The organism is Bosea sp. BIWAKO-01 (assembly GCF_001748145.1).
Taxonomy (GTDB): Bacteria; Pseudomonadota; Alphaproteobacteria; order Rhizobiales; family Beijerinckiaceae; genus Allobosea.
In genome coordinates, this window is the sequence record NZ_BCQA01000002.1 from 113,434 (window position 1) to 169,962 (window position 56,529).

General features: G+C 61.9%; 48 protein-coding genes and 5 pseudogenes (2 of these 53 cut by a window edge). 30 read left to right on the forward strand and 23 right to left on the reverse strand.

Annotated features, from left to right (window positions below; translation table 11 throughout):
* A protein-coding gene (locus BIWAKO_RS32270) for a response regulator (protein ID WP_069883087.1) crosses the window boundary here: on the forward strand, nucleotides 1-88 show its 3' end. It extends 269 nt beyond the left edge of the window; only the last 88 of its 357 coding nucleotides appear in the window; its start codon lies beyond the left edge, outside the window; its stop codon occupies nucleotides 86-88.
* On the opposite strand, the gene BIWAKO_RS32275 is transcribed toward BIWAKO_RS32270, so the two are convergent.
* Nucleotides 89-685 (reverse strand): sensor histidine kinase, encoded by a 597-nt coding sequence (locus tag BIWAKO_RS32275; protein ID WP_274533624.1) that lies wholly within the window; start codon nucleotides 683-685, stop codon nucleotides 89-91.
* A 213-nt stretch (nucleotides 686-898) separates the two neighbouring features.
* Nucleotides 899-1,292, reverse strand: a pseudogene (locus BIWAKO_RS32280) (IS110 family transposase); the annotation flags it as partial.
* Nucleotides 1,293-1,663: 371 nt separating this feature from the next.
* On the opposite strand from BIWAKO_RS32280, the pseudogene BIWAKO_RS32285 reads away from it, so the two are divergent.
* A pseudogene (locus tag BIWAKO_RS32285) lies at nucleotides 1,664-2,281 on the forward strand (exodeoxyribonuclease III); the annotation flags it as partial.
* Nucleotides 2,282-2,722: 441 nt separating this feature from the next.
* Here BIWAKO_RS32285 and BIWAKO_RS32290 read toward each other — a convergent pair.
* Entirely contained in the window at nucleotides 2,723-2,980 is a 258-nt protein-coding gene (locus BIWAKO_RS32290) for a hypothetical protein (RefSeq protein ID WP_069883089.1), read from the reverse strand.
* A gap of 282 nt (nucleotides 2,981-3,262) precedes the next feature.
* On the opposite strand from BIWAKO_RS32290, the gene BIWAKO_RS32295 reads away from it, so the two are divergent.
* Nucleotides 3,263-4,261, forward strand: a complete 999-nt coding sequence (locus BIWAKO_RS32295) for a sensor histidine kinase (protein WP_069883090.1) — start codon at nucleotides 3,263-3,265, stop codon at nucleotides 4,259-4,261.
* 110 nt (nucleotides 4,262-4,371) lie between these two features.
* Here BIWAKO_RS32295 and BIWAKO_RS32300 read toward each other — a convergent pair whose 3' ends face one another.
* Nucleotides 4,372-4,728, reverse strand: coding sequence for a response regulator (locus tag BIWAKO_RS32300; RefSeq protein WP_069883091.1), 357 nt, complete (start codon nucleotides 4,726-4,728; stop codon nucleotides 4,372-4,374).
* Between the two features lie 136 nt (nucleotides 4,729-4,864).
* On the reverse strand, nucleotides 4,865-5,368 hold the full coding sequence (locus tag BIWAKO_RS32305) for a YciE/YciF ferroxidase family protein (protein WP_069883370.1): 504 nt from the start codon (nucleotides 5,366-5,368) through the stop codon (nucleotides 4,865-4,867).
* A gap of 155 nt (nucleotides 5,369-5,523) precedes the next feature.
* On the opposite strand from BIWAKO_RS32305, the gene BIWAKO_RS32310 reads away from it, so the two are divergent.
* On the forward strand, nucleotides 5,524-5,817 hold the full coding sequence (locus BIWAKO_RS32310) for a PepSY domain-containing protein (RefSeq protein WP_069883092.1): 294 nt from the start codon (nucleotides 5,524-5,526) through the stop codon (nucleotides 5,815-5,817).
* Nucleotides 5,818-5,856: 39 nt separating this feature from the next.
* The gene (locus BIWAKO_RS32315) at nucleotides 5,857-6,423 is read left to right on the forward strand and encodes a general stress protein (RefSeq protein ID WP_069883371.1); all 567 of its coding nucleotides are present in this window, start codon (nucleotides 5,857-5,859) and stop codon (nucleotides 6,421-6,423) included.
* Between the two features lie 74 nt (nucleotides 6,424-6,497).
* Here the strand turns inward: BIWAKO_RS32315 and BIWAKO_RS32320 are convergent, their stop codons facing one another.
* A complete protein-coding gene (locus BIWAKO_RS32320; RefSeq protein ID WP_069883093.1) occupies nucleotides 6,498-7,211 on the reverse strand; it encodes a Crp/Fnr family transcriptional regulator in 714 nt (237 codons plus the stop codon).
* A 222-nt stretch (nucleotides 7,212-7,433) separates the two neighbouring features.
* Between BIWAKO_RS32320 and BIWAKO_RS32325 the strand changes: the two genes are divergently transcribed.
* Nucleotides 7,434-7,820, forward strand: a complete 387-nt coding sequence (locus BIWAKO_RS32325; RefSeq protein ID WP_069883094.1) for a response regulator — start codon at nucleotides 7,434-7,436, stop codon at nucleotides 7,818-7,820.
* A 387-nt stretch (nucleotides 7,821-8,207) separates the two neighbouring features.
* Here the strand turns inward: BIWAKO_RS32325 and BIWAKO_RS32330 are convergent, their stop codons facing one another.
* Nucleotides 8,208-8,825, reverse strand: coding sequence for a helix-turn-helix transcriptional regulator (locus BIWAKO_RS32330; RefSeq protein ID WP_141740442.1), 618 nt, complete (start codon nucleotides 8,823-8,825; stop codon nucleotides 8,208-8,210).
* Nucleotides 8,826-10,533: 1,708 nt separating this feature from the next.
* On the opposite strand from BIWAKO_RS32330, the gene BIWAKO_RS32335 reads away from it, so the two are divergent.
* The 4 genes from BIWAKO_RS32335 (at nucleotide 10,534) to BIWAKO_RS35725 (ending at nucleotide 13,178) form a co-directional block, all read left to right on the forward strand.
* The gene (locus tag BIWAKO_RS32335) at nucleotides 10,534-11,409 is read left to right on the forward strand and encodes a hypothetical protein (RefSeq protein WP_141740443.1); all 876 of its coding nucleotides are present in this window, start codon (nucleotides 10,534-10,536) and stop codon (nucleotides 11,407-11,409) included.
* Between the two features lie 140 nt (nucleotides 11,410-11,549).
* Entirely contained in the window at nucleotides 11,550-11,981 is a 432-nt protein-coding gene (locus BIWAKO_RS32340) for a low affinity iron permease family protein (protein WP_201788727.1), read from the forward strand.
* A gap of 418 nt (nucleotides 11,982-12,399) precedes the next feature.
* Nucleotides 12,400-12,825, forward strand: coding sequence for a DUF1236 domain-containing protein (locus tag BIWAKO_RS32345; protein WP_069883096.1), 426 nt, complete (start codon nucleotides 12,400-12,402; stop codon nucleotides 12,823-12,825).
* Nucleotides 12,826-12,899: 74 nt separating this feature from the next.
* Nucleotides 12,900-13,178 (forward strand): hypothetical protein, encoded by a 279-nt coding sequence (locus BIWAKO_RS35725; RefSeq protein ID WP_141740444.1) that lies wholly within the window; start codon nucleotides 12,900-12,902, stop codon nucleotides 13,176-13,178.
* A 443-nt stretch (nucleotides 13,179-13,621) separates the two neighbouring features.
* Here the strand turns inward: BIWAKO_RS35725 and BIWAKO_RS35730 are convergent, their stop codons facing one another.
* Nucleotides 13,622-13,903 (reverse strand): hypothetical protein, encoded by a 282-nt coding sequence (locus BIWAKO_RS35730; RefSeq protein WP_069883098.1) that lies wholly within the window; start codon nucleotides 13,901-13,903, stop codon nucleotides 13,622-13,624.
* Between BIWAKO_RS35730 and BIWAKO_RS37490 the strand changes: the two genes are divergently transcribed.
* Nucleotides 13,872-14,498, forward strand: coding sequence for a NapC/NirT family cytochrome c (locus BIWAKO_RS37490; protein WP_084652433.1), 627 nt, complete (start codon nucleotides 13,872-13,874; stop codon nucleotides 14,496-14,498). The genes BIWAKO_RS35730 and BIWAKO_RS37490 overlap by 32 nt on opposite strands.
* Nucleotides 14,499-15,824: 1,326 nt before the next feature.
* Here the strand turns inward: BIWAKO_RS37490 and BIWAKO_RS32360 are convergent.
* The 3 genes from BIWAKO_RS32360 to BIWAKO_RS32370 are packed head-to-tail and all read right to left on the reverse strand — an operon-like array spanning nucleotide 15,825 to nucleotide 19,594.
* Nucleotides 15,825-17,999 (reverse strand): AAA domain-containing protein, encoded by a 2,175-nt coding sequence (locus BIWAKO_RS32360; RefSeq protein WP_069883099.1) that lies wholly within the window; start codon nucleotides 17,997-17,999, stop codon nucleotides 15,825-15,827.
* A 60-nt stretch (nucleotides 18,000-18,059) separates the two neighbouring features.
* Entirely contained in the window at nucleotides 18,060-18,953 is an 894-nt protein-coding gene (locus BIWAKO_RS32365) for a hypothetical protein (protein WP_141740445.1), read from the reverse strand.
* Nucleotides 18,929-19,594: a hypothetical protein gene (locus BIWAKO_RS32370; RefSeq protein ID WP_069883101.1), complete on the reverse strand. Its 666-nt coding sequence runs from the start codon at nucleotides 19,592-19,594 to the stop codon at nucleotides 18,929-18,931. Before BIWAKO_RS32370 ends, BIWAKO_RS32365 begins: the two co-directional genes overlap by 25 nt.
* A gap of 660 nt (nucleotides 19,595-20,254) precedes the next feature.
* Here BIWAKO_RS32370 and BIWAKO_RS32375 point away from each other — a divergent pair.
* The 4 genes and pseudogenes from BIWAKO_RS32375 (at nucleotide 20,255) to BIWAKO_RS34620 (ending at nucleotide 25,787) form a co-directional block, all read left to right on the forward strand.
* Nucleotides 20,255-21,680 (forward strand): annotated as a pseudogene (locus BIWAKO_RS32375) (ISNCY family transposase).
* A 135-nt stretch (nucleotides 21,681-21,815) separates the two neighbouring features.
* Nucleotides 21,816-23,240, forward strand: coding sequence for an ISNCY family transposase (locus BIWAKO_RS32385; protein WP_069880922.1), 1,425 nt, complete (start codon nucleotides 21,816-21,818; stop codon nucleotides 23,238-23,240).
* 1,357 nt (nucleotides 23,241-24,597) lie between these two features.
* The gene (locus BIWAKO_RS37495) at nucleotides 24,598-24,906 is read left to right on the forward strand and encodes a thermonuclease family protein (RefSeq protein WP_371332378.1); all 309 of its coding nucleotides are present in this window, start codon (nucleotides 24,598-24,600) and stop codon (nucleotides 24,904-24,906) included.
* 725 nt (nucleotides 24,907-25,631) lie between these two features.
* Nucleotides 25,632-25,787: a DUF1127 domain-containing protein gene (locus BIWAKO_RS34620; RefSeq protein WP_084652521.1), complete on the forward strand. Its 156-nt coding sequence runs from the start codon at nucleotides 25,632-25,634 to the stop codon at nucleotides 25,785-25,787.
* 511 nt (nucleotides 25,788-26,298) lie between these two features.
* Here BIWAKO_RS34620 and BIWAKO_RS32395 read toward each other — a convergent pair.
* The 3 genes from BIWAKO_RS32395 to BIWAKO_RS32415 form a co-directional block, all read right to left on the reverse strand.
* The gene (locus BIWAKO_RS32395; protein ID WP_069883105.1) at nucleotides 26,299-26,646 is read right to left on the reverse strand and encodes a type II toxin-antitoxin system PemK/MazF family toxin; all 348 of its coding nucleotides are present in this window, start codon (nucleotides 26,644-26,646) and stop codon (nucleotides 26,299-26,301) included.
* Nucleotides 26,633-26,851: an AbrB/MazE/SpoVT family DNA-binding domain-containing protein gene (locus BIWAKO_RS32400; protein WP_069883106.1), complete on the reverse strand. Its 219-nt coding sequence runs from the start codon at nucleotides 26,849-26,851 to the stop codon at nucleotides 26,633-26,635. Before BIWAKO_RS32400 ends, BIWAKO_RS32395 begins: the two co-directional genes overlap by 14 nt.
* Nucleotides 26,852-28,187: 1,336 nt before the next feature.
* Nucleotides 28,188-29,924 (reverse strand): PHA/PHB synthase family protein, encoded by a 1,737-nt coding sequence (locus tag BIWAKO_RS32415; RefSeq protein WP_069883109.1) that lies wholly within the window; start codon nucleotides 29,922-29,924, stop codon nucleotides 28,188-28,190.
* A gap of 404 nt (nucleotides 29,925-30,328) precedes the next feature.
* Between BIWAKO_RS32415 and BIWAKO_RS32420 the strand changes: the two genes are divergently transcribed.
* Together BIWAKO_RS32420 and BIWAKO_RS32425 are read left to right on the forward strand one after the other, a co-directional pair.
* Nucleotides 30,329-30,934, forward strand: a complete 606-nt coding sequence (locus BIWAKO_RS32420; RefSeq protein ID WP_244523737.1) for a LuxR C-terminal-related transcriptional regulator — start codon at nucleotides 30,329-30,331, stop codon at nucleotides 30,932-30,934.
* Nucleotides 30,935-31,362: 428 nt separating this feature from the next.
* Complete coding sequence (locus BIWAKO_RS32425) at nucleotides 31,363-32,910, forward strand: ABC transporter substrate-binding protein (RefSeq protein ID WP_084652522.1); 1,548 nt, start codon at nucleotides 31,363-31,365, stop codon at nucleotides 32,908-32,910.
* Between the two features lie 127 nt (nucleotides 32,911-33,037).
* Here BIWAKO_RS32425 and BIWAKO_RS32430 read toward each other — a convergent pair whose 3' ends face one another.
* Nucleotides 33,038-33,961: a LysR substrate-binding domain-containing protein gene (locus BIWAKO_RS32430; protein WP_069883110.1), complete on the reverse strand. Its 924-nt coding sequence runs from the start codon at nucleotides 33,959-33,961 to the stop codon at nucleotides 33,038-33,040.
* A 92-nt stretch (nucleotides 33,962-34,053) separates the two neighbouring features.
* On the opposite strand from BIWAKO_RS32430, the gene BIWAKO_RS32435 reads away from it, so the two are divergent.
* The 7 genes and pseudogenes from BIWAKO_RS32435 (at nucleotide 34,054) to BIWAKO_RS32460 (ending at nucleotide 39,784) form a co-directional block, all read left to right on the forward strand.
* Complete coding sequence (locus tag BIWAKO_RS32435; protein ID WP_069883111.1) at nucleotides 34,054-35,172, forward strand: NAD(P)/FAD-dependent oxidoreductase; 1,119 nt, start codon at nucleotides 34,054-34,056, stop codon at nucleotides 35,170-35,172.
* Nucleotides 35,153-35,449 carry a (2Fe-2S)-binding protein gene (locus tag BIWAKO_RS32440; RefSeq protein ID WP_069883112.1) on the forward strand — a complete coding sequence of 99 codons (297 nt, stop codon included), beginning with the start codon at nucleotides 35,153-35,155 and terminating at the stop codon, nucleotides 35,447-35,449. Before BIWAKO_RS32435 ends, BIWAKO_RS32440 begins: the two co-directional genes overlap by 20 nt.
* The gene (locus BIWAKO_RS32445) at nucleotides 35,446-36,849 is read left to right on the forward strand and encodes an FAD/NAD(P)-dependent oxidoreductase (RefSeq protein WP_069883113.1); all 1,404 of its coding nucleotides are present in this window, start codon (nucleotides 35,446-35,448) and stop codon (nucleotides 36,847-36,849) included. Before BIWAKO_RS32440 ends, BIWAKO_RS32445 begins: the two co-directional genes overlap by 4 nt.
* Nucleotides 36,846-37,196 (forward strand): NAD(P)/FAD-dependent oxidoreductase, encoded by a 351-nt coding sequence (locus BIWAKO_RS37235; RefSeq protein ID WP_176733493.1) that lies wholly within the window; start codon nucleotides 36,846-36,848, stop codon nucleotides 37,194-37,196. The genes BIWAKO_RS32445 and BIWAKO_RS37235 overlap by 4 nt, the downstream gene beginning before the upstream one ends.
* A complete protein-coding gene (locus tag BIWAKO_RS32450) occupies nucleotides 37,105-37,977 on the forward strand; it encodes an NAD(P)/FAD-dependent oxidoreductase (protein WP_176733494.1) in 873 nt (290 codons plus the stop codon). Before BIWAKO_RS37235 ends, BIWAKO_RS32450 begins: the two co-directional genes overlap by 92 nt.
* Nucleotides 37,974-38,918 (forward strand): annotated as a pseudogene (locus BIWAKO_RS32455) (ABC transporter permease). Before BIWAKO_RS32450 ends, BIWAKO_RS32455 begins: the two are co-directional and overlap by 4 nt.
* Nucleotides 38,915-39,784, forward strand: a complete 870-nt coding sequence (locus tag BIWAKO_RS32460) for an ABC transporter permease (protein ID WP_069883114.1) — start codon at nucleotides 38,915-38,917, stop codon at nucleotides 39,782-39,784. The pseudogene BIWAKO_RS32455 and the gene BIWAKO_RS32460 overlap by 4 nt, the downstream one beginning before the upstream one ends.
* A gap of 764 nt (nucleotides 39,785-40,548) precedes the next feature.
* Here the strand turns inward: BIWAKO_RS32460 and BIWAKO_RS36445 are convergent.
* From BIWAKO_RS36445 to BIWAKO_RS32490, 7 genes and pseudogenes are all read right to left on the reverse strand, one after another.
* Nucleotides 40,549-40,671, reverse strand: a pseudogene (locus BIWAKO_RS36445) (NAD(P)H:quinone oxidoreductase); the annotation flags it as partial.
* 104 nt (nucleotides 40,672-40,775) lie between these two features.
* A complete protein-coding gene (locus tag BIWAKO_RS32465) occupies nucleotides 40,776-41,573 on the reverse strand; it encodes an ABC transporter permease (protein WP_069883115.1) in 798 nt (265 codons plus the stop codon).
* Complete coding sequence (locus BIWAKO_RS32470; RefSeq protein ID WP_069883116.1) at nucleotides 41,570-42,421, reverse strand: ABC transporter permease; 852 nt, start codon at nucleotides 42,419-42,421, stop codon at nucleotides 41,570-41,572. The genes BIWAKO_RS32465 and BIWAKO_RS32470 overlap by 4 nt, the downstream gene beginning before the upstream one ends.
* A gap of 30 nt (nucleotides 42,422-42,451) precedes the next feature.
* Nucleotides 42,452-43,510, reverse strand: a complete 1,059-nt coding sequence (locus tag BIWAKO_RS32475; RefSeq protein WP_201788728.1) for an ABC transporter substrate-binding protein — start codon at nucleotides 43,508-43,510, stop codon at nucleotides 42,452-42,454.
* A gap of 19 nt (nucleotides 43,511-43,529) precedes the next feature.
* A complete protein-coding gene (locus BIWAKO_RS32480; protein ID WP_244523715.1) occupies nucleotides 43,530-44,603 on the reverse strand; it encodes an ABC transporter ATP-binding protein in 1,074 nt (357 codons plus the stop codon).
* 214 nt (nucleotides 44,604-44,817) lie between these two features.
* A complete protein-coding gene (locus BIWAKO_RS32485) occupies nucleotides 44,818-45,924 on the reverse strand; it encodes a phosphotransferase family protein (protein ID WP_069883118.1) in 1,107 nt (368 codons plus the stop codon).
* A complete protein-coding gene (locus BIWAKO_RS32490) occupies nucleotides 45,921-46,118 on the reverse strand; it encodes a hypothetical protein (protein ID WP_069883119.1) in 198 nt (65 codons plus the stop codon). Before BIWAKO_RS32490 ends, BIWAKO_RS32485 begins: the two co-directional genes overlap by 4 nt.
* Nucleotides 46,119-46,714: 596 nt before the next feature.
* Here BIWAKO_RS32490 and BIWAKO_RS32495 point away from each other — a divergent pair.
* From BIWAKO_RS32495 to BIWAKO_RS32510, 4 genes are all read left to right on the forward strand, one after another.
* The gene (locus tag BIWAKO_RS32495) at nucleotides 46,715-48,016 is read left to right on the forward strand and encodes a TetR/AcrR family transcriptional regulator (protein WP_084652437.1); all 1,302 of its coding nucleotides are present in this window, start codon (nucleotides 46,715-46,717) and stop codon (nucleotides 48,014-48,016) included.
* A 440-nt stretch (nucleotides 48,017-48,456) separates the two neighbouring features.
* Nucleotides 48,457-49,254, forward strand: coding sequence for an enoyl-CoA hydratase/isomerase family protein (locus BIWAKO_RS32500; protein WP_069883120.1), 798 nt, complete (start codon nucleotides 48,457-48,459; stop codon nucleotides 49,252-49,254).
* A gap of 8 nt (nucleotides 49,255-49,262) precedes the next feature.
* Entirely contained in the window at nucleotides 49,263-50,876 is a 1,614-nt protein-coding gene (locus tag BIWAKO_RS32505; RefSeq protein ID WP_069883377.1) for a class I adenylate-forming enzyme family protein, read from the forward strand.
* A gap of 116 nt (nucleotides 50,877-50,992) precedes the next feature.
* The gene (locus BIWAKO_RS32510; protein WP_069883121.1) at nucleotides 50,993-51,811 is read left to right on the forward strand and encodes an MBL fold metallo-hydrolase; all 819 of its coding nucleotides are present in this window, start codon (nucleotides 50,993-50,995) and stop codon (nucleotides 51,809-51,811) included.
* A 362-nt stretch (nucleotides 51,812-52,173) separates the two neighbouring features.
* Here the strand turns inward: BIWAKO_RS32510 and BIWAKO_RS34630 are convergent, their stop codons facing one another.
* On the reverse strand, nucleotides 52,174-53,064 hold the full coding sequence (locus tag BIWAKO_RS34630; RefSeq protein ID WP_141740446.1) for a LysR family transcriptional regulator: 891 nt from the start codon (nucleotides 53,062-53,064) through the stop codon (nucleotides 52,174-52,176).
* Nucleotides 53,065-53,220: 156 nt separating this feature from the next.
* Here BIWAKO_RS34630 and BIWAKO_RS32520 point away from each other — a divergent pair, with 156 nt between their 5' ends.
* Together BIWAKO_RS32520 and BIWAKO_RS32525 are read left to right on the forward strand one after the other, a co-directional pair.
* Nucleotides 53,221-54,747, forward strand: a complete 1,527-nt coding sequence (locus tag BIWAKO_RS32520) for an ABC transporter substrate-binding protein (protein WP_176733495.1) — start codon at nucleotides 53,221-53,223, stop codon at nucleotides 54,745-54,747.
* 114 nt (nucleotides 54,748-54,861) lie between these two features.
* Nucleotides 54,862-56,529 carry the 5' portion of an acetate--CoA ligase family protein gene (locus BIWAKO_RS32525; RefSeq protein ID WP_069883124.1) on the forward strand. The gene runs 444 nt beyond the window's last position, so 1,668 of the gene's 2,112 nt are visible here — the first part of the coding sequence; its start codon is at nucleotides 54,862-54,864; the stop codon falls past the right edge of the window.

Below are 56,529 nucleotides of genomic sequence, written 5' to 3' on the forward strand. Positions count from 1 at the left end.
GGCCGAAGATTTGCCGGACAACACCCGATATCTGAAGAAGCCGTATCGACCAGCCGAGGTGATAGAGGCCTTCCGACACGCGGCTTGATCAGTCCGCGGTCAGCGCCTCTATAGGTCCGCGAAGCGCGAAGAAGACCCCGGATGGCTCATAGTTTATCCCCGCCGTACCGCTGAAGTATCCCGCCAAGGCGCGCTCGATCATGCGCGATCCAAAGCCACGCCGGGTGGGCGGGCCGCTGCTCTCCCGCCACTCGAAATTGAACTCCCCTCCCACGACCGACCAACTCACGTCGATACGTCCGTTGTCCTGGCTGAGGGCGCCATACTTCGTGGCGTTGGTCGCCAGCTCATGCAGCGCGAGCGCCATCGCCAGGGCGGTTTTCGACGAGAGCTCGACCGGGGGGCCCTCGATCCGAAAGCGGGTGAGATCACTTTGCCCCTTTAGCGATTCCTCGACGAGGTAGGCCAGGCCCGCCTTGGCCCATACGGTCTGCGTTAGGATGTCCTGCGCGGAGGCCATCGTAGTGAGGCGGGCGACAAACGCCTCCTTTATGGCGTCTACCTCGGGGCCGCCGCGGATCGTCTGATTGGCGATCGCCTGGATCATGGCGACCGTGTTCTTCATTCGGTGTTTCAGTTCAAGAGCGAGCAGGCGTTGCCGCTGCTCATGGCGAAGGCAGATCAAAACAAACCGACAGGCCAGCCCGGGAGGACAAGCGATAGCCGCCCGCGGCCGGGGACAGGCATACCAAAAGACGATCGCGCCAAACCGGCGGCGGATGCGAATGTCGCATCACCAGCAAAAGGGGATTTAAAGCCCTCTAGAGCACCGAGCGCGCTCAATCCGGGGCGGCCGGTAAAGAAGAAATGACTGGACAGTCGATTCTTCGGAACCCGCACGCTGAAGCAGTTTGCGCGAGGTCAGGAGCAGCCTGCGTTGCTGGCTCGCGGGCGTTTTGACATGGACCGGCTTGAATAGGCCGACACGCATCATCTGAGCGATGCCCATCGCGTCGTTGCGGTCGGTCTTATTGATGCGCGCCGACAGGGCGGCCTCAACGCAGATCGCCGGCAGCCCCGCTTCGACCAGGCCGGCGTAGAGCCATGGCGAGAGCGGCCCCGCCTCCAAGCCGACACGAGCGTAGCTGTAGCCGAGGCCGATGAGGTTTGCCGATCACCTCGGGATGGCTCTCGACGGTGGCACGGTGCACGATCTTGCCGTGGGGATGGACGATGCAGATCGCAGTCTTCTTGACGGAGACATCGAGGCCGACGTGCAGTTGCTGGCTCATGGTAAGGCTCCGAGGTTGGATCGAAGCACCATCATGCTGCGGCTTCCGCCGCGCGACGCGCCCCGAATACCCCCCGCGCGTCGCCGTGCCTGCATCGAGCATGTTCGGCTCGTCCTGAAGGTGTCGGAGCGTTCGTGGAAGGCTCCTGGTTACCAAGGATGGTGACGCCGAGCACCCGGCATACCAGTCCGCCGTGACCTCGGCGGCGCGAGGATGACCGCGTTCCACTCGATCGATACCGAGAGGGAACTTTTGCTTTCAGAGCAGCATTGAGAACGCACGTTGAGGGAACGCGGGACAGATCGGCTTTCACTGGCGGAGAATGGTGTTGTACGAGCAAATCCTCGACTTTTGGTGCTAGCGGAGTGGCCCTGCCCAAGGCCGCTTACCGCCACGCGAAGATCGCCACCTTCAACGTCAACGGCGTGAATGGGCGGCTTCCGGTGCTCTTGCGCTGGCTCGGGGAAGCCGAACCGGATGTGGTGTGCCTCCAGGAACTCAAATGTCAGGACGAGCGCTTCCCGGCGCGCGAAATCGAGAACGCGGGCTACGGCGCGATCTGGCACGGACAAAAGAGCTGGAACGGTGTCGCCATCCTGGCGCGGGGTCAGGATCCCATCTTGACCCGTCGGGGACTTCCGGGGGATCCCGACGATACGCACAGCCGCTACATCGAGGCCGCCGTTGACGGGGTGTTGATCGGGTGCCTCTACCTTCCGAACGGCAATCCCGTCCCTGGTCCGAAATTCGACTACAAGCTGCGCTGGTTTCGTCGCTTCGAAGCTTATGCGAGCGATCTGCTCGCGCTCAGGATTCCTGCCGTGCTCGCGGGGGACTTCAACGTGATCCCAACCGATCTCGATGTCTACAAGCCGGAGCGGTGGCGCGGCGACGCCCTGTTCCGTCCGGAAGTGAAGCAGGCCTTCCGTGCCCTGACGGGACGGGGTTGGACCGACGCATTGCGCAGGCTGCATCCGGACGAGCGCATGTCTATCTCTTATGTTCGTCCATAAAGTTCCGATCACTCCTTAGCGAACTGCTCATGCTTCGGTACTTGAGGTGCATGCCGAGGGTTGTAACTGCACCCCCAAAAATCATTCCACTAACAGCGGGTATCCATGCCTTGTGATGTCCGAGACTAGGCATCAAAGCAGCGACTTTTGCATTCGGCACGGCTTGCCGAGGTCGGCCGATGAAGTAAGCAACGAGGATCGCCACCACGGCGATCGTCGCCAGAAGCGCGGCTATCATCAGGCTGGCCTGGATTACTCCGAAATTCGATGCTAGCCGACCGTGAAGTGCGTCCAAAGCGTATCCGGTAGCAAATATGAGCAAAATTCCGGCTGCCCCATAAAGCAAATAGACAGCCGCTATCCTTTTCAACCGACCGGTGATCTCCGACGCAATGACTGAGCTCAGAGACGGTAACATTAGCGAGCGACAATAAAGCCGGCGATTAGGCCGATAGCGGCAGCAAAACCAAGGGCACGAACCGGCCTTTCTAGAACTTCATCGATTATCATCTGTTGGAAATCGGTGGCCTGCTCTTGGGCGACATTCCCCATTCTCTCGTCCCACGCCCTGTTCACTGCGGCTCCTAACGAGTCAGCCATATCGCCGACGCGGTGGCCAACAACTTGGGCGACTTCGGAGATATTCTCGGTCGCGTTGACAGGTTCGGGGATCATGTTTTTCTCCAGGGAAGAAGATGACTCGCATCTTCGAAACGCTCGCCGAAGACGCGAGTTCCGTACTGTTTGCGGAAGCGCAGCGGTCGTGCCCGCGAGTAATCCTCAAGACAGTCGGGCAGGAGCGGTGTCTGCTGCCGCCTCGCCTTCGAATGTACCTTGCAAGCCATCGGAGGGGAGCAGAGCTTCACCTAAGCCATGGTCGCCGTCCGATCTTGAAACTTAGAGAACCCTGGCATCTGCTGCTAGCGTGCCCACCCCGCGGCCGCTCCGAGTACAATCATGCCCACCAGCAACCCTCTGTCGTGGAACGCTGACATCCTCCGGCGCGCTATCGGCGCAGCCGGGGTCGCCCTGTGGTCGTGGAACGTTGAGACCGACCGGTTCGCCATGGACGAACGGGGATACGCCTTATGGGCCGTGCCGGACGACGGCAACCCAGTGAAGTTCGAGGACCTCTCAGCCCGTATCCACCCGGCCGACCGGGATCGGGTGCGGGGCGCCTTCACGGCGACGCGGGCGATCGTGGGCGCTTACGAAATAGACTTCCGCATCATCATCGGCGAGGAGATCCGATGGATCTCCGCTCGGGGCATTGGCGACGACTCGCATCTACATAACGGCATTGCCTACGGCATCTTTCTTGATGTGACGGGGCGCAAGCAGGCCGAGGAGGGCCATGAGCTTCTCGCCGGAGAGATGAGTCATCGCGTCAAGAATCTGCTGGCAATTGCTGCGGGGCTGACCCAGCTCTCGTCGCGGTCCACCACGACAGCTAAAGAGATGGCCACCGAACTGACGGGGCGCCTGGCGGCTCTTGGACGAGCCCACGATTTGGTGAGACCGCTTCCCGGCCATCAGGGGCACGCGGCTCTGCTCGGCGACCTGTTGTCGATTCTTCTGTCTCCTTACGAGGACGTGGGCGCCTTCAGTGGGCGCATCCGCGTTGCGGTGCCGCGGATGGGCGTTGGTGAAGGTGCGGCGACCACGCTGGCCCTGATCATCCATGAACTTGCGACCAACTCGTTGAAATATGGCGCGCTGTCGGCCGACACCGGCACCCTGGATGTTTCAGGTTGTTCGGACGAGGAAGAGATCAAGCTCGTGTGGACAGAGCGGGGAGGTCCAGCCGTCGAGCCCCCGAACGGTGCCGGTGGGTATGGTAGCCGCCTCGTGGTCCGCAGCATCTCGGGGCAACTGGGGGGCTCGATCGACTACAACTGGTCCGCTGAGGGTGTTATTGTCACGCTACGGATCAAGGCGGAAAAGCTAGCTGACTAGACAGCGCGGTCCAGGGCTTCGACGCATGACGCCCTTGAGTGCGGCTTCCGCAGAATGTTACCCGCGTCCCGCCGGTTGAGATCGAAGGAGGCGGATCGATTTCCCGGAGCCTATGCTGCCAACTCGATCGCCTCCAATACGGCGGCATGGCTGTATGGCTTGCGTAGAAATGTTACGTCGGCGGGCATTTCTTTGGGCTCTGGTTGGATGCGCCCGCTCGCGATGATGATTGTAATCGAGGGCCAGCGGCCCCGCACCAAGAAGGCTAGCTTTAGCCCATTCATCGAGCCCGGCATCTCGATGTCGGTGAACACGATGCGAATGTCGGAGCGGGCTTCCAGCAACGTGAGAGCGTCGTCGGCATTACTCGCCTCGAGGGCCTCGAAGCCGGCGTCCTCAAGCATCGAAGCGGCATCCATTCTGATAAACACGTCATCTTCGACGATTAGGACAACCAGGTGGGCCATTGGCTAAACTCACAGGGGCGACTCAAGCGCCGTCCGAAACACTGAACTATAAAGAAAAAGCCCGCAATTTCATTTCGACTAACGTTAAGTCGGGATGGCCCGCCGAGTGCCGCTCGGCGGGCCATCCCGATGGCGCTTACGCCGCCTTGGCGACCGTGACAGCGGCCGTGTTGGCCGGGCCGCCAAGCTGGGTCAGCAGCTTGTCCGTCTTGGTCTCCTCGGCAAGCGTCGCGTCGAGTAGGCTCACCGCATCCTTATGCCCGAGCTGCTGAGCCCAGGCCTTCAAAGTTCCATAGCGCGCCATCTCATAGTGCTCGACGGCCTGCGCCGAGGCGACCAGGCCGGCGTCCAGGGCTGGGCTGTCCGCGTAGTCCTCCATCACCGCTTTGCCTTCCTCGATGATGCCGAGGATGGCATCGCAGGTCTTGCCCCGAGGCGCCTTGCCAATCGATTCGAAGACGTCACCCAGGCGCTCGACATGACCTTCCGTCTCGGCCCTGTGGGTCTCGAAAGCCTTCTTGAGTTCAGGCGATTTCGCCGCCTTCGCCATCTTGGGCAGGGTCTTCAGGATTTGCTTTTCTGCGTAATAGACGTCCTTGAGCATGTCGTGAAACATCTCGTCGAGCGGCTTGGGTGTCATGGCCATGGGTCATCTCCGATCCGAAAAGGGATTGCCTGAGCAACGGATGCCAGCGCGGAGTGTTCCTCACGGGTCCGTGAATAAATCCGGAACATTCGTGAGCAGCTATCCGTTGGATCAGCATCAGCGGACTTCACCGCTCCAGGACCTCGAAAATGAAATCTCTGCTCACTGTCGCGCTCGTCGCGGCATTGCCGGCGTTCGCCGTGATCGCCCAGACGTCGACCACTGCTCCGACGCCGACCTCTCCCGTCGATGCCAACGCCCCCTTGCCGGGCGCGAACAGTTTTACTGAGGGCCAGGCAAAGAGCCGTCTCGAAGCCAGCGGCTACTCAGATGTGACCGGCTTGAAGAAGGACGACAAGGGAGTTTGGAAGGGGTCGGCGATGAATGCCGGCGCCAAGGTCAACGTCTCCGTCGATTACCGCGGCAATATCGTTCGCAACTGATCGATGCAACGCATTCCCACATATCATCTGGAGAAACACATGACCCATACCATAACCCGCTCCTACGAAGACTACGAGACCGCCGCCGCCGTGATCGAAAACCTCGGAGAGGCCGGGATTTCGGATTCGGATATCAGCGTCGTTGGCCGGGACGAGCGCACCAATGACAACAATGCTGCCGAAGGGGCAGGCATCGGTGCCGGGGTTGGCGGTGCGGCAGGGCTGCTGGCCGGCCTCGGCATGCTCGCCATTCCCGGGGTCGGTCCCGTCGTGGCGGCGGGATGGCTCGCAGCCACAGCCGCTGGCGCGGTCGCCGGGGCGGCAGCCGGCGGACTGGTCGGCTTGCTCACCAGCGCCGGTCTCAGCAAGGAGGATGCGAACTACCACGCGGAGACGGTCCGTCGCGGCGGCACCGTGGTCTCCGTAAAAGCACCCGACGAGCATGCTGCGACGGTCGAGAGGATCATGGACGGTTTCTCCCCGATCGATCGCGACACCCGCCTCGCCAGCTATCGCACTGAGGGCTGGACAGGGTTCGACGAGAATGCCGCTCCCTATGCCGGGAGCACGACCTCGCCTGGGCGACCGCAGTTTCCGGTCGACTAGACCGCTCACATCTTGAGTAACGCCGACCGTTGATCGAGGCCTCCGAGGAACGCCCCGGGGGCCTTTTTCGTAGTTTAGGCGACTGCGTTGATGAGCCGATCGTAAACGCCTTCCGGCGTGCCGTATGCGTCCGCGGCGAATTCAGCCAAGCCGGGTCTATCGACAATGGTGATCAAGCCGCGTTCGGCCAGAATGAACTTGCGCCCTTCCAGGCCGTGGAGTGCGGTCGTGACACTCGGCCTCCGCACTGCGAGCAGTACGGCGAGGAAATCATGCGTCAGCGACACTCCCTGGCCATCGGACCGGTCGTGGCACATGAGAATCCAGCGCGCGAGGCGCTCATCGACGGAATGCACCGCGTTTGACAGGGCCGTGTAGGCCGTCTGGACGGCCAGTGTATGAGCATAGCGGGTCAGCAGATTGAGAAACGCGGGGCGTTCCGCCAGTATTCGCGCGAGCATCTTGCTCTTGATCCGATACCCATTCCCGGTGATCTGCATGATGACCTGGAATGGGCTCAAACCGGCATCAATCATCAGTCCCGAAGGCGTCATTCCGTCCCTGCCGAACAGTCCAACCTCCGCGCGGAGCCCTCCGGGAGATACGGCGATGATGGAGGCGACGCCGGACTCGAGGAAGTAACTGTGCCCATCCTTCTCATTTGCCTCGGACAAGGCAATGCGGCGAGGCAATTCAACAAGATCGAGTAGATCAAAAATCTCAGCGAAGTCCTCATCGCTCAAAACGGCGAGAAGTCTATTTCTAACGCGTAGCCGATCATCGGGCATCAAGGCTCTTCTCTCAAAGGACAAGAGCGTCAATTCTCTTGAGAGGGCGTACCTTACCGGTACTGAATTCTTTTTGTTTACATCACAATGGTGTTCGAATTGTCGTTTTGTCCTTTATCAGACGGAAAATAAGATATATTAGTACGATAGATTACGAAGGTGCCGACAGTAACCGGGGGCGAGAACGGCCACGGCGATACCTTGAGTAAGGCAGGCCTTCCGATGAGCACCCGCCGGCCAAAGAAATCCGTCCTCGTCCTCGAGGACGAGCCGATAGTCGCCCTCGACATAGAGGGCATCCTGTCGGAGGCAGGCTACGATGTGCCGGCGACATTCGCGACCAACGCAAAAGCGATAGACTGGTTGACGACCAACACTCCCGACATGGTGGTGCTCGACATCGGTCTGTCGGACGGGTCGAGCGTCGAAGTCGCGCATCGGCTTCTCGCGGGAGCCATCCCGTTCATCGTGTTCTCCGGAACCCGTGCGAGCGAGACCTCGGTCGATCCCGTCTTCCATGCCGGTAAATGGCTGGAGAAGCCAGCACCACCCAACCGCATCGTCGAATTTGTCCAGTCCATGCTCCCTACGGACGTCGGGGCGGAGTAGGACGTCCGTCGATTGCTGGGAAAAAGGCCGTTTAGCCGGAAGTTGTCACAGAGTGGGGACATCATCAAAGACTCAACGCTGCTTATCAGGAGCCGAAGACCGTGCGCGAACGCCGCTTCCTTTCTGGGCGCTAGAATAAGATGCGGGGCGTTGGTTAACGGCGACGCGACCGAGAGTCGGCGCAGGCTCTCGCACTATTGCCCGAACGAACGTCAGCTTCCGGACCGGGGTCAAAGGAGCAAAATCGACCCTTTGCCGACCCTCGCAACGTCCTGTTTAAGGCAGGTTAGCAGGCGAGATTAGCTTGGGCTGCAGGCGCCCAGAACGCTAGTGCGCTCGCTACCCATATACCTCAGCACCCATCGCCGGATGTACCGATCTGAGCCCTCACGGCAAGACGGCGACCCGAGCGAGCAACGTGACCAACTCGGCCTGTCGATTGGTGTTGGTCTTGGCGAAAAGCGCGGCCAGTTGCGAACGAATGGTAGTAGGGCTGAGTTGGCAGTTCCGGGCCACATCTCTCGGCACATCGCCATGTGCCATTCGAAGAGCCAGACGCGTTTCGGCCATTGTCAGGCCGAACATGCTTTGAAGCCTAACGGGATTGGGTTCAGGGTGATCGGCAAGATCGAGCAGCATGACTACGCTCATTCCTACGGGGATGTCGTCAGCGAACTGATTGAGGATAAAGGGCGCGTCCTGTTTGCCCCAGATGGCGATCCAGCTCAGTGCACCTAGTCGTTGGCGGTTTGGGGAGCGAGCGATCAGTTGCTTGAAGGCGCTCGTGAGTTTGTCGAGATCGTGCAGTGACTCTTCACGGCCAAGGATCGCGCGTGCCGTGGTGTTGGCCTCGATGATCTTTCGGTTGCCCTCAATGACAAGATAGCCACAACCTATGCGGTCGAGCATGCTGAGGAAAACAGCGCTGCGATAGATGCTGGAACCCTCGCTTTCGTCTTGGTCTCCTAGCACGCCGTTGGATGATCGAGCCGGATTTGAGATCATGGGTTTAACCTCATGGTGCAAGCCGTTCGGTTCTCGGGAGAGCCCCCTTTTCTGCCGGTCATGGGTTGGCGACATCCTGTCGCTATCAAGCGGCGCTCATCATTCCCCGCATTTCACTTGTTCGCGCCAGCGTGCTCACGTTCTCAGACGCGAAGGCGTCATTGAGCGCTACGGACGCGCGGTAAATGCTCCCGTCAGTTGCCCATCTTTCTACAAGGGGTAAGTGCTCGTCGTTGCGCCAGATCAAACAATGGCACCCGTCGCAAGGCCGGCCGCTGCATCCCGGACGGCCCAGTTCGACGCTGCGAGAAGCGCGCAGGTAAACCGCGCGCCAAGGTCCGTGGATGGCAATTCGTAACGAGCAGGCCTACGCTCCGCCGCGATCGCGACTAATCGAAATGGCGTTTCTGGGCGGGAACGACAACGATTCAGATGCTTAGGCGAGTCCTGGGTGGTCTTTGCTACGTAATGCCGAGGAAAAGTGGATGACAACCGCCAAAAAACCAGACAGCGAATTCGACCGCGCCCGTACAAAGATTGAAGGCCAGGACAGAATCGGGATGCCTGCCTGATAAAACTATGTCCGCGGCAGGGCCTCATGTGAAAGAGGGCTCGACAAACCATGACGCGACGCCAGGCGCCGGAGCGCTTCCCTCAACCAAGCCGAGAAAAGTCGTTGACGGGCTGAGCGAGCCCTAGGCTTTCCGAAGGTTTTGCCGCCAAAGAAAGGCGCCACCCAGCATGAGCGCACCCGGCGATGACAGGAGACAGCTCCGGCACTGCTGAGAGGGGCGCGGCGCTCATGACTTGGCGCACGCGAATTTGACGGCGTCTTGGCTTCCAGCCAGGCTAATGTGGAACATTGTGCCATATCAAAGGTTTGGTGCTCAAATTCGGAGCATCATAATGAATTCTCGATCGATCGTTCTGTGTGCCGTCATCGTGCTGTTTTCACCAGTCTTCGCTTTGGCCGAGAGTCCGGCCGCACCGCGCAGTCAAGTCGGCCCTATGGTACTGGGGGAGCGGCTGTCCATGTCACAGGGGTCCGAAATTAAGCGGGCTGTCGATGTGCAGCAACCGTCGGCCACCCCCGCCGATGAGATCCATCCAAGCGTCAAAAGCACACGTAAAGTCAGGGTCGTTTATCCATTGCCCGTCAATCCCTGAATTGGCCCGCTGGCCTCGACGCGTCGCATCATCGATTCTTCAGAATAAATCTACCTGACTCAATTGAGGCGGCGCGGCGCTGACGGCTGAATTGAGGATACGCCCGCGCCGCCACAAACGGCCTGCTGCTGCTGAGGAAGGACATTCGCAATTCCGTCCTCCGTGTTCGGCAGGAGCCCGGTTATCGCTGTCCTTAGGTATCCGTCTCCGATCTCATCAGCGTCTTTCGGCCGAACGCTATCGAAAGAATGCGAGCAGGATGATGATCGGCAATGGAATACCCAACATCCAGAGAAGTATGCCGCGGCCCATGGTTTGTCCTCCAGTTTGTAAAGTTTGATCCCGCGACAAGCCTTGGTGTTCCCGGCTCATCCGTTCCGGGTGGAACTATTTCGTTCCGCCGTCTGTTGATCCGACGCCACATACGTGGCGGTGCAACCGGAGGGTTCTATGAACGGCGTCATCTACATCGTTGGCCTCATCGTGGTCGTATTGGCCATCCTTTCATTCCTCGGTCTTCGGTAAGGGCTGCATCATGTCCGTGAGCACACCCGACGTCGTCGTCGTTGCCCCTCCCGCCTCAAGAGCTTCCGGCGGGTCCTATCTCGAATGGGGCGCGATCTTTGGCGGAGCCACGCTTTCTGCCGCTATCACCACGGTCATGGCGGCTTTCGGCTCTGCCGTTGGCCTATCGATGGTGTCCGCCGATCCCGCGCGGTCGTCCGGCGTGGCAGCCTTGACCATCGCCGCAGGCCTCTGGGCAATCTGGATCACAGTTTCGGCGTGCAGCGCGGGCGGCTATCTCGCCGGTCGGATGCGTCGACCCGTGACCGAGGCCAGCGATCATGAGCGCCACATCCGCGACGGTGCGCATGGTCTGGTCGTTTGGGCTGCCGGAGCGCTGATCGTAACAATGATCGCCAGTTCGTCGTTGATTGGCGCGGCCAAAACAGTCGCCACCGGCGCGGCTGCCGCAACTGGCGGGGCGGCCGCTCTGATCAGTCAGCAGGCCGATCCGTTGGGCTCGGCCTTGGATTCCGTAATGAGGTCGAATGGCACCACGCCACCGACTGCCGGTGAGCGTGAAGAAGCGTCCCGGATCTTTATGACTGGCATGACATCGGGAAAGCTGGATCAAGCTGATCGCGACTACATCGCCACCCGTGTGGCTGCCCGGATGAACATCCCTCAGCCCGAGGCTCAAAAGAAGGTGGATGACGCTTTTGCCAAACTGGAGCAGGCGAAGGCCACCGCAAAGCAAGCCGCGGAGCACGCTCGCAAGGCTGCGGTGATCGCCGCATTCATGACGGCCGCAGTGCTGTTGTTAGGCGCCGCGGCAGCCTGGCTGGCGGCCCAACTTGGCGGTAAGCATCGCGACGAGGAAGTGAATCTCGGGTCGCTGTTCGGCCAGCGATAAGAAAGGTGGGCGAGGCTCGCAGGAGCCCCGCCCACGTCCTGGCGGCAACGGCATCTGCTTCCCAACGGCAGCCCAACAAGAGTCCTTTCGGGTGCGAAATCGAGCCACCATGTCCCTCCTCAATTGAGCCAAGGTGCGCAATGGCAAACTACCAGGATTCAATGGCCGACCTCGGAAGCGATGCTTCCCTGTTTACCCGGCTATCCCAGACCACGGCCCGGTGGGCGGGAAAGCCTCAGACCTTTTTTGTGGCGCTGGCGATCATCGTTGTTTGGGCATTGTCTGGGCCGTTCTTTGGCTTCAACGACACCTGGCAATTGGTGATCAACACATCCACCACGATTGTTACCTTCCTGATGGTCTTCATCATCCAGAACAGCCAAAACCGAGATACCTGCGCCATGCAGATCAAGCTGGATGAACTGATTGTTCGTCTTGAGGGGGCCCGTGAGGAGTTACTTGATCTTGAGGAGCTCGACGAAGAGAAACTCGAGGGGCTTCGGACCGAATTCGAGCGACGCGCGAAGCGTGCCCGAGAACGCAACGCCCCCGTACCGGAAGCCAGTTCCTAGCCGTTTCCCGCGCTCAATATTAGGTCAGCAGCCCCGCCCCGCTGCTGGTCCAGGATGTAGGGCCGTGCCTCGCCGTCGATCTGAACGGTCGCTCGGCCCGTCGGCTGTGGTTGATCTCACAATTATACCACCGGCGACGTTGCAGATGTAGGATACGTGGATAGCCAGCGCTACAGAATTGCGAAATCATCGCGGCCTTTCAAATCCATGCCTAGTTCAATCGATACGTCGCGGCCGAATTGCCGCTGACCAGTATCCGCTCGCATAAAACGAGAAACAACGCGGCGGCGGCGCAACCATAAGCAAGTCTACATGCGCAGCTACACGCTAATTCCCTAATTATGAACGGTTATTCATGGAACACGCGATCCAGCCAGCCGTTTAGATTTGCGGCGGGGGCCATCAAGGGAGAAGAACCATGATCAAGAATCTTGTTCTGGTCGCCGCGCTCGCCGTTGTTCCTGCGACTGCTTTTGCACAGTCGAACTCGGGCGCAGCGGGTGGAGCCGCGAGTGGCGCGGCCACAGGCGCTGTCGGCGGCGCGATCGTTGGCGGACCTGTGGGAGCAGCCGTGGGTGCCGTCGGCGGCGCTGCGGCGGGCGCGATTGTGGGCGGCATTGCGGCCGACCAGCGCACCGAGTTCCGCACCTATGTGACGGAGCAGAAGGTGCCGTCGGTGGCATACCGCGAAAAGGTTGTCGTCGGCGCCACGTTACCCGACACGGTGACCTATCGAGAGGTTCCGGCTCGCTACGGCAAGACCGAATATCGCTACACCGTGATTAACGGCCAGACCGTCCTGGTCGAGCCGAAGACCCGCAAGATCGTGCAGATCATCGAGTGATCAACTGGAGCCCACCCTGACAGGGTGGGCTCCTTTCGATCGGGTTCGCCCTGATCAACCAAGGAGACAACGCCATGTTACGGCCAATCCTGATCGCCGCTGCTATGGCGGCTACCGCCGCCTTCAGCGCTCCGGCGCAAGCGCAGGTTCAGTTAGAATTCGGTATCGAACGGCCGGGCTATGACGGTCCGCGCTATCACGAGCCCCGTGGCTACCGCTCTGTTGGGGAACGGCGTGGCTTCCGAGGTCCCGCTGTTCTCGACGACGACGATGACGATTGCCGCTCTGTCATAAAGCGTCGGGTCAATCGCTACGGCGAGCTTGTCGAGCGCCGGATGCGCATCTGCGACTGACGTCTGGCGCATACAGCGGGTGTGTTGGTGCTTTCCAAAGCCCGCTGCTTGGTCATGAGGAGGAACCGATGCGAAAATCAGTCTTCGTTGCAGCGGCCATGCTGAGCTTCTGCTCCCTGACGCCATCGATTTCACAAGCCGCCCCCGTGGCAGGTCTCGAATATCACCATTCCCATGACGAATACTGACACGGAACGCTAATCGCCTCAAATGTACTTTGCATAGCGATCGACGATTTGCGCTTGCGATGCGGCGTCGTAGTTAAGACAGGTTTTTCGGGTTCACAGAAAGTTGCCGCCGCAGGGGCTTCCAGGGCCGCCTTCACATCAATGATTCAAGCCGAGCACTCCAAAGCAGAGTACGAGCGCCTGTCGGCAATCCACAGCATTGACGCTTTGGTGGTCAATCAACCTCTCGCCGTCGAGACAAGGGGGCGTTTCCGATCATGCCACGGGGCGCTTTTGAGCTTGGGCCCTGTAGGCGTTCGCCCGATCCAACAACATGTTCCTGGCATGAGGAATGTGCTCGGCGCCCGGACCTGCCCACGCGTTAGCATCATGTTTTTCGGTGCCGCTCTTCAGCTGCAATCCGTCAATCGGGACGTGGCTCCACTCGTGCTCGACGTAAAATTCGTTGGTGTCGGAGTTGTAGCAGAGATGCCACCAATCTTCGTTCTCGGCCGGAGGCCCTTTGATGCGGGAAGCGAGCTGTTCGAACAGAATCATATCGTCTCCATGCTCTTCGCTAGACACATTGGACGTGAAGGCTGATTGCGACAACCGCGTAGGGGGGCAGCGATGCAGGCTTCGAAGTCTGGGCGAGATCTTCGGCACGATCTCGACACGCCGGAAATTCGTCGATCACCGGCTGGAACTCGCCAAGCATGAATGGGCGCGGCTGAAGGCGAACGGCTCGCTGGAATGCCGCAACCGCCAATCCAACGTGGTGCAGGGCTTTACCAAGCAGACGCGACGGGCAGCCGAGATCCACAGCCGGTTCCTGATCCGAAGGATGGAAGGAAGCCCCCGAACTCCAGGGCAAGGGCAGCGCCTCCTGGCATGGGCCCGAACGGGAACTGCGCGCCTATCTCGCCAGCATCGAAGGCAAGCGTGCCTGCCAAGCGAGCGCGCCAATCAACGGCGTCCCACGCCTCCGACGGCCAGGGCGGATGGGCATGCCCCCCTGCAGTATCTCTGCAACACGGCGCGGAATTCTTGTCGGAGCAAGTCGATGCCGTTTGACAAAAATTATCGACTCTCGAACTCTTCTCTTGGTGCGCGACTCGGAGTTGCCACTTTGCGATTCGAAGTCGCCACATAGGTGAGAGCGGGCCTATTAGGCGCGCGACTTGAGATGTGGAGGCTGCATGACTTGCGATGCCGCAATTCGACCTCCCTGCATCTTGCGAAGCGTCGGCGCTGGACGTCGAAAGCTTTTGCTTATGGCGGCGTCCGCACTTACGCCCTTGACCTTAAGCGTGGCGGAGCCGGCGCTGGCGCAGTGCGCGGGTCTCCTCGACAACACGACCTGTACGCCGGGTGGCAACCCCTATCCTAGCGGCATCAATGCCGACGGCGTTGGTACTAACGCCCCCATCAACCTCACGCTTCTGCCGGGTGTCAATGTCGTCATCCCGCCCGGCCCGGGCGGCGTCAACGCCGTCAACGCCGCTAACACCACCGGCGTGACCCTGGGCAGTGCTAACATCACCATCACTGCGAATGATTTAACCATCGCCAATGTCGCCAATCCGCTTAGCAACAACAACACCGGTTTACGAATACAATCAAGCGGCGACGCCATAATTACGGCAACGAACACCACGATTGATGTGAACGGCACCGCAAGCGACTGGGCGATATTGGCGTTCGCAATGCCAAACCTAACGGGGTTTCCTCATGTGGCGAGCGTAAACTGGAGCGGTCAGCGCCTCACCTCAAGCGGACTTGAATCGGGCGGCATACAGGCGGACAACCGCGGCATTGGCAACGCCATCGTCGTGGCTTCGGGAGATGTCAACGTCGTCGCGGGCACTGGTGTCGGGCCCAGCCAGTACGGCTTGCTCGCTCATTCGGGTGACACGTTACTGGTAGCCAGTGCGGCCGGCGATGCGTCCGTGACATACAATAGCGGCACGATCAACGTTGACGCAGCTCGGCCCCGAGGCATCCTCGCGTGGGTTGGTGGCAACAGCGGTTCGGCTACGGTCACCACCGCGGCCGGCACCGTCATCAACGTGAGCGGCACGCAATTTGGGGGCCCCGGGGTCTATGTCTTTTCAAGTTCGAGCGCAGCCACCGACAAGTTAACTGCGAACGTGGCATCGGCAATCACGAGTTCCGGACCGGTGACCACCAATTCCGCTAATCTACCGGCCGGTATTCGCGCCCTAAACGGTGCAGCTGCGCAAATCGATGTGACCTATACCGGCCCGGGCATTACAACCTTTGGCGGGAACGGCACCGGCATCACAGCCCTTTCTGGCAGCGGCAGCATAACGGTGAATTCCTCCGGGCCGATCAACACGACGAACGGCTCCAACGCAGTCGGCATCCTCGCCGACAGCAGCGGCACGATACTCCGTAGAAGCCCTGGATTACTCACTGACCGATATCAACTATTATCGTTGAGAAATAATTCAATAATTTATAAACCGAGCCTTAGTTCTCTAAGCATATTCTTGATTAAAGGTTCAGAGAAAATATTATTGCTGTTTATGAGTTCATGGGCGATCGATATGGGCTCCCAGCCGTTATTCTCCAATTGCACCCTTTGCGACGTATCATCGCGTACTGCCTGCATTCCTGTCAGCTGAACTGCGAATTGCTTGAGCGTATATCGACTATTTTTCTTGAATATTAGGACATTTTGGAACTGTGTTGTAGTGTAAGCTCCATCAATAAGGAAAGTTGAGTTCGAGTGGGTGGCCGTCGGCGTCATGGTTTGAATATTGGACCGTTCCCGATAGCTGATGAGAAAGTCCGCAAGAGCGCCGGCAGGGCTACGCGCGTCGGGATCAAGGTTGGTCGTGTCGATGCTCGAAAACACCTCAGTCCGATATCGCGCCCGCGTCAGGCACACGTTGAGGATTTTGTCGCCTTCCATGGCGCTCAAGATCCCGAAGTTTCGTCTTTGCTGCCCCGTTTCGTCCGGTCCATGCGTCAGCGAGACATACACGATCTCCCGTTCGACACCCTGAGAGGCGCTGGCGTGCATGATCGTCACCAACCTCTCAAATTCAGGCGCCTTTTCTTTCAGCATTTTTGCTATGATCGCGCACTGCTTATGCGTCATGGCGATAATGCCGACTGACCGCTGGGAGCTCTCGATCTGGCCCAACACGCCCTCGACGAGTGCCGACGCTTCGATGATATTGGCTCCGTCCTTGAACAGTCCGCCGTCGACTTTGCGCAATACACAGCCATAGGCACCGTGGTTGTGCGGCGACGGAACGGCTTTCAACGTGCAGGCATAAAATCGCTCGTTGGAGAACTCAATCAGGCTGGGATGACGCGACCTATAGTGTCGCGTGAGCTTTACCGACGGCAGCTTCGCCGATCGCGCAGCGTCGAGAAGGCTGATGTCGCCAGTGTCGACGACTGTTCCGTCTACGGCCAGTTTGATCGTTCGGATCGGACCACATTGCTGATGGTCGCCGACGATCACAACCTGCGGCGCCAACGCGAGAGCGGGCAGGGCGTAGGCGAACCGGGTTCTGGACGCCTCGTCGAAAATGACCGCATCAAAGGACCAGAGCGGCGGGATGCCCATCAGACAGCCAGCCGGAGTTGCGATAACAAGCGCAGGCTGTTCTGAGCGCGGCAGCTGCGCCAGGCCGTCGCAGAAACCGTCCACCGCGCCGTGTCCGGCGGCGGGGCTGTTGTTGGCGGCGCGAAGATCAAGGAGGTTCGGCGAGGCCAGGCTGTCCAGCCGTGATAGCACCGGATCGAGCGCATTGACCGAGTCCGAGAGCAAGAGCACCCTCTTCTTCTCCGCGAGAAGGTGCGCGATGATATTGGTGATGGTCTGGGTCTTACCGGTTCCCGGCGGTCCGTAAATCAGCAAGCTGTTTCCCGTGGCAACCGCTTGGGCCGCTTCGAACTGATCGGTATCGGCGGGTAGAGGGCATCTGGGCTCGGCCGGAGCTTGATGCGGCCCGTCGGGCCTTGCTGGTTCAACGCCCAGCAGTCTCGCAATCGACGGATGCCGTTCGATCGTACGATCGAGGAGAAACTCGAGCCTCTCCAGCAACGCCTGGCTGACGCGGTTGAAAAGGCCGAGCACGGCCTTGTCGGAAAACCCTCTCACCTTCGCATGCGACTTCTTCGGCCTGTAGCGAAGCGGGTCGTCAGGAAGAGCTGATCGCGTGAGTCCGAGGCGTCGGATCAGGACATCGTTGAGAATAGGGGCGCCGGCCTGTTGAATTGTGAGTGTTCCGGTACCCAGTCCGACGACCCGCACGGGAATGAGAACGAGTGGCGCGTAGCAGCTCTCCTGCTCAGGCTGATCGGCCCATTCGACGAGGCCTAGGCCAGCGTAGAGCGACGAGAAGCCACACTGTTGGATTGAGGCGACATCCATCGAGGCCATCAGATACAGGTTCTCAATCGAGCTGCCTGCTCCCGCCAACATGGCGTCGCTGCCGAGCGGCAGCGTGTTGCCGGGCGCCAACGCGCCGCGAACGGCAATGCCTGTTCCTGCGAGATAGACGGCCTGAGCGCTCTCGGGCGGCGGAAGCTCAAGCAACGCGCCTTTGGCGATCTCGTCGACCAGCGCTTTCTGGAATTTTCTAATCGAGTAAACGCAAAAATTAATATTCACAATATTATCGTGCCCATCGAGGTATCGAATATTTAAGTGAAATAAGTTGTCGATTCTATTTTATGGCAATTGGATCATTACGTCGCAGTACCCAATTCCGGTCAGGATCATCTGACTCGCGATCTGCAATTCGCTATCATTCGCCGCAAAATCGATGAGCTCTTGCTGGGTCGGCGGGTGGTAGTCGAGCTTGGGGCTCGTGTCGACGAGATGGCCATCGACAAAGGCGGCCGCCAAAGCGCTCGGAAAGGCCCAGGCGGGAAAGCCCTCGTGGACGCGGCACCTCGCGCCCGGGCCATCCGTTCCGGCCCATTTCCTTAGCTCCGTCGGAGAGAAGCCAGAAAACCAGTGCATCGCCTTGGTAAGGGAGCGATAGACCGCTTGCGCCGCGAGCTCGAGTCTTCCGACAAGGCGAAAATCGTCATAGGCGCAGAGTGCTTGCGCCGTGTCGCGATCAATCTCGCCCCGGGACAGCAGCATCGCATACCATTCGACCGAGCGCAGACGGCGCTCGATGTAGGGCCAGACCTCGATCCGCAGGCGCTCCGCGTTGATGATTGGCTCAAAGTGTGAACGAAAAAAGCGGTAAAACCTCCGGGCGTCTTTGAATTCCTTCATATACTTTTCAAAATCGGCTGCAGCGAAATCGATATCATTGAAGATTCCAGCCTTCATCCAGGCTTCGAGATCTTCGAGCGGCATGCCTAGATCAGGGTTTTTCTCATCGTCAGTCGGACTGTGCCGCGACAGCCCCAGCCCTTTGCAGACTGCCCGAATCTCGGCGTTGACCTTCGACAGATCGAACGGATCGCTGAAGTCGTAATCATGCAGCTTCGCGCCATGCTGGCCGCGTACCCAGGGGCGGATGAGATGATGCTGCTGCACATGAGCCTGTAAATAGGTGCTGCGCAGTGCCACGTCGTGCGCGCTCAAAGACTGCGTTGAATCAGCCATGAACTGGAGGGCTCTGAGCGCCAGAGCATGATGCTTGGCCGCCACGTCGGCCGGGTCGAGCGGGACTGGCTCAGCTGTCTGTGGCGGGGCGTCAGCGGCGGGGCAGGGAGCGCCGAACCATCGAGATTGAGCAGGTCCTGGCGTTCGCCTGGTAATGCTGAATCGCCGCCACCAGCCATGAACTCGTCGTGGTTGGTATGGGCTGGCAGCTGCGCCTGAATAACCACCGCGGCGGCTGCGGAGGATCGCAAAGTCTTGGCGCGCAGCCGGCCGGCGAGGGTCTTTGCCCGGGACGGCCGTCTCGGTCTTGGATCATCGGGGCCGTACTTTGGAGGCCGCCCTCGTCCGCGTTTTTTTCCCTGGCCGTCAAGCAAGCCAAATTTTGCCGCGACGTCTAGCGCGGTCTTGCGATCGTAGCGCCCGCCCGGCGTCGACAAGTGGACAAATTTCAATTGCAGCTTTTCGGCGGCGACGTCGGCATCGATCCGGGCCAGGCGGCGTTCATAGCTGCGGCGCGCATCCTCGAATTCTTGCTCGGCCTCGGCCCGAGCAGCGGCGGCCGCGACTGTGATGTTGAGCGTGTGACGGCGAATTTTATCGCGGGGGCGCTCGACGCCCCAGACGTATCGAAAGACCGGCATTCAAATTCCAGAGCAATATTAAATGGCAATATACGTAAAATTATACGCAAATATATCTTACCTCACCTTCAACCGCCCGAGCAAGGGCCTGAAGCAAGTGCATCATTACGACGCTCGAGATCATGCAGTGTCACGAACGTCGCGGTCTGCCTTCGGCGCTGCGCCGTGGTCGGGCCAATTGCGCTATTATAGCCGCCTGGGTCCATGCATTTTTCGAGCTCGGCCCTTTTGCCCAACCTCGCCATAGTGCAAGGATTGCGCTGCCGCGGAGGCCGCACACTGCAAGAGCAGAAGAGTGCGGAAATTGTCGGGCCGCGCTTCGCGCAGTGCTGCGGGATGAGCGTGCCCTGCGCCGGGTGAGGCAGAGTGCCAATCCATCGTGCCTCAAAACGGACAGTCTCAGTGACGTGTGCGAAGATTATGCGTGCGGGATAGGGCATTAAAAGCGGAGTTTGTTAAGTTCAGTCGCGCTCGTTCGCGGCCAATATTTCTGGCAGGATGGCGGGCAGCTAAATCGTGCCGACAGGTGCCGCGGGAGCGTAAACGTTCCATAATCTTCCTTATGCGAATCGGCTGGTGTAGGCGCAAAGCTAAAATGTCCCACCGTGGCAAACTAGGAATGTCACACTCCCCGGGCTGATGGGTTTGGGGGGGGGTGGCATGGGCTGGGTGGAGATGAGCGAACGAGAGCTTCGGCGTGCTGAAGTGCTGGGGTCGGTTTTGTCTGGCCGGCTGACGATGACGGCGGCGGCCGGTTTGATGGGCGTGTCTCGGCGCCAGGCGCATCGTCTTGCGCTTCTGTTTGCAGATGGCGGCGCGGCGGGCCTGCGCCATCGCGCGCGCGGACGTCCGTCGAACCGTTTGCTGGGGCCGCATGTGCGCAATCTGGCCCTGGCATATGTGGCGGAGCACTACCGGGATTTCGGGCCGACCTTTGCGAGCCAGATGCTGCTGGAGCGGCATGGACTGAGCGTCTCCCGGGAGACGCTACGCAAATGGATGAGCGAGGACGGGCTCTGGCTGTCGCGCACGCAGCGACGCCGGTTTCACCAGCCGCGCATCCGCCGCGATCATTTTGGCGAACTGGTTCAGATTGATGGCAGCGAACACGCCTGGTTCGAGGATCGCGGCGGGCGCTGCACGCTGATCGTGTTTATCGACGACGCGACGAGCCGCCTGGTGGCGCTTCGTTTTGTGGCGTCGGAGAGCGCCTTTGCGTATTTTGAGACGCTGAAGGGCTATCTGACGAGCCATGGTCGGCCCCTTGCCTTCTATTCCGACAAGCACTCGATCTTCCGGGTGTCGAAGCCCCAGGCTCTCGGAGGCCAAGGCATGACGCAGTTCGGGCGGGCGCTGTCCGAGCTGAGCATTGAGATCCTGTGCGCTCATTCGAGCCAGGCCAAGGGCCGGGTTGAGCGGGTGAACCGCACCTTGCAGGACCGGCTGGTGAAGGAGCTGCGGCTGGCCGGGATCTCGTCGATCGAGGCGGCGAACACGTACCTTCCGGGCTTTGTCGAGCGTTTCAATGCGCGCTTCGCGACGCCCGCCTTCCCGTCCGGAGGACCTGCATCGTCCTCTCGAGAGCACGTCGGATCGGCTCGACACGATCCTGGCGTGGCGCGAACAGCGCTATGTCACGCAGCAGTTGGCCCTCTCTTATGACGGCAAGCGCGTCATTCTGGACGAGACGCCTGTGACCGCTGGCCTGGTGGGCAAATATGTTGAGACCTACGAGTTTCCCGATGGCCGGCTCGAGATCCGCTGGAAGGGCGTTTGCCTGGCCTACCGGACCTTCGACAAGAAGCAGCGTGTGACCCATGCCGCGATCGTCGAGAACAAGCGCTTGTCGGAAGTTCTGGCCTGGGTGAAGGCCCGCCAGGATGAGATCAGGCCGGCACCGGTGAAGACCACTAGCGAAGCCGGTGGCTATGTGGCTCGTCCCAAGGGACGAAGGCGAGGTCGCCCTTCTTTCGTCGATCTGCACATCGCCGCCAAAGGCGCCCTTCCCCACGCCTCTGTTGGGGCTGCTGCGATATGTGAGGTCTCCGCAGCCCCAACAGAGGCTCCGTCGAGAGCGCGGCTGTGACATTTCTAAATTGCCAAAACCTGAGACATTTCAAAGGTGTTGCAACAGGCTGGTGTAGGCGCAAAGCTAAAATGTCCCACCGTGGCAAACTAGGAATGTCACACTCCCCGGGCTGATGGGTTTGGGGGGGGTGGCATGGGCTGGGTGGAGATGAGCGAACGAGAGCTTCGGCGTGCTGAAGTGCTGGGGTCGGTTTTGTCTGGCCGGCTGACGATGACGGCGGCGGCCGGTTTGATGGGCGTGTCTCGGCGCCAGGCGCATCGTCTTGCGCTTCTGTTTGCAGATGGCGGCGCGGCGGGCCTGCGCCATCGCGCGCGCGGACGTCCGTCGAACCGTTTGCTGGGGCCGCATGTGCGCAATCTGGCCCTGGCATATGTGGCGGAGCACTACCGGGATTTCGGGCCGACCTTTGCGAGCCAGATGCTGCTGGAGCGGCATGGACTGAGCGTCTCCCGGGAGACGCTACGCAAATGGATGAGCGAGGACGGGCTCTGGCTGTCGCGCACGCAGCGACGCCGGTTTCACCAGCCGCGCATCCGCCGCGATCATTTTGGCGAACTGGTTCAGATTGATGGCAGCGAACACGCCTGGTTCGAGGATCGCGGCGGGCGCTGCACGCTGATCGTGTTTATCGACGACGCGACGAGCCGCCTGGTGGCGCTTCGTTTTGTGGCGTCGGAGAGCGCCTTTGCGTATTTTGAGACGCTGAAGGGCTATCTGACGAGCCATGGTCGGCCCCTTGCCTTCTATTCCGACAAGCACTCGATCTTCCGGGTGTCGAAGCCCCAGGCTCTCGGAGGCCAAGGCATGACGCAGTTCGGGCGGGCGCTGTCCGAGCTGAGCATTGAGATCCTGTGCGCTCATTCGAGCCAGGCCAAGGGCCGGGTTGAGCGGGTGAACCGCACCTTGCAGGACCGGCTGGTGAAGGAGCTGCGGCTGGCCGGGATCTCGTCGATCGAGGCGGCGAACACGTACCTTCCGGGCTTTGTCGAGCGTTTCAATGCGCGCTTCGCGACGCCGCCTTCCCGTCCGGAGGACCTGCATCGTCCTCTCGAGAGCACGTCGGATCGGCTCGACACGATCCTGGCGTGGCGCGAACAGCGCTATGTCACGCAGCAGTTGGCCCTCTCTTATGACGGCAAGCGCGTCATTCTGGACGAGACGCCTGTGACCGCTGGCCTGGTGGGCAAATATGTTGAGACCTACGAGTTTCCCGATGGCCGGCTCGAGATCCGCTGGAAGGGCGTTTGCCTGGCCTACCGGACCTTCGACAAGAAGCAGCGTGTGACCCATGCCGCGATCGTCGAGAACAAGCGCTTGTCGGAAGTTCTGGCCTGGGTGAAGGCCCGCCAGGATGAGATCAGGCCGGCACCGGTGAAGACCACTAGCGAAGCCGGTGGCTATGTGGCTCGTCCCAAGGGACGAAGGCGAGGTCGCCCTTCTTTCGTCGATCTGCACATCGCCGCCAAAGGCGCCCTTCCCCACGCCTCTGTTGGGGCTGCTGCGATATGTGAGGTCTCCGCAGCCCCAACAGAGGCTCCGTCGAGAGCGCGGCTGTGACATTTCTAAATTGCCAAAACCTGAGACATTTCAAAGGTGTTGCAACAGGCTGGCGTATCCGCGGCGTCCGTCGGCGGTACGCGTCACGTTTGCGGTATTGAGCCTCATTACCAAATCCATCGTGCTCTGCAGAAAAACTGAGGTATTGAGCCTATTTTTGCCCCATCCAAAAGGGGCCCGAAATGGGCGCCTACGCTTCAGATTTTGTGGACTCGTACAAACCCCGCGGTGGCTGGCGACACTCCGCTTCGAAGCGACGATCCCGCCGGCGGCATCTGCTGGCTGAAGCACTGGCAGCTGCTGCCGGCGTTCCCCACCACGACGAGGCCCGTAGACGGGCTTAAAGACCCCATGGAGCCTCCCTCCCCTCCAAGGACCAGGCTCTGCCCTTCGCTGACGGCGTTGCCCGCTCAGGGCGCCTGAGAAGCCCCCAGCCAAGGACGGCGCCCCCCGCAAATGCGCAGCCTCACAGTGGCTGCCTCCCACCAAGGACAGGCTCGGAATGGGCCTCATTCCCCAAAAAATGAAAAATAGGCTCAATACCTCAAAATTTGTGGGTGCCTTCGCACGCCACAATTTTTGAGTGACGCCTTCGCGTCATTTCGGTCTCCGACAGCCCCCAGGACCACACCACTTCCATCCTCTTCCAATCTCGAGGCGTGCCTGCGCACGCCAGCCTAGGCCTTCGCCCCGGCCCGATCGCTTTTGGATGTCGTTTGGCCGCCCTTCGGCGACCCTTTTTACGGTGGTCCAGCGCCTGCACGCTCTTGGGGCTTGGAGACGGGATGGCCGTGAATTAAGGCACGAAAATTCGCGTGTCCGACGCCTCATGACGAGGCTACGGGATAGGCGCCTTGGCCTACGCCAAAGAGCCTTCCGTGACCCTTCCGCGTGCCTGCGCACGAGCGAATTTTGATGCCTTATCGGTCGCCCTCTTCGGGGCTCCTAACCCTGGCCAGTGAGGCTGCTTCGCTGCCTCGGTTTTGCTGCCACCATACGGCGTCAGAAGCTTCTTTTGGCCCACGAGCCGGGCTCTTTTCACTAAGGGTTTCGTTCTACGAACCGTCAGACCGTGCTGCCTCCCTTGGCTTTCCCTTAGTTCGCCTCTGGCACTCTGCCGGTAGGAGGAGCAGCAATGTCGTTCCGACGGGCTTTGGCCGGCATGAGTTCGCCACAATGCGAGATCGTCTGCGGATGCGTCTTCATCATCTCGATGGGGGCTGGTCTCGGCCTACTCACCCCATCGCCACATCGACAAGCCGAAATCAAAGCATCGCTTCGCGCCCCCCTCACCTCGGGGTTGCCCGATCGTTCGGATATTGAGGTTGTCCGCCCGGGCAAGTCGGCTTCGTCGACGATGCAGCGGATTACAGCTGCGCCCTTCCCAATCTGCCGCCGCGGCGCGGAAAACTGCGTCATCGACGCTCAGGAGACAGGCGGTGCCCGATGTCCCAGCGAACGCGCTCTAGGCGATCGCGCGAAGTACCGACTGGTAGAGTTGCTCTCCGCCGGCGAGTTCAGCCTGGCGGCGTACGGCAGCCGGGACAGAGACCAGTATGGACGCGCCCTCAGTGTCGTCTATCAGGGTGGTCAGTCCGTTGGAGCCGTCCTGATCTCGGAGGGCCTAGCACGGGCTTGGGAAGGCCGTAGGCGGCCATGGTGCTAAGCAGCCGCCCCAAGCGCCTCCCGCAGGCAGAGAGGGGTGCGTGACGCGTCCCTGCCGATCCGTCCATCTGGATGCCTCGTCAGTCCACTCCGGATTTTGCGCAAGGCGATTAAAGGGTTTCGAAACCATCAGGGGCGACACTACAAGCGCCCCAGGTATTGCGTCGGCAATAGCGCTGGCTCGGCCCGCGAGACACAGACCGGGCCAGCGCTAATCCTGTTTAACTGGACCGGACTTGACCGATATTCCTGCCTGGACTCTCGCAGGGTGTCACTTCGGCTCGACCCCAATCACCGCCGGCACGCGCGATACAGATGCGCCCCACGCTCTCGCACCGCGCTCCCGACCCAACTCCGACATTTGCGGTGAGCCGCAGGACGGTCAAAAGTCGCCCATTCCCGACCTCTGGGACGTCCGCATGCGGGCGGTTCAACTTCGCAATCAGCAACGCGCCGAAATCGCGTAGCCAACGCGGTGAAAAGCTGCTTTCGGCCACAGCCCGTTTCCTAGGCAGAGTATCGGTTGCATTTGAAACGAATGATGCGCTCACCGCATGATTAGGCGCACAAATCACTGATTCACAAGCTATTCATGCGACAAGCGCATATCAGAACTGAATTGATGCCCCTGTTTGCGGCGGGCAGCTCGGCTTATGTGCAGTGCACAACGAGATTGTCGCTGTGGGCACCGCCCCTGTCCGGAATATCCGCCAGAGGAGTATCACCATGCTCGTCACCATGATTGCCGCCAAAATCCGCACCTTCCTGCGCTATCGCGAGACAGTTCGCGAGCTGTCGCGTCTGACCAACCGTGAGCTCGACGATCTTGGCCTGTCACGCTCGGAGATCCCCTTCATCGCCCGCTCGCACGCTGCGGCCTGAAGTCACTGAATAGAACCGCCGCGTCACCGGGCGCAGCGCGTTCCAGGTCGTTTCTCCCGGGGCTCATGTTTCCCTCCCCTTGAGCTTCGGTCGAAGAGCGAATGCCCGCCTCACGGCGGGCATTTTGCATTTCAGGGCTGCTTTCACTTGACCCGGAATCCGGCTGCGTACTCGTCCGAGCCGTAAGAGCCCGAGCTCAACTCCTCCTTGTCATCGGAGGCGGCCTCGCCGCCACGAAAACCTGGTTGGGGCAAACTTTCCAATGGGGCGAACGAAGCCGGAGGATGCCAGGCTCGAAGCGAGCCCCGAACATCCAACAGTCAAGTGGCTCATCAGGATTGGGCGCAATGGGCAGTGGCAGGTTGCACCGATAGACGCGAACGGGTCGCTTGGGCTGAGCGATGACGAGATCTGCTCGGATCTCCGTCGTACGGCGGGGCAGAACGGGTTCGATGTCTGGCGGGGAAAGGATGAACTGAGAGCGCTCCCCAGGCGGCAACACCCGCCCGAATTAGACGCCCATATACTTCCGGAGTTGATCCCCAACCTGGGCCATTGTCGTCGGCTTGATCCGACCCAGCTTCTCCGCGTGGCCTGCCTCGATCGTCGCGATTTTGCATGGACGAATGACCGATGGCGCCGGCAACCCGGCCTCGCCATAAGTCAGGCCCAGCGACACGTCTCCCGGCCATGACCGGTTCTCGGCACTGGTGATCATGACCACCCACAACAGGCCTTCGCCTTCTCCTACGCCGCCATGGCTGACGACAAGCGCCGGCCGATGCTGGCGGGCATTGCGGTCGGTGTAGGGGAATGGCACGCGCACAACGTCGCCCTGGCTAAAGTCAGAGGTTGGCATAGGCCCTCCGGTCGGCTTCGCCATCCCACTCGCTGAATGTGCCAAACGGATCTTCGATCGGGGCTGCTGCCGGTGCCTTGCGGATCACTACCGCGTCGCCCTCAATGCTATAGGCAATCTCGTCGCCCTCGCGCAGATGCAATGCAGCCCGGATGGGCTGCGGAATCGTTGTCTGCGCCTTGGATGTCAATTTGCTTGTGATCATCGCGGGGCCACCCCAGTAAGGAATCTCCTTACTGTAAGGAGATTCCTTGCAGATAGCAAGCTAAATGAGCTTTACGCGGCGGGTAGAGCTGCGGCCTCAGCGGTTAGCGGCGAGAAAGTTCCTGGGAGTGTGTCCCAGGCCGGTATCCTATTGAAACCCCTCGCCGCGTGGCAGGAGCGGCGCCGAAGGGTTCATTGGGAGCGGAGGCCCACCCACTGGCTCATCTGACGTGATGTCGACAATCTCCCGGGTGCCTGCCTTCACCAGTACGACAATTCGCCCTTCGACGATCACCATGCCGAACGGCAAGGCACGAGCCTCGCCGTCGACACCAATGACTCTGATTGACCGAGGGACCGCGTCTCCAAGCCGAGGGATCCACTTGCCCCCCTTTTCGGGCGACCCGAGTTCAGCCGCTGCGAGGGTCATTGGGAAGGATGCGAACAGAACGAATCCTCGCAGCACGAGATTTCGCATTCTGCTTGGCACGGAAATGAGAGATATGATCGAGGCTCCAAGGTCTCGGGTGTCGTCTCGATGCGCGAACGCGGTGCTGGGGGCCATCGGTTTGTTCCTCCCGATCATCTGATACTGAGAGTTATCGCCCTTCCCGATCTGGCTTGAATGCGCTTGATCACATTGGAGCGCCGACACGCGACGAGACGAACCTGAGTTCGTTCGCGGCGCCCTGCACAGTGATAAGCTTGGAGCGGGAAGGCCCGTCCGTCCCTCCCATCACGGACGACATCCTCGGGCCCTTCGACGATTTCCGCTCCGCTGAAGCATGCCGGCTGTTCACCGCAATGGCGGATAGCGGCCAAGTCATCGTCGCGACCCATCACCGACATCTCATAGATATCGCTCGTCGGACTTGTGCGGATATCACTGTGCTCGAGCTACCGGCATAAGCGCAGGTCACTCGGAGACCTGCGCCAATCGACTTGGCGCCAATCAGGCCCTACCACCTACTCGGCGGACGCTCTTTCGATCATCGGCGGGGTCGGCCACTACCCGCATTTCACGCATGTCGATGCTACTATGGGGGCTTATGACCAAGCGAGCATCTCGCGCCGTGCTGCTGCTGCTCAGTCAGTGCCATGAAAGTAATCAAGTATGAGTAAAGTTCTCGAATCTCACCACAAGAGAGACTGAAAGATCCAGAATCTCAGAATCGGTGAGACTGGAACTAAAGTCTAGGAATAATTGCCAAAACGGTGCGAACTTGGCTGTGGAATCGCATTGGGCGCGCAGGTAGCGGACTGCATGCTTCCGCAGTTGGCGCAGGTTATGCGTCAGATTAAATGTTCGATGCTTGAGGCGGCAATCGCTGAGCCGGTCAGCCTGCCCGAACGTAGCTTCCAGGTGCCGGTTCGATCGGTTTCAGGCCGCCAGTACCGGGCCGATAGGCGGGAACCTCCTCGACGCCGCAATGCGCCTCCATCCAGGCCGACCAGTGAGGCCACCACGACCCCTCGTGTTTTTTGGCGCCAGCCAGCCATTCCTGCGGGCTTTCGGGATAGTCGCTCCGTGTCCAGTAGCCATATTTTGACCGATTGCCCGGTGGATTGATTACCCCCGCGATATGGCCTGAGCCCCCCAGCACGAAGGTCGTCTCGCCGCCCAGAAGCTGCGTGGTTGGATAGATCGAGGTCCAGACCGCGATGTGGTCTTCCTTGGTGGCAAGCACGTAGAAGGGGACGTCGCTCTTACCGAGGTCGATGGGCGTACCGTCCATGGTCAAATGGCCGGGCTTTCGCAAGCCGTTCTCGATATACATCTTTTCCAGGTACCAAAGCAGCATCGCGGCGGGCAGCCGAGTACTGTCGCTGTTCCAGAACAGGAGATCGAACGCGGGCGGCTTGCGGCCCATTAGGTAGTTCATGACATGGAAAGACCAGATCAGGTCGTTCTCGCGAACCATCGAGAACATGTCCTGCAAGTAATGGTTTTCCAGATAACCCTTCTCGGCCATGTGCTCGCGCAGAACCTGAAGGCGGGCGCGGTCGATGAAGACGCCAATCTCGCCCACATCAGTGAAATCGACCATCGTGGCCAGAATCGTCGCTGTCGCGATACGCTTGTCGCTGCGCGCCGCCATCCAGGCCATTGTGGCCGCCACCAGGATCCCGCCGATGCAGAAGCCGAGGATGTCGAACTTTGTTTCGCCGGTCGCCTTACCCATCACGTCCAGCGCCGCGAGCGGGCCGAGGCGCATGTAATCCTCGAAGCTCAGATGGGCGTGCGCACTCGTGGGATTCACCCACGAGATCAGGAAGACACTGTGGCCCTGCGCCAGCATGTAACGGACCATGCTGCTGTCCGGCTTCATGTCGAATATGTAGTATTTGTTGATCCAGGGCGGCACGAAGAGCAGCGGACGCTTGTGCTGCATCTCCGTCAGCGGCTCGTAATGGATGAGCTGCATCAGTTCGTTTTGCCAGATCACCTGGCCGGGCGTCGACGCCAGATCGCAGCCGACGTGGAAGGCCTTGGGGTCGTGGGTGGCGATGTCGAGCCTCCCCTCTCCGCGTTCCAGATCGTCCAGCAGGTTGCGGAAGCCATCTAGCAAGCTGCGTCCTTCAGTTTCCAAGAAACGGTCACGCGCCGCCGGGTTCAACGCCAGGTAGTTGCTGGGCGAGAGGGCGCTGAGCAATTGCCGGGTATAGAAGCGGACGCGCAGGCTGTTCTTGCCGTTATCGGGCAGCGACCCGAGAAACTTCTCTGCCGCCCGCTCGATTGCCAGGTGGACGTCGCGCAACCCTCGGCTGAACGGTTCCGAACTCCAGCGACCGTCGCGGAAGCGTCGGTCACTGCTGTCCTCGCCCGGGCCGGACCAAGCTTCGAGCCAGGCACTTGAGGCGTCCCTCCACAAGTTTATCTGGAATTCGGCCAGCGCCCAGGGATCCTTTAGGAGTTGCAGCGCCACCTGGGTGTAGGCGTTGGCTACCGTCTTGGCATCGACCACTGAGAAATCCTGCCCGGCAGCTTGTGCGACCGCCTTGGCGTGGCTCCACAGCGAAAGATCCAGCGCGCGCTGCATCAGCCCGACGAATTCGGCGGTTTGGTCGGCCATTCTCGACTGGTCCATCCCGTTCCCCTTGTCCACAGCCATGCTGCGCTGGGAAGCTTCTGCCTCAGTGCGAACAGGAGCGGCAGAAAGTGTCCGATCGAGCGCGGCCCCGAATCCAGATCATCAAGAATTTCCTAGCCGGCCTCCTCGAGTTACTTGGGCGGAAGGGTGGCGCAATATCGGGGCGAAAATACAGGGCCGTTTCATCAGAGGCCCCCGGGCTCCGATGGAGCTGGCCCAACGGTCAGGTCGACAATCAGCGGAACCAGCCACACATTTCGCCATATGGCGCGAACGTTCTTCCTGAATCGCTATCGTGGACGATGATCCGTCCGTCCTGAAGTCCTTGTGCCACGCGTGACCATGCCGGACCTTTCGGTTGCAATCGTCGATGATCATCCTTGCTGATGGAGGGGGTTTCCGCGCTGCTGAAACGATGGGGCGATTTCACACTCACCGCGACCGGGAATGTCGCGGATCATATTGTGTCGATCGCCAGGACGCATCACCCCGATGAGATGATCGTCGATCTCAATATGGCGGGGGATGTCTTTCAGGCGATTGCGGACGCGTTGAAGATCGCTCCCGAGATGAAAATCATCGTGTTCACAGCCTCGACCAGCCCCGATGATGCGATCAGGGCTCTGGATGCCGGAGCAAAGGGCCATGTATTGAAAGGCAGCCCCGGAGAGGATCTGTTCCAGGCCCTTCAAGCCGCGCGGCGCGGCGACGTCTATGTCACGCCCGCCCTCGCAATCAAGATGATCGGTGCCTTGCAGGACAAGGCTCTCGAACGACAGAAGGCGATGAGCAACAAGCTCAGCATTCGAGAGAAGCAGATCGTCAAATTGCTACTGCTCGGAAAGATGAACAGCGAGATTGCCCGCGAGCTGTCGCTCAGCGCCAAGACTGTCAAGGGTTACATGACCAACCTGATGGCCAAGCTGAACGTCCTAAACCGTGTGGAGTTGGCCCTTGAGGTTCAAAAGCTGGAAGCTGCGGCTACCCGCTGATGAGCGCCCTGCCTCAATCAGAACCCCATGCGTGTCGTAAATGTTCGCCGCCGAAGGCCCTAAGGCAAACGAAGGCTCCGAGATAATCGCTGATGGGTTCTCGTCAGTGGCATGGTCGAATTCGCCGCCAACTTCAGTCGCCGGCCCCCGATCTTCAATTGTCTCAAATAGGTCGAGAGCGGAATTCTGGCCAGCACACTCGAAGCGTCTGCTTCTGGGCAATGCGCCGATGTCCGCAAATGGCGCTTCTCGCCCGAAGCTCTCCGCAAGAACGCGGGTCAATTTCTCTCGACCTTCCGTTGGCGTGGCGGCGAGGTCCCCTGAGCTGCTGCTATAACCCTACGGAATAATCCATCCCCGATTTCGACTTGGACAGCTTGGGACAATGGCTCCCAGTATTCTCCAAACGGAAAATGGGGGATCACATGATGAAGCAATCTGTCTTGGGGCTTGCGAGCCTGATGGTGGCGGCCTGTCTGCCGGTCGCGGGCTCGGCCCAGGAGACCTTGCTGCGCGTTGCCGGCGATGGCGACATCTCGACGCTCGACGCTCATCGCGCCAGCGCCACCAGCGACAAGACGCTGATCGGCTGGGTCTATAACGGCCTCGTCCGTTTCAAGCCGGGCAGCTCCGACCCGAAGGATCTCGAACCCGATCTCGCCGAACGTTGGGAGACCTCTGCCGACGGAAAGATCTGGACCTTCCATCTCCGCCCCGGCGTGAAGTTCCAGGGCGACTGGGGTACGCTCAGTGCCGACGATGTCGTCTATTCCCTGCAACGCTCGGCCGACCCCAAGCGCTCGACCTTTTCCTCGGACTTCTCGGCCATCGCGAGCGTGGAGAAGGTGGACGATCTCACTGTCCGCATCATGCTGAAATATGCCGATGTCAATTTCCTCGGCCGCGTCTCCAACTATCACGGCGGCAATATCGTCAGCCGCAAGGCGGCGGAGGAGCTTGGCGACAAGTTCGGTGCGAAGCCTGTCGGGACCGGCCCCTTCGTCTTCGTCGAGCAGGTGACGCAGCAATATGTGAAGCTCGCCGCCCATCCCGGCTATTTCCGCGGCAAGCCGAAGATCGATACGATCATGGTGCGTGTGATCCCCTCCGACAGCGCCCGCGAACTCGCGTTCACCTCCGGCGAAATCGACCTGATGTATGGCAAGCGCGAGCAGCGCTGGGTCGATTCTGCCCGCCGCCGGCCCGGCCTCAATGTCGAGATCTTCCGGCCCGGCGAGTATCGGCTCCTGCACCTCAACCAGAACATTCCGCCGCTCGACGATATCCGCGTGCGCCGGGCCATCGCGGCCGCGATCAATGTCGACGACCTCGTGCGCTATGTCGGCAAGGATGTCGGCCCCAAAGGCTGCTCCGTCGTGCCGCCGGGTTATCTCGGCGAGGACTGCACGGTGCGCTACAGCTTCGATCTCGCCAAGGCGAAGGCGCTGCTGGCGGAGGCCGGGCACAAGGACGGCATCACGATCAAGGCCATCGTCTCCAACATCTCGGCGCAGCAGCCCTTCATGGAGATCATGCAGGCGCAGCTCGCCAAGGCCGGGATCAAGCTCGAGATGCAGGTCGTCGACCACGCGACCTATCAGAGCCAGACCCGCAAGGACCTGAGCGCTCTCGTCTTCTACGGCGCGGCGCGCTTCCCGATCGCCGATACCTATCTCAGCGAATTCTTCCACTCGCGCGCCATTGTGGGCACGCCGACCGCCGCGACGAATTTCTCGCATTGCGCCGTCGCGGACAAGGAGATCGAGCAGGCCCGCACTGCGCCCGATCCCGAGGCCCAGAAGGCGCTCTGGAAGGAGGCGCAGCAGAAGATCATGGATAATGTCTGCGCCATCCCCCTGTTCGAGCTGCGCCAGGTCTGGGCTCGCAGCGATCGGCTGGATTTCGCCTACGAATTGAAGGGGGCGCTGAACCTCGCCCCGCCGATCACCGAGGCCACCACGCTGAAGCCACGCTGAGCGGGACCGCTTCGAAAGGGGCAAGACCCGCCCTGGCGTAGACAAGGCGCCTGCCGTGGGGGCGATCCCGCTCCACGGCAGGCGCTCCTGCGACGATCAGTCTTGACCAGGTTCAGTCATGGTTGGCTCAATCCTGGCCCGGGGCGAGGATCGTTCGCGAAATCTCGGCCGCGGCTTCCCGTGCGCCGTCGAGGAAGGCTTCGACGAGCCGGGCGTTGCGGCTGTCACGGATGCGGCAGAGCTGGAAGTCGAGTTGAACGGACGGCTCGAAGGCGCGTATGGCGACCTTGCCGCGCAAGCCCCCGACAGCCGACGGATGAACCAGCGAGACGCCGACGCCGGCGGCCACGAACTCGCAGAGCGTCGGCGAAATGCTGACGACCATGACGACCTCCGGCGCGACGCCGTGAGCGTCAAAGACCTGCCCGATGCGCCGGCTCGTAAAGCTCTCCGGATCGAATGAGACGAAAGCGGTCCGGTCGAGATCCTGGGGCGTGATCACGCTCTTCTCCGCCAGCTTGTGGTCGAGCGGCAGGATGCAGACGAGCGGATGAGCCATCAGTGGCTCGGAGACGACGTAAGGGTTGTCGATCGGTGCGACGGTGAACCCGACATCGAGCTTTCGGGTGACGAGCCCGTCGGCGATCCATTGCGAGCTGCGCGACTGCACCGAGCAGAAGACACCCGGTTGGCGGGCGAGGAAGCGCGTCGTCGCCTGCTGGATGAAGGCGCCCGAGAGCGCCGGCATGACGCCGATCAGCAGACGGCTCTGCTCGTCGCGGCGGATCGCCTCGACCGCATTCTCGACCTGGCGCACGCCGGCGAAGATCCGGTCGATCTCTTCGTAGAGCCGCATCCCGCGTCGGGTCAGCACGAGCCGCCCCTTGACGCGGTCGAACAGCTGCAGCGCCGTGTCCTCTTCGAGATGCGCGATCAGCTTGCTCATGGCCGGCTGCGAGATGTTCATCATCTCCGCTGCGCGGCTCACCGTGCCGTATTCGATCACCGCCTTGAAGGCTTCGACCTGACGCAGGTTGAGCCGTCGCACCATTGTATAACCCTGGAGAATAGCATCGAGAGAAAAACGACTTTGACGAATTACAACATGGCTCCCTAACGTCGAAGCCGGCAAGGGATTTTCACATGCGGCCGGACATCATCGTCATCGGAGGGGGCACGGTCGGCGCGGCGATCGCGTATGGCCTCGCCAGGACGCGGCATCGGGTTCTGCTGCTCGACGGCGACGACGGCGATTTCCGGGCGGCCCGTGCGAATTTCGGCCTGGTCTGGCTGCAGGGCAAGGGGCTCGGCATGCCGGCCTATCAGGCGCTGACGCGCGGCAGCATCGCGCTGTGGCGCGGCTTCTGCGATGAACTCGAGGCCCAGGCCGGGATCGATCTCGCTTATGAGAGCAATGGCGGGCTCGCCTTCTGCCTTGGCGAAGCGGGCTTCGAGAAGCGCCGCCTCGAGCTGCAGCGGCTGCATAACCAGGGCGGCGAGGGCGAGCCGGACTGGGAGATGCTTGATCGCCCCGCGTTGGAGCGCCTGCTGCCCAAGGTCACGCTTGGCGCGAACGTGACGGGGGCGAGCTTCGGTCGGCAGGACGGCCACGCCAATCCGCTGCGGCTGCTGGCGGCGCTGCATGGCGCGCTCGCGCGCCATGGCGGCTGCATTCGCCATCGGGCCCGCGTCGAGCGGATCGAGCCGGCGGGCCCGGATTTCCGCCTCGTGCTCGACCGCGAGACGCTGGTTGCGCCGCGGATCGTCATCGCAGCGGGGCTCGGTTCGCCCGCCCTGGCCCGGCAGGTCGGGCTCGAAGTGCCGGTACAGCCCGAGCGCGGGCAGGTGCTCGTCACCGAGCGGCTCGAACCATTCCTGCCGCTGCCGGCGAGTGGGCTGCGCCAGACCGGCGAAGGCACGGTGATGATCGGCGCCACCAAGGAACATACCGGCTTCGACGCGTCGACGACGGCTGAGGCTGCCGCCCGACTGAGCCGCAAGACGGTCGAGATCGTCCCCGCGCTGGCCAGCGCCCGGCTCGTGCGGCAATGGGCCGGCCTCCGGATCATGACGCCCGACGGCCATCCGATCTATGCGCAGTCGCAGAGCCATCCTGGCGCCTTCGTCGCGCTCTGCCATTCCGGCGTGACGCTCGCGGCCTTTCATGCCGAGACGCTGGCGGCGGCGATTGCCGCCGGCATCCTGCCCGAAAGCCTTTCTCCCTTTCACCAGAGACGCTTCGATGTTCCGCAAGCTGCATGATCCCGGGGCGCAAGCCGTAACGGTCCATATCGACGGGCAGCCCGTCATTGCCGAGGTCGGCGAAAGCGTCGCCGCGGTGCTGCTGCGCCAGCCGCAAGCCTGGAGCCGCACCACGCCGGTTTCGCAGAGCCCGCGCGCGCCGTACTGCATGATGGGCGTCTGCTTCGAATGTCTCGTCGAGGTCGACGGCCTGGGTTCCGTGCAAGCCTGTCTGACGCCGATCCGCAACGGCATGCGCATCGCCCGCCAGCAGGGCCCCAGGAGACTGTCGGCATGACCGGAAACGAGACCGATCTCCTGATCGTCGGCGCCGGCCCCGCCGGCATGGCCGCGGCCGTGACCGCGCGCAGCCACGGCCTCTCCGTGCGCGTCGTCGACGATCAGCCTGCGCCCGGCGGCCAGATCTGGCGTGGCATCGAGACCGTCGCGGCGACGCCGCGGCTGGCACGTCTCGGCGAGGCCTATCGGGCCGGAGCGGACAAGGCTGCCGCCTTCCGTTCCTGCGGCGCGCTCTATGAGCCGGAGAGCCAGCTCTGGCAGATCGAGCCCGGCTTTCGCGCCTTCCTGACGCGCGAGGGCCAGGCGCGCCGCGTGGCGGCACGGGCGGTCATCCTCGCCACCGGTGCACAGGAGCGCCCGGTGCCGTTTCCGGGCTGGACGCTGCCAGGCGTGCTGACGGTCGGCGCGGCGCAGATCCTGCTGAAGACGGCCGATTCCGTGCCGTCGGGCCCCGTCTGGATCGCCGGCTGCGGGCCGCTGCCGCTGCTCTACGTGACACAGCTGCTCGCGGCGGGCGGCACGATCGCAGGCTTCCTCGACACCACGCCGCGCGGGCGCATCCCTGCGGCGCTGCGCCATCTGCGGCAGGGGTTCAGTCGCCTCGGCGATCTCGCCAAGGGCCTGTCCTGGTCGCTCGCGCTGAAGCGGGCCGGGTTCCCGGTTATCCGCCATGTCGCGGAGCTTCGCGCCGCGGGGGAAGGGCGGCTTGAAAGCCTGCATTACCGCACGCAGGACGGAGGCAAAGGCGAGGTCGCCGCCGAGGTGCTGCTGGTCCATGAGGGCGTGGTGCCGAATATCCATGTTCCGCTCGCACTCGGCTGCGCGGTGAGCTGGCATGCCGGCCAGCACTGCTATGTCCCGGAGCTCGACGGCTGGGGCGAGACCTCGCAGGCGAATGTCTTCGTCGCGGGCGACGGTGCCGGCATCGGCGGCGCCGAGGCGGCCGAACCGCGCGGACGGATCGCCGCGCTGCGCGTCGCCGCCAGGCTGGGCAGGCTCGGCGAAGGTGCCGCAGACGCCGCCGCCCGGACGGAGCGGGAAAGGCTCGCCCGCGCGCTCTCCCTGCGCCCCTTCCTCGATGCGCTCTATGCGCCGCGTCCGCAGGTCTTCGCGCCCGTCGATGAGACGCTGGTCTGCCGCTGCGAGGAGGTCACGGCCGGCGAGCTGCGCGCCCGCGCCGTGCAGGGCCGGCCCGGCCCGAACCAGATCAAGGCCTTCACCCGTGCCGGCATGGGCCCCTGCCAGGGTCGGCAATGCGGCTACACCATGGCCCATATCATCGCGGCGGCTCAGGCGCGTCCGGTCGGGGAGGTCGGCTTGCAACGCATCCGCCCGCCGCTGAAGCCGGTGACGCTCGGCGAGCTGGCGAGCCTGGACGACCGGGAGCCGGCGGCATGACCGTCGAAGCGTTCGACGTTGCGGTCGTGGGCGGCGGTCTGCACGGCCTGTCGGCAGCCCTGCATCTCGCCCGCGCCGGCCGGCGCGTGGCGGTGATCGAGCGGCGCTGGACCGGCCGGCACGCCTCCGGCGCCACTGCGGCCGGCGTGCGCACATTGGGCCGCGACATCGCCGAGATCCCGATCTCGCTCGAAGCGATGGAGATGTGGCACGCGATCGAGACGATCGTCGGCGACCCTTGCGGCTTCCATGCCAATGGCCAGCTCCGCATCGCGGAGACCGTGGAGCAGATGCCGGCCTTGCTGCCAGCGCGAGGCGACCATCCGCGGGCTCGGCCACCGGCATGAAGAGATCATCGATGCTGCAGAGCTGTGCCGCCTCGTGCCGGCCTTGAGCCCGCACTGCGTCGGGGCACTGGTGGCACGGCGCGACGGCGCCGCCGATCCCCACCGCACCATCCTCGCTTTCCGCCGCGCCTGCGAGGCGGCCGGTGTCGTCATCGCCGAGGATTGCGGCGTCGAGGCGGTCGACCGGCAGGGCCATGCCTGGCTGCTCGCCTGCGGCGAGCGCCGCTTCCGCGCGCCCGTCGTCGTCAACGCCGCCGGGGCCTGGGCCGCCCGGCTCGCGGCCCTGTTCGGCGACGAGATCGCACTCGGCGTCCGCGCTTCGATGATGATCGTGACGGAGCGCCTCGCGCCGCTGCTCGATCCGGTCGTCAGCGTCGTCGGCCGGGCGCTCTCCTTCAAGCAGTCCGACCAGGGCACACTGGTGATCGGCGGCGGCTTGCAGGGCGCAGCCGATCTCGACCGGGAGCGCAGCAGCGTCGACTTCACCGAGCTCGCCAAGGGCGCGCGGGCCGCAAGCGACCTTTTCCCCGCTGTGCGCAGCGTGCGCATCGCGCGCTGCTGGACGGGGATCGAAGCGCAGACGCGCGACCATCTGCCGGTCATCGGGGCCTCGCCGAACGCGCCTGGCCTGTTCCATGCCTTCGGTTTCTCCGGTCACGGCTTTCAGCTCGTCCCGATCGTCGGCGCGATCCTGAGCGATCTCGTCACCGAAGGAACGACGCGCCGCGAGATCGCCGCATTCGCGCCGCGGCGCCTGATGCAGGAAAGGGTCGCAGCATGATGAGTTACGTTCTCAGGCGCGTCCTTCTCGCCGTGCCGACGCTGTTCCTGATGCTGACGGCGATCTTCGTGCTGGTGCGGCTCGTGCCGGGCGATGCCGCCTCCGTCATCCTCGGCGACCAGGCGAGCGCGGCCTCGCTCGCCGCACTCAGGGAAAAGCTCGGGGCTCGACCAGCCGGTCCCGGCCCAGTACATCGCCTTCCTCGGCAAGGTTCTGACCGGCGATCTCGGCCAGTCGCTGAGCAGCGGCCGCAGCGTCGTCCAGGAGGTGCTGCTCGTCCTGCCTCGACGATCGAGCTCACCGTCGCAGCGGTCGCCATCGGCCTCGTCCTTGGCCTGCCGCTCGGGGTTGCCGCCGCGCTCAGCCGCAGCGGCTGGATCGACTACGTCTCGCGCGTCGTCTCGCTGGTCGGGCTGTCCTTCCCCGCCTTCGTCTCCGGCATCCTGATGCTGATCGTCTTCTCGATTCAGCTCGGCTGGTTCCCGGTGCTGGGCAACACCAGTGGCGCCGGCAACCTTGCGGAGCGGCTGCGGGCGCTGGCACTGCCGGCGCTCAATCTCGGCATCATCATGACGGCCTATGTGATGCGCGTGACGCGCGCCGCGATGCTGGGGGTCCTGACCGAGGATTATATCCGCACCGCCCGCGCCAAGGGGGTGGGCCCGGGTCAGCTCGTGGTGACACATGCGCTGCGCAACAGCCTGATCCCGATCATCACCGTGGTCGGGCTCTATTTCGGCACGCTGATCGGCAATTCCGTGCTGACCGAGATTATCTTCAACCGCCCGGGGCTGGGCAAGCTGATCATCGGCGCGCTCAACGCCCGCGACTACACGCTGCTGCAGGGGCTGATGATCATCTTCGCCATCTGCGTCATCGTCGTGAACACGTTGACCGACTTGGCCTACGGCCTCGTCGACCCAAGGGTGAAATACACATGAGCACCGTCGCCACCACGACCGTCGAAATGCGGCCGGGCGGCCTCTGGCTCGCCTTCTCGCAGAACAAGCTGGCCTGGGTCGGGCTCATCCTGCTCACGCTCATCATCTTGGTGGCGATCTTCGCGCCCTGGCTCGCCCCCCATGACCCGTTCGAGCAGAACATCGTCATGCGCCTCGAGCCGCCCTCGGCCGAGTTCTGGCTCGGCACCGACAGCTATGGCCGCGATGTGCTCTCGCGGCTGATCTACGGCGCGCGTATTTCGCTCTTCGTCGGTTTCGTCGCCATCCTGATCGCCATGCTGGTCGGCACGACGATCGGTGTGCTGGCCGGCTATATCGGCGGATTGTTCGACCAGATCGTCATGGGCGTCCTCGACGTGCTGCTCGCCTTCCCGACGCTGCTGCTCGGCCTGATGATCGCCGCCATGCTCGGCGCGAGCCTGGAGAACCTGATCATCGCGATCGCGGTCACCGAGGTCGCGCCGTTTGCCCGTGTGGCGCGCGCTCCGACCATGACGCTGCGCCAGCGCGATTTTGTCGAGGCGAGCCGCTCCTATGGCTGCGGGCCGTTTCGGATCATGACGCGCCACATCCTACCGAACATGATCTCGGATGTGGTAGTGATGAGCTCGCTCTGGCTCGCCTCCGCGATCCGCACGGAAGCGTCGCTCAGCTTCATCGGCCTCGGCGTGCCGCCACCGGCCGCGACCTGGGGCAGCATGATCCGCGAGGGCTTCGAGAACATCCTCGATGCCTGGTGGCTCGCCGTTTTCCCGAGCCTCGCGATCCTGGCGACGGTGCTGGCGCTGAACCTTCTCGGTGATGCGCTGCGTGACGCATCCGATCCCCGGACCCGCTCGCGATGAGAACAATGACCGTTCTGGCCTCGGCGCTTTCGCCAAACTTGGCCGGCGTGGCAGACCTGAGCGCTCTGAGTGAGCCAGATGCGCTGTGATCACCCGTGCGCCCCGGAGCTTGGACAAGGTATCGGCGGCACGGTCGTCCGATTTGTGTTGGGGTCAAGTTTCGGGCATACGAGGCACCTCACTCTGCCGGCCTGCCGCAGAGCGCACGGCGTCACGTCTAGGGCTTCGGCCTGAAGGTGCCGAGGCGTGAAATAGCGCCGAACGTGGTGTCCCGTAAGCCCGAGCCCGCTCGCTGCAGGCGATGCCAAGACTATTCCATACTTGACGGGAGATATTCGACTGGACCCGTCTCCAGGGCCCCATCGAGGCCATTTCGCCAATGACCGGCATGGGTCGAGGCACCCGGATGGGCCGGCGCTTCGGCAGGCTTGCCGAAGCGAGCCCTTCCACGGGCGGCGAGCGCCTCGCGTCCTTGTCATGGCGACTGACGGTGTGCCGACGCCATTGGCATCCGAAATCGGCGACCCTCGAGTGGTGGCTAGCGGTGCGCTCACCCGCATCGCGCGCCGTCTCATGCAACCCTTACATTCCGTAGCCAATGCTGGATCATAGCTGAGATCATGGACCGGCCGTCTGCTTTCGGGCGGTATCCCAATGTCGGCTCGTGGCGCATGTTCCCCGGACAAGAGACGGGCGTTTGTGGCCCTTCTCAGGCTCCGGCAACGTCCGCTCCCGGGCATTCTGGTTCGGCTGGCAATGGGGTGCGCGCCTCGCATCCGCAGGCCGCCGGCCTGGTCGAGAAAGGCCGCCATCTGCGAGGTCATCCGCCCGTAACGGGTCCCGGTCCCGACGATGATGGTGTCGTAATTCTCAACCTCGGCGACTGGTCGATGTCAGCGATCTTGCATTCGCTCCCACGCAGCTCTGACGCGACCTGGTCTCCGCGGGCCGCGCTTCGGTCCGCCGCTTGGCCGGCAAAGCGCCAGTCTTTCTATTTAGCCTTCGTCCGTTGCCGGTAGATCTCGATGGGAATGGCGAGCACGGCGACGATCACGGTCAGCAAGGTGGCTGCTGCGGGCACGACCGGCGTCAGCTCCTGCTTGACGTCCGCCCATATCCTGACCGGCATTGTGGCATGGCTGCCGCTGATGAACAGTGTGACCACCAGTTCATCGAACGAGATGAAAAAGGCGAAGACCGCGCCGACGGCAATCGACGGCGCGACGGCGGGAAAGGTCACATAGGCGAAGGCCTTCGCAGGCGTCGCCCCCAGCACGCGCGCGGCCAGGTTGAGCCCCTCGCCGAGCTGGCGCAGCGCGGCCGTCATCGTGATGATGACCAGGGGAAGAGCCATCATGACGTGCATGATCAGGAGACCGGCAAAGGTGCCGTAGAGGCCTGACGCGTTGAGGAGAAGGAAGGCGCCAAGCGCCGTTATGACGGCGGGAACGATCTGGGGCACCAGGAACATCGTGCTGACCACGAAAGCCGCCCCCCGCTGCAGCCGAACGATCGCCATCGCGGCGAGCGTGCCCAGCGCGGTCGCGAAGATGGCGGTCAGAACGCCCAGCAGCAGGCTCTTCTGGAAGGCACGAAGCCAGGCGGGGTTGGAGAATATCTCGGCATACCAGCGCCAGCTGAAGCCCCGCGGCGGGAAGACCAGATAGGTCGTGTCGCTGAAGGAGAGCGGCACGACGATGAGCAGCGGCACGACGAGATAGGCCAGGATCAGAAGGAAATAGAGCGGCAGCAGGGTGCGGCCGCAGGTGTCCCAGAGCGTGCCCTTCACGATCTCACTCCCCCGTCATTGGCCTTGGCGGCGAACTGTCCGAGGATGAGATAGGTTAGTCCCGCGACGCCCAACCCCGCGCCCAGCAGCACGATGCCCAGCGCCGCTCCGAGGCCCCAGTCGAGCGTCTGGTTGATCTGCGCGGCGATCACGTTCGAGATCATAATGTCCCGCGGCCCCCCCACAAGCGCGGGCGTCACGTAGAACCCCAGCGACAGGATGAAGATCAGAATGGCAGAGCTGATCACGCCGTTCATGCTCAGCGGCAGGAACACCACCCGGAACGCCGAGGATGGCGGCGCGCCGAGCACGCGCGCGGCCTGCATCAGGGTGCGGTTGATCTGGCTCATCGCCCCGTAGATGATCAGGATCGCGAGCGGCAGCAGCACCTGGATTGACGCCACCAGGACGGCCCCGCGGGTGAAAATCAGCTTCAACGGCTCGTCGATGACCCCCGATCCGAGTAGCAGCAGATTGACCAGGCCTTCCCGGCCGAGAACGACGATCCAGGCGTAGGTCCGCACAAGGACGCTGACCCAGAGCGGAAAGGTGATCAGCAGCACGCAAAGCCGCTGCAGCGGACCGCTCAGCACCGACAGATAATACGCCACAGGATATCCGATGACGACGCAAAGCGCCGCAACCTGGGCGGAGAGGACGAGGGTCTGCCACAACACCAGTACGAAAAGTTCGTCGGTCAGCGCCGTCTCGAGATGCTCCGTGGTGAAGCCCTGGCCATCGAAGAGGCTCCACCGCACCACTTCGATCATCGGTATGATGAAGGCGAAGATCGTCAGCAGCAAAGGCGCCGCAAGCAGCATTGCCGTTGTCATGATGCGGTGGTTCATGGTGTCAAAGCCCCTGTCTTCGCCAGCGTTTCAGCGAAGACGCCAGGTATCCCAGCGCCGCTGAAGCTTGGCGCGGTTCTTGGCCCAGAACTCGAAGTCGAAGGTGAACTGCTGCTTCAGGTTCTTCTCGGCGGTGGGCAGGTCCGCGCGGACCTGCTCGCTCAGCAGGGCCGGCAGCTTCGGCGACAGTCCGGGATAGCCTGTGATCTCAGCGCCGATCTTCTGGATGTTGAGATCCATGAAGCAGACGTTGAAGAACTTCATCATGTTGCTGACGTTCTTGGCGCCCTTCGGAATCGAATAGAAGGGCACGTTGAGCGAGCCGCCGCTCCAGGAGATTTCGACCGGGACCTTCTCGCTCTTCATCTGCACAACGCGGCCGTTCCAGGTGTTGGTATAGAAGACCTCACCGCTCGCCAGGAGCTGCGCCGGCTGCTGCCCGCTGGTCCAGAATACGGAGATGTTCGGCTTGATCTCGTCCAGCTTGGCGAAGGCGCGATCGACGCCCTTTGGCGTGTCGAGAACGGCATAAATCTGGTCGAGCGGCACGCCGTCGGCGAGCAGCGCGAATTCGAGGTTCTCCAGCGGAGTGTCGCGCATGGCGCGCGGGCCGGGAAAGCCCTTGACGTCCCAGAATGTCTTCCAGCCATCCACGGTCTTTCCGGCCGGGACTTTGTCGGTGCGATAGGCCAGGATCATGGAATAGACGCGGCCGGCGACTCCATATTTGTGCCGACCATTGGCGGGCATCTCGTTGTTCGGGTCGACGACCGACCAGTCGATCGGCTCGAGCCAGCCATTGTTGCTGGCGGTCACCAGGACCTCGCCCTCCGCGGGGAACATGTCCCAGAGGATGTTACCGGTCGCCTGCTGGACCTTGATCTGACCGAGCGGGTCGCTGATCGCTACCTGTTCAAGCGCGATATTGTGGCGCTCCTTCAGGAGCGGAGCGCAGTATCGGTTGTAGAAATCGGCAACCATGCCGCCATAATTGGCGATCACGACCTTTTCCTGGGAAAAGGCGGATGATGCGAGGCAGGATATCAAGAGCGCACCCGCGATCCGCAGACGCTTGTTCATTAGGCGCATGGCGATTTCCTCCTTCGGTTCACGACACGACGTCGACGACAAGCACGGCATCCAGGGGGTCGAAGCAAAGCCAGACCGGGTCCCCGGCCGCGAGGGACTGTGCGGGGCCACGAGGCTGGCGGAAGTAGAGCACCGTGCCCGAAGCCGTCACCGCGCTGACCGAAATCGTGTCACCGAGGAAGACCGTCTCCTGGACAGTTGCAGGAAATTCGACCTCGCGGCCTTCAGCCCGTTTCGCCGACAGCTTTTCCGGACGCAGGTTGAGGTAGAGCGGCTCGGAGCCGGCCGGGCAGGATGCCGGTGTGATCGTCAGGCCAAGCTGCGCGAGAATGACGTCGCCGCCGGAGCGCTCGGCCGGGATCACATTGGTCTGGCCAATGAAATCGGCGACGAATTTCGTCAGCGGCCGGTCGTAGAGGTCGGCGCTGGTGCCGAGCTGTTCGATCCTGCCGTTGCGGAGCACGACGATACGATCCGACATCGCCATCGCCTCGCGCTGGTCATGCGTGACATAGACGACGGTGCAACCGAGGCGGCGCTGGATCTGCTTGATCTCGAACTGCAGCGCTTCCCTCAGCTTGAGATCGAGTGCGCCGAGGGGCTCGTCCATCAGGAGCAGCGGCGGGTTGAACGAAATCGCCCTGGCGACGGCCACGCGCTGTTGCTGCCCGCCCGAGAGCTCGCGCGGCAGCCGGTGTCCCAGGCCACCGAGCCTGACAATCTCGAGAGCTTCCTCGCCTCGCCTGCGGGCCTCGCCCTTGTCCGTGCCGCGCATACGCAGCGGAAACGCGACATTGTCGAGGACGCTCATATGCGGAAAGAGGGAGTAGTTCTGAAACACCATGCCGACGCCTCTGCGCTCCGGCGGCAACGTGTGGACAGCGCGTCCGTCGATGGCGATCTCGCCGGTGTCTATGGAGATGAACCCGGCCAATGAATTGAGGATCGTTGACTTCCCCGAACCGGATTCACCGAGGATTGTCAGGAACTCTCCGCCCTGAACCACCATGTTGAAGCGGTCGAGGGCCGTGAAAGCTCCGAAACGCTTGGTGACGTCTCGAAACGCGATAGGGACACCGCGGCCGGCGCTCACGAGCATCGGCTCCGGCGGGAATACGTGCAACGGCTGGTCGCCGATAATGTAGCGGTGTTCATGTCTCAATGGGCCCTCGCATGGCCGAGCAATCGGGTGGAGCCGGAGTGACGCCGCGGCGCGATGCCCCGCCCGGTGAAACCACGCCTCGCGTCGACGACAGGCCGGACGCTGGCAGCGTCGGAACACCCAATTGCGCTCGTGGAGGCGATGATCATCGACGGGCTCCGGCGCGTTCGGCGAAGGCCCAGGCCCGCATGGCAAGCGGGCGCGTTCGCGCCGCCATCTGGCGGGCCTTGTCGCTCGCGGCGGTGCCGTCACGGACCCGGCCGGCGATGCCCTGGAGGATGCCGACGAGACGAAACAGATTGTAGGAAAAATACCAGTTCAGGTCCGGCAGGGCCGACCGGCCCGTCAGGTTGCAATAGAGCGCAACGACATCATCCATGGCTGGGATACCGAGCCCGGCCAGATCGACACCGGCAAGGCCGCTGCGACCGTCGGGCGTCAGCGCCCATTGCATCAGGAAATAGGTGAAATCGGCGAGCGGGTCACCGAGCGTCGACAGTTCCCAGTCCAGGACGGCGCGCACGCCGCCGTCGAGACCGAACATGATATTGTCCAGTCGATAGTCGCCGTGAACGACGGAGACACGCTCCTGAACCGGCAGCGATTGAGGCAGCCAGTCGATGAGATGCTCGACTTCCGCGATATGCTCCGTCTGCGACGCGCGATACTGCTTCGTCCAACGCAGCACCTGACGTTCGAAGTAATTGCCCGGGCGCGCATAATCGGCCAGCCCGATCGCCGCATGGTCGAGATTGTGCAGGCGAGCCAGCGACTCGACCTCGGCGCGATAGATTCGCGCGCGCCTTTCCGAGCTCGCCTCCGGCAGCAGCGCGTTCCAGTAGACCACGCCCTGCACCATCTCCATCACGTAGAACGTCGTCCCAATGACGCCATCATCAAGGCAGAGCGCATAGGGCCGGGGCACAGGAAAGCCGGTGGCGTGCAGAGCCGTAATGACCCGGAATTCCCGATCCACCGCATGGGCCGATGGCAGCAGCATGCCGAAGGGTTTGCGCCGCAGCACGAAGGACGCGGCGCCGGTCTCGATCAGGTAGGTCGGGTTGGACTGCCCTCCCCTGAACTGTCGGATCGTCAGCGGAGCCTGGTAGCCAGGGACGTTGCATTGCAGCCAGGCATCCAGGCGTTCGAGGTCGAAGGGCGGCGTAGCTTCGACCGGCTTTACGCCGTGGAAGGCATCATCGTCGACGGTCGTCGCCTCGGCTCGCAGCAGGGCTTCTTGCGAGGGTTTCATGGCACGGACCTGGCGCGTTCGAGGCACAGCACGGCCGCGCGTCGCAGGTCGCCACGGAGATAGCCGCGCCGTAGCATCCGGTTGAGGGCATGGGCATGGGCGGGCTGCAGATCCTGGTTGACGCTGCCGCAGCAGAGCTGGATCGCCGTGGCATGCAAATGCGCCACGACCTTTAGCGAGACGAGCCCAGCCATGACGAAGGGAGCGGAGCATGCGGCCCCCCCGGCTCGCCGGACAAGTCGCCACAGCGGTCTGCGATCTCCAGAAATCGGCGGGATGGCGATACCTCCTGAGCGCGCGCCTCAAGCAGCATCGGCGCAACCTTGCGCCGATGCCTCCGGCCGGGCTGGCCGACCCATCTTCATGCAGGAATGATGCGGCAGCGCCTGTACTCCAGTCGCCAGCCGCTCCTTATTTCGAAAAGCTAGCATGTCAAATTGTCGACATCAATCCCGATATATGCACTAAAATTGGCTATAACTTGAGGAATTCGTCTGATCGACTCTTATATCGAAAATTGACCCTGCAATCACGAGACTCACGATCCAACCGCTCCAGCACGCATCGGCAAGACCACCAAGACAAGCGCAACGCAGCAAGCGACAACGATCCCCGTACCGGCGGCGGGACTGGCGCCCGACCCCGCCTTGCGCAACCTTCCCCGGCATTGCCGAATGAGAATTGGCCGGGACCGGAAGCACGCCCAAGCCCTGCGACCCCAGGGCATCGTGGTTGACGGGGCCCCGCCAAGCACGCATCCCACTCTCCCAGGCAAGAACCGGCGCAACCCATGACAAAACCCGAAGACGAAATGACCGGCCTCGAAGCCTCGACCGCGCCGCCCGATGATGTCGCGACACGCGGCGCCGTGCGCCAGACCCGGACCAAGCGACGCTCCGAGGCCCGGCGTTTCGAAATCCTCGCCGCGGCGGTCAGTCTGTTCAACGAGAAGGGGCTGCGGGGGACGATGTTATCCGACGTCGCGCAGGCGGTGGGCCTGAGCACGAACAGCCTCTGCTATTACTTTCGGAAGAAGGACGACCTCGCCGCAGCCTGCTTCATGGATGCAATCGACATCCTGCGGGCGATCGTCGCAAAAGCCACCCTGCGCCCGACGCCGGAACTGCGCGTCCGCGAATTCGCGTCCGGTTTCGCTGCGAGGCTCGCCCGAGAAGTGAACGGAGGCGGCGGCAAGCTTGTCGGGATCTACGACCTGCGCGCGCTGGTCAAACCCCAGTCGGACGTCGTCTTTGCGGCCTATAACAGCCTTTTCCGCGAGGTGAGAGCGCTGCTCTCGGCGCCGGACCGTCCGAGTCCGGACAGGCGCCAGCTCAATGCGAGCGCGCACCTGCTACTCTCACTCGTGCACTCTATGCGTATCTGGATCGGACAATACGCGGCGGAAGATTATGAGCGGGTCGCCGACCATTTCTGCGATGTGATGGTCGCGGGCTTCGCACCCTCCCCCGGAGCCTGGCCGCCCGCCTCGCTGGCCCCGATCGCATGGCCCTTCGAGGCGGACGCACCTTCTGCGCGCGATGCATTCCTGCGGGCCGCGACGCTGACCATCAACGAGTTCGGATTCTCAGGAGCTTCCGTCGACAAGATCTCAGCAAGACTGCAACTGACCAAGGGCGCCTTCTACCACCACAACGACAACAAGGAGGGCCTCTTCTCGGAATGCGCGGCGAGAACCTTTGCCGTCATCCGGGAAGTCCAGAACGAGGCGCAGCGCCAGCCCACGGGATGGGACGAATTGGGGTCTGCAATCACACATCTGGTGAGATTCCAACTGTCCGATCGCGGCCCCCTGCTGCGCGCCACGGCACTTAGCGCACTGCCAGCCCATGAACGCGCAGAGATGATCGATGCGACCAACAAATTGTCCGAACGCTTCGTCTATCCCATTGTGAAGGGAATGGCCGATGGCTCCATCCGCCCCCTGCACCCCCTGGTCGGCTCGCACCTGGTCAGCGCCATGATCTATGCCGCGACCGAACTTCCGCTCTGGCTCGGCGAGATATCGCCGGATCAAGCCGTAGATCTCTATGCCAAACCCCTGCTGCTCGGCGTCCTCGCCGCGCAGGAGTAATCGCCCCTCGGGCGAGATCGAGCCGTACGAGAGCAGCAAAGCCGGGACCCACTCCCCGGCCGCCTCGCGCCGTCACGCCCTCCGCCCCATTCAGGCCTTCCATGCCTCACAGCGGCGAACGATCTTCGCCGCGCCTGGGATCTCCCGAGCTACGTCCGAGTCGGCGCAAGAACATACTCTTACTTCGAAATAAAATTCATCATGAGGTCATTAACGAAATTTCATTCGAAATTGCGCTCTTTCTGCGCTTGCCACCCAAAAAATCAACGTGCTAAGTTTTCTAATCATCTGGCGCAGAAGCGCGCCGAGCAACGCCTTGCCTTGACAAACCCGCTGCCGTGAGAAGTGCGCAGTCGGGCGGGACATCGGCGAGGCGCGCGTCATCTCCCGGTGGCGCGAAAGGTCCGACTTACGCGTGAAACGTCCTAGGAGGCGCATCCATGTCGCTACGCTACGAGAAGCACGGCAACATCGCTCATTTCATCATCGATAACGGGCCAATGAACGTGCTCCTGCCGGAGTTCCACAAGGAGTTCTACCATCGGCTCAGGGAGTTCGAGATCGACCCCGATATCAAGGTCGGTCTCTTCTATGGCGCGGACGGTCGCTGCTTCTCGGTCGGCGATGATCTCAAGAGCATGCACAAGCCGCCGCGGACACGGCAGGAGGAGCTCGCCGCCTTTCTGTTCCTGCACCAGAACGAGGGCGACAAGCCGATGCGCCCGGGGTGGGAGCACGATGTCTGCGCCCACCGCCGCTACAAGCCGATTGTCTCCGCCATCGAGAGCTATTGCCTGGGCATCGCGTTCTCGTTCTGCCTCTATCACAGCGACGTCCGGGTGGCGGCCGAGAACGTCAAGTTCGGCCTGACCGGGATCAAGTTCGGCGCCGGCGGGGGCAGCGGCCCCAAGCGTCTCGCTCGCCATCTGCCGTTCACCGCAGCCTATTGGATGGCACTGTCGGGAGAGTTCATGGAGGCCGAGGAGGCCTACCGCTATCACCTCGTCAACAAGATCGTGCCCAGCGACAAGCTGATCGCCACAGCCGAAGAGATGGCCGGCAAGATTGCACTCAACCCGGCAATCGCCATTCGGCTGGAAATGGAAGGGCTCGAACTCGGCGCCGATCTGAGCAAGGCGGACGCCTATCATTTCGGCATGAACCTCTACCGCATGGGCTGGATGGCCAACGAGTCGGAGGGAGTGACCGCCAACTACCTCAAGGACCGCAAGAAATGAGCATGGACATGTCTGCTTCCGCGCCTGTCCGAGAGACACCGGCCGCGTTGCGGCAGCGGATCGAAGCCGAGCCGCTGCCGGTGAATTACGGCCACCATCTCGATGCCGTTGCCACGGCACATGGCAGTGAGCTGGCATGGATCACGATCGACGGGGACGGCCCCGACCTGACTTATCGCCAGGTTGCCGACATGGCAGCAAAGGCCGCAAATGCATTTGCGGCCATGGGGGTGCGCAAGGGGAATCATGTCGGCGTCATGCTGCCGAATGGCCCCGGCTTCCTCGTCGCCTGGCTCGGTCTGGCCAGGGTTGGGGCGGTGCTGGTGCCCGTCAATCCGAAGCTGACTGTTCACGAACTGGAGCATGTTCTCGCCGATGGCGATGTCACCGTGCTACTCGCGGCGTCGGAATGCGTGGAGGCCCTGAAGGCGACATCGACGGGCGCGCCGCTGGTCACGAGCGGAAAGATCGCCATCGTCGGGGCTGCGCCGACCGGGCTATCCGACTGGGAGGCGATGCTGAAGGCGGCGCCGACTGCTTTCGTCGAGCGCGAACCGGTCGGGCTCGATGATCCCATCAGCATCCTCTACACCTCGGGATCGACCGGCAAGCCGAAGGGATGCATCCTGACGCATCGCTATTGGTTGACGCTCGGCAAGGTCAAGGCGGCGCTGCTGCCGCCGTGCCGGCGCATTCTGAGCGAATTGCCGTTCTATTACATGTCTCCCTATTACAGGTTCTCCACGGCATCGTTCCAGGCTGCTGCGATCTGCGTGCCGCCCGCTCCCAGCCTGAGCAAATTCTACGAGCGTATCGCGCAACACGATATCGATGTCGTCTGGATCGGGGATCCGCTCGCAACGTTGCAGCTCTCGGACGCCGAACGCCGGCACAAGCTCAAGCATGTCTCGCTCTACGGGCTGAAGAAGGAACTGCATCGTCCGCTGGAGGAGCGCCTCGGCGTTCCCGTACGCGAGGCTTTCGGGATGACCGAGATTGGCGCGGGGCTCTATATGCCGATCGGGGACGATGCCATGACCGGCTCCGGTTCCTGCGGAATCCCCGCGCCGTTCCGCGAATGCGTCGTGGCGGACGAGGACGGCAACCCTCTCCCTGCGGGAGCGACCGGAGAATTGCTGATCTCGGGGCCCGGGCTGTTCAACGGCTATTACAAGAACCCGGAGGCAACCAAGACGGCATTCTGGGGAACATGGTTCCGGACGGGCGATCTCGCCCGCATAGATGAGCGCGGCTATTTCTATATCGTCGGCCGCATCAAGGAGATGATCAAGCGCAGTGCCGAGAACATCGCGGCGCAGGAGGTCGAATCCGTCATCTACATGCTGCCGCAGATTCTGGAGGCGGCGGTCATCGGCGTTCCCGACGAGAAGCGTGGCGAGGAGGTAAAGGCCTGCATCGTCCTGCAGCCGGGCCTGAGCCCCGCCGATCTGGCGCCCGAGACGGTGCTGGAGCATTGCCGCACGCGCTTGGCTGCGTTCAAGCTGCCTCGGTATATCCAGTATTATTCATCGCTGCCGAAGACCGCATCCGAGAAGATCGCGAAGAAACAGATCCCGACCGATACGGAGCGCGCGATTTCGCCCGTCTTCGACATGGCGTAAGTGCGAGGACTTGGCTTAAGCGCGAGTTTGACCAGGCTCTGGCTCGCTAGTGTTGTGGCGCTCGGTCGGAGCCGGCTCAACCCTCGGCGAACGGGATCCAAGCAAAGGATAGGATATTGGCCTTTCTGACTGAACCTGAGCCGCCGCGTGGCCGGCCGATGGAGGTTGTCCCCGGCGTCTCCCGTATCGTCGCCAATAATCCGAGCCTAATGACCTATCGCGGCACCAATACTTATCTGATCGAGGATGGCGACGGCTTTGTGGTCCTCGATCCCGGCCCCGACGATGCGGGGCATCTCGACGACATCCTGCGCGCCACGGGCGGTGCGGTTTCCGCGATCGTGCTGACTCACACGCATTCCGACCATCTCGGCGCCACCGCCGGCCTGAAGGCTCGCACCGGCGCCAGAACCTATGCCTACCATCTCAGCGCCGACGACGCCTTTATCCCGGATATCCTGCTGAAGGACGGCGACACCGCGCTGGGGATGACGGCCATCCACACTCCGGGACATGCCAGCGACCATCTCTGCTTCGCCTTCCGGGACGGGATCCTGTTCAGCGCCGACCACGTCATGTCCTGGTCGAGCAGCATTGTCGCGCCGCCGGGCGGAAACATGACCGATTACGTTGCTAGCCTGCGGCTGATGCTGGCGCGCGACGACAGCCTGTATCTGCCCGGGCATGGGCCGCCGCTGCCCAATCCACAGCCCTATGTCGAGGAGTTGCTCGAATTCCGCCTCAGGCGCGAGAATGCCATTGCCGAGGCTCTGAAGGCCGGGCCGCTGGGAACCTGGGATCTCGTCGACCAACTCTATTCGCAAACCGACCCGTGGCTGCGGCGCGCCGCCGAGCGCAACGTGGCAGCACATCTGCTCAAGCTCAGGGACGAAGGGCGCGCAGCGGCCCTGGATGAGAAGTGGCGGTCAGTCTGAATAGGTTATTGCGATGACTTTTGCGCGTGGAACCGGAATTGGACATTTAGGAAACAAGCGTTGTTTTTGGGCCGGACTCGGTCCTGATGCGGCTACGCAGCGGAGGTCGGGCTTTGGGCTGCCGGTGAAGGTCCGGTTATGGCGCATTTTCCCCGGACAACCGACGGGCGTTTGTGGCCCTTTGCCGACATCCGGGGAGTCTGCTTTCGGGCAGGTTGGCGCTCTGGCCGATGGGCAAAAGCGGCCCTTAGCCGACTTTGGCGATGTCTGATTTCAGGCAGTCCAGCTTCCGACACGGAGGCGCCGTCACGCTCGCCTAGTCGGGCGCCATGCGTTTCCCGCCCAGTATTCTTGGCGCGGCGCTATCGATCCAGATCGTTGGAAACAAATTTAATGATATGGCCAACACATTGGTTGAGGAGCGAATTACTTTTTGTAATCGGATGACAAATCCAGATTGGATGACTATTTGCCTTGAATTCCGTCTGCAACTCGACCAATTCGCCTCGCTCAAGCTCATGACGAACTGAGTCATGAATCAGCAATCCAATAGATTTTCCCCATTTTATTTGATTTATTATAACATCAGCATGATTCGATACATGATACGGGGTTGGCCAGAGATTTTTTGCACGAAGATGCGCATCGAAGGCGGTTCTGGAAGGCGAGTCCGGGCCGAAAGTGAACAGGTTGTAACCCACCAGTTCCTCGGTGCTGAGCCTATTTCCCGGGACCAATCCCGCCCTCGCTACCCAGATGGTTCTCAACTCGCGCACAAAATGCCGTCGCATGCCTGCAATATCACTGGCAGCGTGCATCAAACAGATATCCAACATTCCGCCACGCATTTTTTCGATCAAATGCTGACTGATGTCGACGTCGAAAACGATAGATATATTATCAATATTGCTTCTCAACCTATCGAATATCAGCGGCGACCAATAAGAGACGAGGCTGCTATTCAAGCCGAGGCGGAGCCGCTCGACCCGCCTGGCTTCTCCGCTCGTCTTCGACGGCGAAATCCTCAGCGAGAGTTCAAGCATCTCCTGGGCGAGCGGCAGTATGCGTTTCGCCAGATCGGTGAGGCGCGCAGGGCGGACGTTCCTCACGAAGAGCTCTTCACCCAGCGCCGTTTCCAGTGACTGGATCCGTGACGATATTGCAGGCTGCGTGAGGCGTAAGCGGTTTCCGGCAGCCTTGAAGCTACCCAGGGTAGCGACCGCTACAAAAGCCTCAAGATGCCGCAAATCCAAGGGCGCCTCCAACTGGCTTGTATAACGACGTCTTATCTTAAAATATCACAATCCTTTATCGACATCCAACGCAAGTGTCATATCCTTCTCATCAGACCCCACGCCGACGGACTAAAGAGCGTTGGTACAAAACGGGGGCGCAGGAGGGGATTGGACATGACGCTGTCACGCCGTAACCTATTGCAAATCGCTGCCGCTGCTGCCGCATCGGGCAGCCTCTCGGCTCCTGCCGCGGCGCAGACAAAGTCAATCAATATCGGGCTCTCATCCGCCGCCGCCATGCTCGACCTCGTTCGCACGAGCAGCGGTCCGGATTTCGAAGTCGTTCGGCAAATCTTCGATACGCTGCTGACGCGTAATGAAGAGACGGGAGAATTCACGCCTAACCTAGCCACGAGCTGGCGCCTGGTCGATGACGTGACCTGGCAGTTCAAGCTGCGCGAAGGTGTCACATTCCACAATGGTGAGCCGTTCAACGCCGAGGCCGTTGCATTCAGCGTGATGCGCTACCTCAAGCCTGAGCTGAAATCCCCGCATGCGGGCGTTCTGAGCTTTATCGAAAAAGTCGATGTGATCGACGCATCGACCGTCAATATCGTGACGAAGAAGCCCTACCCGGTTTTCCTTGTTCATATGGCCGTCGGATCCACGGGCATGATTATCATCATGCCGCCGAAATACATTGCGGAAAAAGGCGACGACAACTTCGCAAAGAACCCCGTGGGAACGGGCCCTTATCGCTTCATTCGCGCAGTGCCCGGCAGCTCGATCACCCTGGAGAGCAACGAGGCGTATTGGAGGGGCAAGCCAGCGATCACCCAAGTCAATTATCGCTTCGTGCCAGAGAATTCGACGCGTGTTTCGGCCCTGATCGCGGGCGATCTCGACATCATCGAAAACGTTCCGACCGACCTCATCGGGCTGATCGAAAAGTCAGGCAAGGCCAAGGTCGCCGTGAGCGAAACGAGCGGTCTCTGCCTCATGATGCAGTTGAACCCCGCTTCCCACCCCGCGCTTGCCAACAAGCAGGTCCGCAAGGCGATGAACCATGCGGTCGACATCGACACGATCCTGAAATCACTGCTTGGCGGCCGGGTCAACCGACGCGCCTTGCCCGTATACCCGGGAGCGGTCGCGGCGAAGAAAGACCTGCCTCTCTATAAATATGATCCGGCGCTCGCCAAGAAAATGCTGGCGGATGCCGGTTACGCGAAGGGGTTCGAGCTGGACGCCTTCACGTCAAATGGCCGCTACGCCGCCGACTATGCCATCGCGCAGGCATATGTTGAGTATCTCGGCGAGGTCGGCATCAAGGTGAATCTGCGCCCGATGGAATGGGCGACGCTCGTCGGCAATATGGCCAAACGCCAGGCGGGGCCGATGTACCAGATCGGCTGGAGCTTCCGTGAGGGAGATGTTTTCAAGCTCAAGGCAGCTCTTCATCCGGCGTCGCCCTACTCGACCTTTCAGAATGCCGAGTTCGGCGCACTCATAGATCAGGCCGAAGTCACGATGGTGCCCGAGAAACGGGCCGAACTGTGGGGGAAGGCGCAGGAGCTTCTGCTTGACGAAGCGCCCTTCATCCATGCCTGGCAGCCTTTTGATCTGTATGGGGCCGCCAACCGCGTCGCGTGGAAGCAGCCCATCGTGCCCATGTTTATCTTCGACATGGATCTGAAGTAGCGCCGTCCGGCGACCGCCTGTCGCCTGCGATCACTTTCACAACGTCCCCTCACCGCAAGACCGTTGCCCCTGCGACGGCATCGCCTTGCCACGTTTCCAGACTTTGAGGACAGCATGACGCTTGAATACATATTCAACCCGCGAAGCGTGGTCGTCGTCGGAGCCTCGGCAAAAAAGGACAAAGCCGGATACCGCTTTGTCGAGGCCGTGATGAAGACGAGTTTCACCGGCAAGCTCTATCTGACCAATCCGAGCGGGGGCGAGGTTTTCGGCCACCGGATCTACAAGAGCATTACCGAGATCGGCGAAGAAATCGATCTGGCGCTAATCCAGGTTGCCCGGGAGCACATCTTCGAAGTGCTGGAGCAGTGCGAGGCCGCGGGCGTGAAGGCGGTTATTCTCTACACTGCCGGGTTCGGCGAAGCTGACGAAGCCGGAATGGAGCTCGAACGCCGCCTCGAAGCCTTCATCAAGCGCACGGGCATCCGGCTCGTCGGCCCGAACTGTCAGGGAATATTCAGTGCGAAATCCCGCCTGGACCTGACCGGCAGCGGAAAAATCCCGGCGGGCGGCATCGGGATGATCAGCCAGAGCGGTGGTGTCGGTTCTCAGGCCTGGATGGATGCGAGCATCTTTGCGGTCGGCTTCAGCTTGTTCGCAAGTATCGGCAACCAAACCGATATCGAGATTCACGAGTACATCGATTACATGGGCGACGACGCCGATACGAAGGCCATCGTGCTCTATATCGAGGGGCTTCGACCCAACTCTGGCCGCGCCTTCTTCGAAGCTGCCAGACGCGTGGCGCAGAAGAAGCCGATCGTCGCCATCAAGGGCGGACAAACACGCTCCGGACAGAGGGCAGCGAACTCACATACCGGGAGTCTCGCGGGCGCCGCCGAAACGTTCAGCTCAGCGCTCCGTGCGTCAGGCGTGATCGAGGTCAACAATGTCGAGGAGATGCTTGGCATCACCCAGGCTCTGCTGCTCTGCGAACCACTGACCTCGGACAGGCTCGCTATCGTCGGTTATGGCGGCGGTCACTCGACCCTGAGCGCAGACGCTGTCGAGAAGGGAGGGTTCGTCGTCCCCGCGATGAGCCCCGAAACCGACAAGCGTCTCCAGGAAGCGCTCCCCTATTGGGCACCGCGCAAGAACCCCATCGATCTCGCCGGGGGCTATCTCACTGACATGCGAGCCTGGATTCGCGTGATGCGCGCGGCCTTGGAAGAGGACGGCATAGGCGGAGCGATGCTTTATGGCGCATGGGCTGCCTATGCCCCGACGATCCAAACCGGCGATGACAACTGGCAGACGGTCACGGCCGAACTCGCTGCGCTGCAGAGGGAGTATCGCAAGCCGATCATCGCCTTCTCGCATACGGGCCGCGGCGATCTCTATCAAAACAAGACGCTTCGAGACGGAGGCGTGCCGATCTTCGAGAACGTCGACACCGCTGTGAAGGCGTTCAGAGCGCTGGCGGATCGGCAGAACTGGCTGAAGAGGCTTGCGCACGACGACGGCGGCAGTCCCGCCAAGAGCAAGCCCTCGCACATGTCGAGCCCGGACGTCGGCAATCTAACTGAAGCCGAGGCCTATGCCCTACTCCGCGAATACGGCATCCCGGTTCCAAACCATCGGCTTGCATCGAGCGCGCAGGAGGCCGCGGAAGCCAGCGAAACGCTCGGCCTGCCGGTGGTGATGAAAATCAGCTCCCGCAAGATTGTTCACAAGAGCGATGTCGGCGGGGTCATCACGAACCTGAAGACGCGGGAGGCCGCC

Excerpts from the sequence above, each read along its gene's own strand:
- BIWAKO_RS32370 (WP_069883101.1), bottom strand. The coding sequence starts at position 19,594 with ATGCCGGTCTTTCGATACGTCTGGGGCGTCGAGCGCCCCCGCGATAAA.
- BIWAKO_RS32490 (WP_069883119.1), bottom strand. The coding sequence starts at position 46,118 with ATGGCTGGGCTCGTCTCGCTAAAGGTCGTGGCGCATTTGCATGCCACG.
- BIWAKO_RS32445 (WP_069883113.1), top strand. The coding sequence starts at position 35,446 with ATGACCGGAAACGAGACCGATCTCCTGATCGTCGGCGCCGGCCCCGCC.
- BIWAKO_RS32430 (WP_069883110.1), bottom strand. The coding sequence starts at position 33,961 with ATGGTGCGACGGCTCAACCTGCGTCAGGTCGAAGCCTTCAAGGCGGTG.
- BIWAKO_RS32305 (WP_069883370.1), bottom strand. The coding sequence starts at position 5,368 with ATGACACCCAAGCCGCTCGACGAGATGTTTCACGACATGCTCAAGGAC.
- BIWAKO_RS32520 (WP_176733495.1), top strand. The coding sequence starts at position 53,221 with ATGACGCTGTCACGCCGTAACCTATTGCAAATCGCTGCCGCTGCTGCC.
- BIWAKO_RS32300 (WP_069883091.1), bottom strand. The coding sequence starts at position 4,728 with ATGGCCCACCTGGTTGTCCTAATCGTCGAAGATGACGTGTTTATCAGA.
- BIWAKO_RS37495 (WP_371332378.1), top strand. The coding sequence starts at position 24,598 with ATGCAGCGGATTACAGCTGCGCCCTTCCCAATCTGCCGCCGCGGCGCG.
- BIWAKO_RS37490 (WP_084652433.1), top strand. The coding sequence starts at position 13,872 with ATGCGGGAAGCGAGCTGTTCGAACAGAATCATATCGTCTCCATGCTCT.
- BIWAKO_RS34620 (WP_084652521.1), top strand. The coding sequence starts at position 25,632 with ATGCTCGTCACCATGATTGCCGCCAAAATCCGCACCTTCCTGCGCTAT.
- BIWAKO_RS32325 (WP_069883094.1), top strand. The coding sequence starts at position 7,434 with ATGAGCACCCGCCGGCCAAAGAAATCCGTCCTCGTCCTCGAGGACGAG.
- BIWAKO_RS32485 (WP_069883118.1), bottom strand. The coding sequence starts at position 45,924 with ATGAAACCCTCGCAAGAAGCCCTGCTGCGAGCCGAGGCGACGACCGTC.
- BIWAKO_RS32290 (WP_069883089.1), bottom strand. The coding sequence starts at position 2,980 with ATGATCCCCGAACCTGTCAACGCGACCGAGAATATCTCCGAAGTCGCC.
- BIWAKO_RS37235 (WP_176733493.1), top strand. The coding sequence starts at position 36,846 with ATGACCGTCGAAGCGTTCGACGTTGCGGTCGTGGGCGGCGGTCTGCAC.
- BIWAKO_RS32330 (WP_141740442.1), bottom strand. The coding sequence starts at position 8,825 with ATGATCTCAAATCCGGCTCGATCATCCAACGGCGTGCTAGGAGACCAA.
- BIWAKO_RS32415 (WP_069883109.1), bottom strand. The coding sequence starts at position 29,924 with ATGGCCGACCAAACCGCCGAATTCGTCGGGCTGATGCAGCGCGCGCTG.
- BIWAKO_RS32475 (WP_201788728.1), bottom strand. The coding sequence starts at position 43,510 with ATGCGCCTAATGAACAAGCGTCTGCGGATCGCGGGTGCGCTCTTGATA.
- BIWAKO_RS32450 (WP_176733494.1), top strand. The coding sequence starts at position 37,105 with ATGGCCAGCTCCGCATCGCGGAGACCGTGGAGCAGATGCCGGCCTTGC.
- BIWAKO_RS32340 (WP_201788727.1), top strand. The coding sequence starts at position 11,550 with ATGGCAAACTACCAGGATTCAATGGCCGACCTCGGAAGCGATGCTTCC.
- BIWAKO_RS32435 (WP_069883111.1), top strand. The coding sequence starts at position 34,054 with ATGCGGCCGGACATCATCGTCATCGGAGGGGGCACGGTCGGCGCGGCG.
- BIWAKO_RS32505 (WP_069883377.1), top strand. The coding sequence starts at position 49,263 with ATGTCTGCTTCCGCGCCTGTCCGAGAGACACCGGCCGCGTTGCGGCAG.
- BIWAKO_RS32425 (WP_084652522.1), top strand. The coding sequence starts at position 31,363 with ATGAAGCAATCTGTCTTGGGGCTTGCGAGCCTGATGGTGGCGGCCTGT.
- BIWAKO_RS32460 (WP_069883114.1), top strand. The coding sequence starts at position 38,915 with ATGAGCACCGTCGCCACCACGACCGTCGAAATGCGGCCGGGCGGCCTC.
- BIWAKO_RS32395 (WP_069883105.1), bottom strand. The coding sequence starts at position 26,646 with ATGCCAACCTCTGACTTTAGCCAGGGCGACGTTGTGCGCGTGCCATTC.
- BIWAKO_RS32365 (WP_141740445.1), bottom strand. The coding sequence starts at position 18,953 with ATGGCTGATTCAACGCAGTCTTTGAGCGCGCACGACGTGGCACTGCGC.
- BIWAKO_RS35730 (WP_069883098.1), bottom strand. The coding sequence starts at position 13,903 with ATGATTCTGTTCGAACAGCTCGCTTCCCGCATCAAAGGGCCTCCGGCC.
- BIWAKO_RS35725 (WP_141740444.1), top strand. The coding sequence starts at position 12,900 with ATGTTACGGCCAATCCTGATCGCCGCTGCTATGGCGGCTACCGCCGCC.
- BIWAKO_RS32440 (WP_069883112.1), top strand. The coding sequence starts at position 35,153 with ATGTTCCGCAAGCTGCATGATCCCGGGGCGCAAGCCGTAACGGTCCAT.
- BIWAKO_RS32385 (WP_069880922.1), top strand. The coding sequence starts at position 21,816 with ATGGGCTGGGTGGAGATGAGCGAACGAGAGCTTCGGCGTGCTGAAGTG.
- BIWAKO_RS32400 (WP_069883106.1), bottom strand. The coding sequence starts at position 26,851 with ATGATCACAAGCAAATTGACATCCAAGGCGCAGACAACGATTCCGCAG.
- BIWAKO_RS32295 (WP_069883090.1), top strand. The coding sequence starts at position 3,263 with ATGCCCACCAGCAACCCTCTGTCGTGGAACGCTGACATCCTCCGGCGC.
- BIWAKO_RS32320 (WP_069883093.1), bottom strand. The coding sequence starts at position 7,211 with ATGCCCGATGATCGGCTACGCGTTAGAAATAGACTTCTCGCCGTTTTG.
- BIWAKO_RS32310 (WP_069883092.1), top strand. The coding sequence starts at position 5,524 with ATGAAATCTCTGCTCACTGTCGCGCTCGTCGCGGCATTGCCGGCGTTC.
- BIWAKO_RS32420 (WP_244523737.1), top strand. The coding sequence starts at position 30,329 with ATGGAGGGGGTTTCCGCGCTGCTGAAACGATGGGGCGATTTCACACTC.
- BIWAKO_RS32500 (WP_069883120.1), top strand. The coding sequence starts at position 48,457 with ATGTCGCTACGCTACGAGAAGCACGGCAACATCGCTCATTTCATCATC.
- BIWAKO_RS32470 (WP_069883116.1), bottom strand. The coding sequence starts at position 42,421 with ATGAACCACCGCATCATGACAACGGCAATGCTGCTTGCGGCGCCTTTG.
- BIWAKO_RS32345 (WP_069883096.1), top strand. The coding sequence starts at position 12,400 with ATGATCAAGAATCTTGTTCTGGTCGCCGCGCTCGCCGTTGTTCCTGCG.
- BIWAKO_RS32315 (WP_069883371.1), top strand. The coding sequence starts at position 5,857 with ATGACCCATACCATAACCCGCTCCTACGAAGACTACGAGACCGCCGCC.
- BIWAKO_RS32495 (WP_084652437.1), top strand. The coding sequence starts at position 46,715 with ATGACAAAACCCGAAGACGAAATGACCGGCCTCGAAGCCTCGACCGCG.